Raw genomic sequence first — 57,671 nt, forward strand, 5'->3', positions numbered from 1 at the left:
ACCGCGATACCATCCGGCTGCTCAGAATGCGGCCGCACGTTCAACTTCTCCGCGGCGACAATGCTATCGGCGAGGAGTGGTTTGGAATCGATGATACGCAGGCCCTGTACGATGCCACCGATTACCTTGTGCAACAGGGTCACCGGAGAATTGGATATATCGGCGTGACGGACGTGCTACCGACAGGCTCTGCGCGTTTGAAGGGATTCCTGCGGGCTCTCCCCCTCGAGACGAAGGACCGAGACGAGCTGGTCGAATTGGGCTCCCCGGCTCAAGTTGGTTTTGGCCGCGAAGCCGTGCGGCGGCTTCTATCTCGTAAAGTACGGCCCACGGCAATCGTCGCAGCTTCGGTTCAGATGACGCAGGGAATCTTGGAAGAACTCTTAGAGCAACGCATACGTGTACCCGAAGAACTGTCTGTCATAGGTTTCGGTGACGATGTCGGCTTCGGTTGGTGGGGACCAGGACTTACGACCATTGGTCTACCGGTTTCCGAGCTGGCAACAGCGTGCGGGCTGTGGTTCGTCCACAAGCTGCGTCACAGCGCTGAACAAGGTTCGTATCGTTCTGTCTCCCAGGCGTCGCTGATTGTCCGTGGTAGTACTGCACCGGTAGCTGTCAGCACCCACGGCCAAGGCAAAGCCGTGCGCAGAGGCGTCACCGTCTAGTCGAGCGCTCAGCGCTCGACCTTAGAATTTTTTAGAGCGTGGTTAAATCCCGGCAGTCAATTGCGGGACAATGGCGAAAAGGTCACCAACAAGGCCGTAGTCTGCGACACCGAAAATGGGCGCCTCTTCGTCTTTGTTGATGGCAACAATCACCTTCGAGTCCTTCATACCAGCGAGATGCTGAATGGCCCCTGAGATGCCAACTGCCACGTATAGCTGCGGCGCAACGATCTTTCCGGTTTGGCCTACCTGATAGTCGTTGGGCACGTAGCCCGCGTCGACCGCCGCTCTCGACGCTCCGAGCGCGGCCCCGAGCTTGTCTGCCAGGGGTTCTAGCACATTCGTGTAATTTTCACCGCTTGCCAGGCCACGACCGCCCGACACAATGATTTTTGCGCTGGTGAGTTCCGGGCGGGTTAGTTTCGTCACTTCTCGGCTGACGAACTGAGAGAGTCCAGTGTCTGCGGCAGCTTGGATCTCTGTCAGCTCCGCACTATTGGCGGCGCCCGGGACGGCGTCGAATGCGGTTGTGCGGACCGTGATGACCTTGACTGGGTCGGACGACTGCACGGTCGCAATCGCGTTGCCGGCGTAAATCGGCCGCTCGAAAGTATCTGCGCTAAGTACCGCAGTGACCTCACTGATTTGCGCCACATCGAGTTTCGCGGCGATTCGCGGCGCGATGTTCTTCCCAGATGCCGTCGCCGGCGCCAGGATATGCGAGTAATCTTTCGCTAGCCGGAGGACGGTGGCCTCCACGTTCTCAGCCAAGGCCTGTTCGAGGTACGGCGCGTCGGCAAGTAGAACCTTTGCCACGCCTGCGAGCTTAGCCGCCGCATCCGCCGCCGGCCGCGCCTTATGGCCTGCAACCAGCACGTGCACAGCCCCGCCAATTTCCAGAGCAGCGGCGACTGCATTGAGCGTCGCAGCTTTGATGGACGCGTTGTCGTGTTCAGCAATAACCAGATTTGTCATGTTGTTCCCCTCCTTACAAGACCTTGGCTTCATTCTTCAGCTTGTCGACTAGCGACTTCACGTCCGCCACCTTGATGCCAGCACCCCGCTGTGGCGGCTCGGCAACCTTCAGCGTTTTCAGACGCGGCGAAACGTCCACGCCTAGCTCCGCCGGCTTTGTGGTCGTCAGCGGCTTCTTCTTCGCTTTCATGATGTTCGGCAACGTAACGTAGCGCGGCTCGTTCAATCGAAGTTCGGTCGTCACCACTGCGGGCAGATTGAGCGAAAGCGTCTCTGCGCCACCGTCGACCTCGCGCGCAACCGTGGCTTTGCCTTCGCTGATAGTGATTTTCGACGCGTACGTCGCTTGAGGCAGATTCGCGAGCGCGGCAAGCATCTGCCCCGTCTGGTTCGAGTCGTCGTCGATAGCCTGCTTACCCAGAATGACAAGCTCAGGTTTTTCTTTGTCCGCGAGCGCCTTAAGCAATTTTGCGACTGCAAGAGGCTGCAATTCTTCATTCGACTCAATGAGAACGGCTCGGTCCGCACCCATAGCCAACGCTGTGCGCAGTGTTTCCTGTGCCTGCGCAACGCCTGCCGAGACCGCAATAACCTCGGTTGCCACGCCCGCCTCTTTCAGGCGGACCGCTTCTTCCACAGCGATTTCATCGAACGGGTTCATCGACATCTTCACGTTGCTAATATCGACGCCTGTGTTGTCTGACTTCACGCGCACTTTAACGTTGTAGTCAACCACTCTCTTCACGGGAACAAGAATCTTCACGTTGTCTCCTATCCGGTCCGTTCGGCAACTGCTCGCTCGACGAGAGCACTTGCCACTTGCAAAGCAGTCTTTTGTTGCTCAATAGGTATGAAAGCCTTGGCCGGACTTACGACCAAGTGCACCTGCGGCAACCATCTCTCGCAGCAGCAATGCTGGACGATACTTCGGGTCGCCAAACTCGCCTTGGAGCACAGTCATAATGGCCAAGACCGTGTCGAGACCAATCAAATCAGCGAGGGCCAATGGGCCAATAGGATGGTTCGCACCTCTTTTCATGCCCTCGTCAATGTCAACCGCAGACGCCAGCCCTTCCTGAAGCACCAGAATCGCCTCGTTTATCATCGGAATCAGAATCCGATTTACTACAAAACCAGGCGAATTCATTACTGAAATCGCGTGCTTCCCAAGTCGCTCAGCGAATTCATTTGCCGCTGCGGATGTCGCTTCGTCCGTACGCATTCCACGTATGACCTCAACAAGCGTCATCGCCGGCACAGGATTGAAAAAGTGCATTCCAATGAAACGACTCGACTGCACAACCGCAGCGCCAAGGCTCGTTATCGACACCGAAGACGTGTTGGTCGCGAGCACCGCATCGGGTCGAATGACCGCTTCCAACGACGCCAGTATCTGCTCTTTGACGCGAGCGCTTTCGGTGGCCGCCTCGATTACGCAGTCACAGTCAGAGAAGTCACTGAGGTTTGTGCTGACGGTAATCCGCTCAAGTGCTGCCGTTGCGTCCGACGCCGACATTTTGCCGGCCTGGACCCTTTTCGCGAAGTTACGACCAATCAAGTCTTTCGCGCTATTCAAAGCGTCTTCGCTGACATCGCTCAGTACGACCTCAAGTTCTGCGGCCGCGCAAACCTGGGCAATACCGCAACCCATCTGGCCCGCACCTACAATACCAATCTTCTTCATATTCACATGCTCGAATAGTTGGGGCCGCCACCGCCTTCGGGCGGAACCCACACGATGTTCTGTGTCGGGTCTTTGATGTCACAGGTCTTGCAGTGCAGACAGTTCTGCGCGTTGATCTGCAAGCGGTCGCTATCGTCTTCGTTCTTGACGAACTCATATACACCGGCCGGACAAAATCGCGCTTCCGAACCACCGTAGGTGCGAAGGTTTAAAGAGACCGGTAGCTGAGAGTCCTTCAGAGTTAGGTGAATCGGTTGATTCTCTTCGTGATTCGTGTTCGAGACAAATACAGATGAGAGCCGGTCAAAGGTGAGCTTGCCGTCCGGCTTGGGATATTCAATAGGCTTGCAGCGGTCCGCCGGTAACAGCGTCTCGTGGTCGCGATGCTGGTGATGCAAGGTCCACGGGATGCGGCCGCCTAAGACCTTCTGCTCAAGACCGACCATCAGCGTGCCGAGATAAAGACCCTTGCTCATCCATTGCTTAAAGTTTCGAGCCTTGTACAGTTCTTCGTAGAGCCATGACCTCTTGAAAGCCTCCGGATAGGCAGTCAGAACATCATTCTGTCTGCCTTCCTGTATTGCTTCAAATGCCGCCTCAGCCGCGAGCATGCCGGTCTTGATTGCCGCATGGCTGCCTTTGATGCGTGAGGCGTTGAGAAAGCCCGCATCATCGCCAACAAGCGCTCCACCAAGGAATACAAGCTTCGGAAGCGACATCAAACCGCCCGCTGTAATCGCTCGGGCACCGTACGAAAGACGTTTGCCATCGTCGAGAACCTTGCGAATCTCCGGATGCGTCTTGTATCGGTTAAATTCTTCGAACGGCGAGAGATAGGGGTTCTTGTAGCCCAATCCCAAAACGAAGCCGACCATTACCTGATTCTTCTCGAAGTGGTAAAGGAAGGAACCGCCATACGTGTCGTTGTCTAGCGGCCAACCTGCCGTGTGAACGACGAGGCCAGGCTGATGCTTTGCAGGGTCAATTTCCCACAACTCCTTGATGCCGATTCCATACACCTGTGGGTCGGACTCTTGGTCGAGTTCGAGCTTTTCCTGCAACTGCCGTCCTAGATGGCCGCGCGCGCCTTCGCAGAATAGAGTGTACTTGGCATGAAGTTCCATGCCGGGCTGAAAGTTGCTCGTGGGTTCGCCGTTCTTGTCGACCCCCATATTGCCCGTCGCGACACCCTTCACTGACCCATTGGCGTTCCAGAGTATTTCTGTAGCAGGAAAACCAGGAAAGATTTCGACGCCAAGAGCTTCAGCTTGCTCGGCAAGCCATCGCGTTACGTTCGCCAAGCTGACCACGAAGCTACCGTGGTTTTTGAAGTTTGCAGGAAGCGCCCACGTTGGTACTGCCTTCGCGCCGCTCTCAGAGAGAAAGAGAAAGCGGTCCTCGGCTACAGAAACACTGAGCGGGGCGCCTCGGTCTTTCCAATCCGGAATAAGCTCAGTCAGCGCGCGAGGGTCAATCACTGCGCCCGACAGAATATGGGCGCCAATCTCCGAGCCTTTTTCTAATACACAGACGCCGACTTCAACACCATTTTCAAGCGCCAGCTGCTTCAGTCGAATCGCAGCCGACAAGCCAGCTGGCCCGCCACCCACAATCACGACGTCATATTCCATTGACTCTCGTTCTACGTCGCCCTTCATTTCTATCATCTCTTGTTCGATTGGTCCGTTCGCGCCCGAGTGCGTGTGCGGACCGCCGATAGCAACCGGTTCTTCTCGAACGCTGCGTCTCGGTGATTAGTTGTTTAGCCGGCTGGTACGCTGGCCTCTCAACCTGAGAGCTTGTCAGACGACCTTCGCTTCGCGTAGAGCATCGACGTCGTCAGCCGACATGCCAAGCCAACCTTGAAGAACGTCATACGTGTGCTGTCCCAGCGTCGGCGGTGCATTGCGGTACTGGACTGGCGACGCCGACATCTTGATTGGATTCGCAACCATCGAGACGTTACCCCCTTCCGAGTGAGGCATCTCAATGCGCATGCCACGCTCTTGGACATGAGGGTCTCTGAACACTTCTGCCAAGTTGTTGATGAATCCGCAAGGCACGCCTGCGGATTCCATCGCCTCTACCCATTCCGTGGTCGTTCGTTGCCGCGTCGCCGATTCAATCATCGCCACAAGCGCAGCTCGATTCTTAACGCGCCGCGGGTTGGTCAAGAAGTTTTCATCCTTCGCCCACTCCGGCCGGCCAAGAACTTCGCAGCATTTGCGGAACTGACCGTCATTGCCCACGGCGATAATCATGTAGCCGTCCGCAGTCGGGAACTCCTGATAGGGAACGATGTTCGGATGGGAGTTTCCGAGGCGCTGTGGCACAGTGCCGCCCACGAGATAGTTGGAAGCCTGGTTGGCGAGGCTCGCGATTTGGACGTCAAGCAAAGCCAAATCGACGTGCTGACCCTCGCCAGTCCGGTCCCGCCGAGCCAATGCAGCCAGGATACCTACCGTCGCGTAGAGTCCGGTCATGACATCGGTCAGTGCGACGCCCACCTTTATCGGGCCGGCGCCTTCCGCACCGTCTGCACGACCAGTAAGGCTCATCAGGCCGCCCATGCCTTGAATCAGGAAGTCGTAGCCAGCACGGCTTGAGTATGGTCCGTCCTGTCCAAAGCCCGTAATTGAGCAGTAGACGAGGCGTGGATTCGCTTCTTTCAATGCCTCATAGTCCAGCCCGTACTGCCGCAGGCCTCCGACCTTGAAGTTCTCAACGAGCACGTCAGCTTGAGCGGCCATGCGCTTAATCAGTTCCTGCCCTTCGGGTTGGCTGATGTCGACGGTCACCGACTGCTTGTTGCGATTGGCGCACAGATAATACGCAGACTCTGCGGTGGCGTCTCCGTTTGCATCAGGCAACCAGGGAGGTCCCCATGCCCGGGTGTCGTCACCGGTGCGCGGTCGTTCAATCTTGACCACCTCCGCTCCAAGGTCCGCGAGCAATTGGCTGGCCCACGGACCTGCGAGAACCCGTGACAGGTCCAAGACACGGACCCCGTCAAGCGCTCCTTTAGATAGTGTCTTTTCCATGTTCGCTCAGAAGGCCGCAATGCCCGTCATAGCACGACCCAGAATCAAAGCATGGATGTCGTGCGTTCCTTCGTAAGTGTTGACCACCTCGAGGTTCACGAGATGGCGTGCAATACCGAACTCGTCGCTGATGCCGTTGCCGCCAAGCATGTCTCGAGCGACTCGCGCCACATCGAGCGCTTTGCCGCACGAGTTCCGCTTCATGAGCGACGTGATTTCAACTGCAGCAGTACCCTCGTCCTTCATCCGTCCGAGTCGGAGGCATCCAGCAAGTCCGAGGGTGATTTCGGTTTGCATATCAGCGAGCTTCTTCTGCACGAGTTGATTTGCAGCCAGCGGGCGGCCAAATTGCTTGCGGTCGAGGACGTATTGGCGGGCACGATGCCAGCAATCCTCAGCGGCGCCGAGTGCACCCCAGGCGATGCCATAGCGTGCGCTGTTGAGACACGTGAACGGCCCCTTCAATCCTCTCACTTCCGGGAACGCGTTCTCTTCCGGGCAGAAGACTTCGTCCATCACAATCTCGCCGGTGATGGACGCGCGGAGGCCCACTTTGCCGTGAATCGCCGGCGCAGAAAGACCCTTCCAGCCCTTCTCAAGGACGAAGCCACGAATCGCACCTTCATCGTCTTTTGCCCACACGACGAAGACATCAGCGATGGGGCTGTTAGTAATCCACATCTTGCTGCCAGAAAGCGAGTAACCGCCTGGGACCTTCTTCGCGCGAGTAACCATGCTTCCCGGGTCGGAACCATGGTTCGGCTCTGTCAGACCGAAGCAACCAATCCACTCGCCACTCGCAAGCTTCGGAAGGTACTTCTGACGTGTTTCTTCGGAGCCGAACGCGTTAATCGGCACCATCACCAGCGAGGATTGAACGCTCATCATGGACCGATAACCAGAGTCGACGCGTTCCACCTCACGGGCCACCAAACCGTAGCTCACGTAGTTCAGCCCAGCGCCGCCATACTCTTCGGGAATCGTGACACCCAGCAAGCCGAGTTCGCCCATTTCACGAAAGATTTCCGGGTCAGTGAACTCCTGACGGAACGCTTCGAGAACGCGCGGCGCCAGACGTTCCTGACAATATGCATGGGCGGAATCCTGGACCAAACGCTCCTCTTCCGTCAGTTGTTGAGCAAGCAGGAGCGGGTCATCCCATTGAAAAGATGGCGAGGACTTGTGCTGAATAGTCATGTTTGGTTCCCAAGCGGTGGAGGAATGTGTTCAAATCTACGCGTGCGCACGCGATACCACAACCGACTTGTTTTCACTGACATGTTCCTAGAACGCACAGAACATCCCCTCTTGCTCCGGAATAATCATGCGCAGAAAGATTCCATCGACGAACACACTGTCAGCATTTGAGGCTGCCGCTCGACATCAGAGCTATACGAAAGCCGCAGACGAGCTTGCTGTGACCCAAAGTGCCATCTGCAGGCAAATCGCAGCGCTCGAAGAGTTTTTGGGTGTTGAGTTGTTTGTACGAGACAGGCGGGGCGTTCGTCTAACAGAGGCAGGACTGCTCTACAGCCGCAAAATTGCTGCACGACTTGATGACGTGGAGCGAGACACGCTGGAGCTGATGTCAAAACGAGGCCAGGGCGGCACTCTTGAACTCGCAGTCGTGCCCACGTTCGCCACAAAGTGGCTGTTGCCAAGGATGCCTCTCTTCATCAAGCAGCATCCGGACATCACAGTCAATCTCACTTCAAGAGCGCGTCCATTTCTATTCGACGAAACCGAGATGGACGCAGCGATTCATGCCGGCGTGGCGATGTGGCCTGGCACCGAAGGAGCATTTTTGATGCGCGAGAGTCTGATAGCTGTGTGCAGTCCCAAGCTAATCGCTCCCCGTAAGAAGCTGTCTACCCAAGACTGGCATCGCCTTCCCCTTCTGCAACAGAGCACCCGTCCCTACGCATGGAGGAACTGGTTCGAGTCTCGGGGGATGAAGGTAGAAGCGGACATGGCCGGCCCGCGGTATGAGCTCTTCTCAATGCTGGCTGAGGCAGCAGCCCAAGGCATTGGCATAGCGCTAATTCCGCGTCTGCTTATTGAAGAGGAGCTTCGCCATGGCGTCCTCATCGACGCCGCCTCGCACGCTCAATTGAGCGACAGAACCTACTATCTGCTCTGGCCGGAGCACAAGGCTGGCAACCCTGCATTGAACTTCTTTCGCGATTGGATTCAAACGCAAGCCGAGCAGTATCGCGACCTGATGGGGCTTGCCTGATACAGGATAGTCACGCGCTGAAGGAGGCTAGAACACGTCGGTACGCGGGGCTGATGTTGCCGCGCGCCCGGGATTGCGATTGAGTCCATCAACAAAGAAGCTCTGACCCTCTACGGAAGACAACAAGGTTCTTCAGAACTTCACGCGAAGGCCTGCACTGGTAAGAAACTGTTTGTTGGTCGACGAGGGGCCGCCGCTCGAGCCGATGAACGCACCACTGAAAATCGTATTGGACGCACCGGTCACGTGTTGATACTCAGCCATCAGATAGAGCTCCGTGCGCTTCGACAGAGAGTAAACTGTCATCAGGTTGAACTGATTCCATCTCGGCTTCGCCTGCACCAATGCGTTCGTATACTTGCTATCCGTGAATGTGTACGAGGCGGCGACGATTAAAGAGGGCGTTACCAGATAGCGAATGTTCGTTTCGTAGTTATCGAAGGTCAGGTCAGTGGGGCGTCCAGTCGGCGCCGGCGCTTGCGTGCTGCCACGATAGACAGCAGTCGTGTCGTTGTACGACGAGTGACTCCACACAAGGCCGAGGGTCGCCGGTCCGATTTGATATCCTCCGCCTACGCCCCAAACTTGCTGTACTGCAGCGTGAAAGGTCGCGTCGCCTGACGTGGACGAACCGTCGAGCGCACCTGTAGCCCCGTTGCCTGGCTGGTCGATGCGCATATAGGAGGCGCTCAGGGTGACCGGGCCGCCGGTGTACGTTGCTCCCGTACTGTATGCTCGATTCGTGGCAAACCCACCTGCTGTGTTTGAGAAGGCGTAGAGGCCCCCGAATTTCAGCCCCTTGTAGTCCGCGCTCGCAAATTTCACTGCATTGTCAAGTCGGAAGAAGTCACCGAAATTGTCATTGTCCATCGGGTGCATGAATTCCAGCCCACCGACGAAGCTTTGTGCAAGGCTTCTTGGGGCGAGGTAGTCAACAACCGAATCATATTGACGCCCGAACGTAATCGCGCCATAGGGATTTGACAGCCCGACCCACGCTTGACGACCGAATAACCGACCGCCTTGTTGCAGCCCGCCGTTGGTACCGGTGAAGCCGTTCTCGAGCTTGAAGATGGACTGAAGCCCGCCACCGAGGTCTTCCGTTCCCATCAGGCCCCATCGATTCCCGACGATATTCCCTGACGAGGCGAACACCGTACCGTGTCCCCCCCTGTTATTCACATAGGAAATCCCATTGTCAATGAGACCATACAGCGTAACCGAGCTCTGGGCGTAGGCCACGCCAGACAGGCAGCTACACAACACCGGCAGCAGGTACCGCTTCATCAGTTGTCTCCTGTATTTTTGCTGATTTACATTAGGTACTACGAATCTTCAAATTTCCGCTCTGGAAAACTTTGAACCGCAGCGCGGGCTCGAGCGTTGGATGGGCGTTGAGCCGTGCCTTGCATACGGCGCAGTTGGCGTGGGAGCTGTCACAGTGCGTTCGTTCCTTCCTAGCGGCTCCGTGGCCGCTCAAACTCTGTTTTTTTGCGTATGCGAACGTTAGCATTATATGATGAAGTTTAGGCGGATCGTGGCGACGTTGTCAACGCGATTTTTTTGCCAGCACGCCGTGACTACTACGGAAAAGAAGAGCACATTTGGGGAGGCTCCCTACTTGGCGGAGGCGCATTTTTAATGCTAACGTTAGAACGAGTCGCTAACCGGACGGAGATTCCGACCTGTTGGCATCTTTGGCCTTTCCTTTTCTGGAACCTATGAAGAACACCGTTTTCCTGACTGACTACGCGTGGCCGAACGACAGTGTCGAACGCCAGGTCATTGAAAATGCCGGCTTTCGACTCGTCACGGGCCCGGCAGACCCCCTCTCCGCTGGGGAAATCGAAGGCCTTGTCCGCGAACATCAGCCTGATGCAATCATGACTTGCTGGGCCCGGGTATCCAGCGAAGCGATTGCGGCCGGCCCGAACCTGCGCATCGTCGCGCGCCTCGGAGTCGGCCTTGACAATATCGCCGTCGAAACGGCAACGTCCCGCAATGTTGTCGTGACAAACGTCCCGGACTACTGCGTGGAAGAGGTATCCGACCATGCGGTGGGCTTCGCGCTCGCCTGGACGCGCGGTCTGGTTCACTTTGACCGGGAGGTTAAGGCCGGTCGCTGGGGTCCCTCCTCGGCCAAGCTTCGTCGGCTCTCAACGCTGACCTGCGGAATAATCGGTTTCGGGCGCATTGCTCGCATGACAGCTCGCAAACTTGCCGCATTCAAGTGCGGGATAGTCGTGCATGACCCGTATGTGAAAGAACCCGGTGAAGGCATCGAGCTTACGTCGCTCGACGAGCTATTCAGCAGAAGCGACATCGTCATCGTTCATTCGCCACTGACGGATTCGACCCACCATTTAGTGAGTCGCGAAAAGCTCAGCCTGATGAAGCCGGGTGGGCTCCTTATCAACGTAAGCCGAGGAGGCATCGTCGATACCGACGCAGTCGTTCAAGCGCTTCGCTCAGGACATCTGTCGGGTGCTGCCTTGGACGTCCTCGAATCCGAGCCGAGCGTTCCGCCGGAATTGCTCGAGCAGTCTGGTGCAATGCTCACGCCGCACGTTGCCTTCTCCTCAGATGCGTCGCTTATCGAGTTGAGACGCCGCGGGGCGGAAGAGGTCGTTCGAGTCTTGCGCGGTGAAGCGCCACAAAACCCTTGCAACCGAACGACAAAGTGACCTTCCCTTTGCTCGCGACTGACCTAGCAGACTCAAGATGACGCAACTGAACAGCCCAGACACAAAACTGGACGACTTTCTCGTCCGTCACTCGCTTGCCGCTCCTGACGAGCATATCAAGTGGGAACCACTGACTGGTGGCGTTTCCTCCGATATCTGGAGAGCAGAGCTTCCTCGGCGCACGCTTTGCGTGAAACGTGCGCTCTCCACTTTGAAGGTCTCAAGTACCTGGGAGGCGCCAGTTTCACGCAATGCCGACGAGTGGGCCTGGATGCAGTTCGCCGCGATTCACTGCCCCGCGAATGTTCCGACACCGTTGGCGCACGACCCGGAACTGGGAGCGTTTGCCATGTCCTTCCTTGAACCAGACTCTCATCCAGTTTGGAAGAAGCAGTTAATGGAGGGAAGGGTTGACTCAAAAACCGCTGCGGCGGTGGGTCGCTTAATCGGTCATCTTCATGCCGTAAGCGCTCTTGATGCTGACGTGGCAGCCAAGTTTGATACGACGGACAATTTCAAAGCGCTTCGTCTTGACCCCTACTTCGCTGCGGCTGGGGCAAAGCACGAAGACCTCGCTGAACGTCTTCGCATTCTGTCGGACCGCACCGCCAACACACGAATCGCGCTCGTCCACGGTGATGTCAGCCCAAAGAACATCCTGGTTGGACCGAATGGACCTGTGTTACTTGACGCCGAATGTGCATGGTTTGGAGACCCGGCGTTCGACCTCGCATTCTGTTTGAACCACTTGCTGCTTAAATGCCTCTTGGCCAACGGCCAGGGGCAACTGTTGCTAGAGAGTTTCGCAGCGCTCAAAGAAGCATACTTCTCGGAAGTCAACTGGGAACCCCACAGTATTCTAGAAGGACGGGCAGCAGACTTGTTGCCTGCCCTCCTGCTAGCACGGGTCGATGGCCAGTCCCCGGTCGAATACATCAATAACGACGCCCAGCGTCAACACGTCCGTACTGTCGCCTGGACGCTGCTCCAACACCCCCCAACCACGCTGGACGCCGTAGCGCAGGCTTGGCAAGCCGAGTGCGCGATAGGGCGCTGAATCAATTTCCCCGCGACTTAGCACGAGCGCTTGCGCAGCAGTTTCCCGCACTGGCGCTTGTGCGCGGTCGAACTGTCTCCTACGTGGAAAGGAAGTATCCACGCATTCCGCCTTGCAAAAAAGCACATCTTCCAGTTTCACGATGGGGCTGCGCGCCCACACAGCGCTCTAGGAACACCAGGCTTCATATCCGCGTTCGCGCTAACGTTGGCACCTTGTCTACGCCTTTGCTCCGAAAGCAATTGTCCTTTGCTGATTCAATGGCTTAGAAGCCCAGTCTCCCCGTTGACACTCGGTTCCAGTTTTGCCAAAATCTGTGCAAACGTTAGCAAAACATGGAGACGTGATGGAGTCCCGAGAGCTTCAAGAGGCGCTTCCAGACGCCCCTGCCGTGCCAGTCAGAATTACGCGGGTTGTGACCGGCCATAGCGAGGACGGTCGTTCGATATTCGTGCAGGAAGGCCCTCCGCCGCGCTCGGACCCGTATCGCGCGATTCCTGGCATGGTCTCGCGACTGGTATGGGCGACCGAGGCGAACGTCTCCCTTCCGTTCGACGGCACCGACCCGACTCCTTCAGTCAAGAGCATTGTGCCCTCGGTCTCCTCCACCCGCTTTCTCGTGGTTACCTTCCCGCCGGATTCGGTCTTCATGGCGAAAGACTTCGACGTTGAAGCTGCCGTCGCGGAAAACCACGCTATCAGCCCGGGACTTGCAGAGCGCTTCGAGCCGGACGGTATGCATACGACGCCCACAGTTGACTACGGCGTTGTGCTCGACGGAGAAATCTGGCTCGAGCTCGACGACGGCGAAACCCGCCATCTTCGGCAGCACGACGTCATCGTTCAGCACGGTACGCGGCACGCCTGGCGAAACAAGAGTGAGCGCCCGGCGACGCTCTCGTTCGTCCTAATCGGGGTCCGCATTGCGCGCTGACCGCATCATCGCGGGACGGCGATTACACGCAGAAGCCAACACCAACGCGACATTTACATCTTCCGGAATCACCATGCTCAACACTGATACGACGATAACTAACGTCCACGGCCGCCGCGTCTGGGACTCCCGAGGTCGCCCTACTGTCGAAGTCGAGGTCACGCTCGCGGGCGGCGCCAAAGGTCGAGCCATCGCCCCTGCGGGTGCGTCGACGGGCACCGGAGAAGCGCTTGACTTGCGCGACGGAGGCACGGCCTTCGGTGGCCTTGACGTTCAGAAGGCTCTGTCAGGTGTCAATTCGGAAATTGCGAGCGCACTCAAGAGTGTCGACGCAACTGAGCAGGCCAAAATTGACAGTCTCCTCGTGGAGCTTGATGGCACGCCCAACCGCAGTCGCCTTGGCGGGAACGCAATCGTCGCAACGTCGATGGCGGTGTTGCATGCATCAGCAGCTGCATGCGGTCAGCCGCTTTGGCATTATCTGGCGGGTGGTCAGCCGGTTCGCATTCCTCTTCCTGAGATTCAGATTTTTGGGGGCGGCGCTCATGCTGCTCGTCGAGTGGATGTGCAAGATTTCATGCTCATGTGTCCGTCCGCAAGCAGCTTCAGCGAAGCCTTGGAATGGACCGCCGAGGTGTATCGCGCTGCCGGTGAATTGATGAAGAAGGCAGGCAAGCTGCAAGGCGTCGCAGACGAAGGCGGATACTGGCCTGCCTTCGGTTGCAACGAAGACGCCCTGGACACTTTGGTCGGCGCGATTGAACTTGCTGGTCTGAAGCCCGGCGGACAAGTCGGCATTTCCCTCGATATCGCGGCTTCGGAGTTTGGCAGGAACGGGCAGTACACGCTGGCCCTTGACGGCAGAACGCTGGACACCGCTCAAATGATTGAAATGCTCGGCCGTTGGCTCGGCACGTACCCGATTCTCTCGATTGAAGACCCCGTCGCGGAAGACGACGCGTCCGGCTTCAGGCACTTCACCGAGACGTACGGCAAGCTTTGCCAGATCATTGGCGACGACTATCTTGTCACTAATGCCGCGCGAGTCAAGACTGCGGCCTTCCAGCACACACTCAACGCCGTGCTGATCAAGCCCAACCAAGCGGGCACCATCACGGAAACACGCCTCTCGCTGGAAGAAGGAAAACTGGCAGGATTCGGCACCATCGTGTCTGCTCGGTCAGGTGAATCCGAAGATGTGACTATCGCGCACTTGTCCGTTGGCTGGGATGCCGGCCAGCTCAAGGTCGGGTCATTCTCTCGCTCTGAGCGCATGGCCAAATGGAATGAAGTACTTCGAATCGAGGAAAGTCTTGGTCGCGATGCGAAGTTCAGTGGTTGGTCAGCACTGCCTTTTCAGCGTCGCCAAAGCTGAATCAACGCCAACCGTCCAAAATGAAGTAAGCGGCTTGTGCTCCAGCGTAAGTAAGAAAGCACGTCCGAACCCGCACGAATCAATCGCGAACTTTTCTCGCACTACGAAACCGTAAAAGAGGTTTTTTATGCTTCCAGCCGTCGACCTTCGTCCGCCCTTCAACATCACACGCGCCAGCCACATCGTGCTGAATGTCGCAGACCTGGAGAAGAGCAAGCACTTCTATACCAACATTGTCGGGCTGGTGGTCACCTCCGAGACTTCCGACACCGTCTACCTGCGCGGCCTTTCCGAGGCCTGCCACCATAGTCTCGTTCTCGTCCACTCACCTGACGCTGCCTATACGTGTAAGCGTATCGGTTTCCGGGTTTTCCTCGACGAAGACCTCGACGCTGCGTACAAGTTCTTCAAGGATGAAGGCCTCGACGCGGAATGGGTCGACGTAGCCCATCAGGGACGTACGTTGCACGTGTCGGACCCTTTCAATACCAAGCTCGAGTTGTGCGCGACCATGGAAACGCAGCCTCGCCTCTATTTGGACAAGGACAAGTTCAAAGGCGCGCACGCGCAACGCATCGACCACTTCCAGATTTTCTCTCCCAACACCTACGATTCGTGTGCTTTCTATGGCCGTCTCGGGTTCCGTAACTCTGAATATCTCGCGCACGCGGAAAAGCTGCTGGGCGCTTTCATGTATCGAAAGGGTACTTGCCTCGACCTTGCAATCGTTGAGAACAGTGGACCGTGTATGCACCATTTCGCGTACATCGTTCCCGAATCGCACAACATCTTCACGGCCTGCGACATCGCCGGCATTCATGGCTACGGTCAGGAAGTCGAGCGCGGCCCGGGCCGTCACGGCCCCGGCGGGATGCTGTTCGTCTATCTGCGCGACCCGGATGGTCATCGTGTGGAACTGTGCGACGGCCACTATCAGACCATCGATACGGAGATTGAGCCAGTGCGATGGGATGCAGCAACTCTGAGTACAAATGTCCGCTGGGGCTTGCCTGCCGAGAATCGATGGTATTTCGAAGCCACCCGCTTCGAAGGCACACCCCTCGCGGACCCGGCAGTAAAGCCAAATCCGATGACACTCGAGAAGTACGTTCAGAGCCAATTGGCTTAATTCCACACACCTCAGGTTTTAATCATGGCACGAGTAAAGTACCTTCAACGCTCTGACGTTGCCGGCGTCGAAGACGCACTGTTCGACCGGCTCGAGAAAGAACGGAAAGTTCCCACCGCCAACATCTTCAGGGCGATGGCGAATGCACCTCGCATTCTCGACCAGTTTCTCTCTTACGCAAACGCCATTCGCGCATCGTCCATCAGCCCGAAACTGCGTGAGATGGCGATTCTCACGGTCGGACACTGCACGAACTCAGAATACGAAATCGCTCACCACCAATCGCACGGCCTGAAGGCAGGCCTGTCGGAAGAGCAACTGAAGGAAATTCCCGATTTCGAGAATTCGCCGCTCTTCAATAGGCAAGAGCGCGCGGTCATGGCCTTCGCAAAAGAGTCGACCCTCCAGGTCAATGTGAGCGATGCCGCCTTTGCCCGCGTTGCCGAATTCCTCGATGAACAACAACTCGTTGAGCTGACGCTGAACGTCGCCTGGTACAACTCGGGCGTGCGCATCATGGGCGGCCTGAAAATCGAATTGGAGGACAGCTATCGGTGACAAAACCTATACGCTGAACTAGGAGGAGACGTCGGAAAATGCGCCTGAAGTGGGCCGTGCCTCGACGTTTAACAGTCGAACGACAGAACTGCGTCGACGGTCCGACTCTTGAAGACCTAGATGCCAAGAGCCTGGCCGTGACCGTCCGAAAAGATTTATTTTTATAGCAGAGGATAGTATGGAACGAATGATGACGGCGGCGAGGTTGCACGCCCTGCACACCCCGATGACCCTGGACCAGATTCCTGTACCCAAGCCGCGCGCAACTGACGTTCTTGTTCGTGTGAAGGCCTGTGGCATCGTCCCCAACATGGGCAACGTTATCAATAACTGGCCGACCTGGTTCCCCCATCAGCCGCTGCCGAAGTTCCCCGCCGTGTTTGGCCTCGACCCGACGGGCATCGTCGAGGAGATCGGCGAAGCGGTGCTTAACGTCAAACCGGGCGACCGTGTGTACGTCAGCCCGCTGCGCTCGTGCGGGTCGTGCAAGGCTTGCCGTGGCGGCCGCCGCAGCGAGTGCAGCTACTACACGCTGAACGGCTACTTCAGCACCAGCCGCGATGGCCAGCGCATTTTCGACCTCTACCCGTATGGTGGCTTCAGCGAGTACATGACAGCCCCCGAATACGCGCTCGTCAACTTGCCTGACAACATGCCGTTTGAGCAGGCGGCCCGCTTCGGCTATCTCGGCACATCGTACGGCGCCTTGAAGAATGCGAACGCTGGCCCCGGGCAAGTCGGACTTATCGACGGCATTACGGGTACGCTGGGCGTTGCGTCAACCGTCTTGGGCCTTGCCATGGGTCTCTCGCGCATTCTCGGCACCGGGCGCGATGAAGATCTGCTCAAACGAGTAAAAGCGCTTGCTCCGGACCGCATTGAAGTTATGAAGCTTGGCGATGGTTCCACTGGCGAATGGGCGAAGACGATGACCGGTGGCGAAGGTGCCGACTTTGTTATCAGTGCGCTTGGCGCCAGGGCGCCGGCAGCAACGATGCTCGACACGATGAAGGGCGTGCGCCGCGGCGGCCGAGTGGTGAACGTGGGGGGCGTTGCTGAAGACCTGCCCATCGACGTGAAATGGTTGATGGACGAGCAGATTCACATCATCGGTTCGAACTGGTTTACGACCGCCCAAGGACAAGAAATGGCCGACATGGTGAAGACCGGGACGCTGAACCTTTCTTACCTGGAGCATCGTCGGTTCCCGCTCGACAGCGTCAATGAAGCGATCTCCGGCCTGAAGGACCGTGACGGTGGCTTCAGCAACTACATCGTAACTCCTTGATGATCCGTCTTGCGTCAATCTAGACACGGCGCAAACTGACAAGGCCAGCGAAGACGCTGGCCTTTTTTTCATACCGATAAACAGTTATCTCCGAACTTCGCTCGAAGATGGAACAAACCGAGCAACCTGACGAGAAGTTTTAAGGCTTTTTGGCTTGGCCCCGTGGTTGCCGAAAAGGATGCGAACATGATGTGCTGGGTGGGTGCGAATAGATTTATGCACGCGTCGAAGCGAGCATGAACTTGTTTTCGGCTCCTACCGTTGCGGATGCACATCTTAGCCGCCGAGAATTTTGCGTGGCCGCCGCGATGTCGCCGCTGCCGAAACCTCATCGTTCCACCCGCGTGGAGTTGCGGAAGCAAACCCGCCGAACCCACTGCGAGTGACAACGTCCACGGCGCATAGGCTCAAGGCTTAGCGAATTACAGTCCGCCGGCTTCTTCGTATCGACGCGATTCACCATTGACAACACGTCGATGGTTGCTCCTCTAACGTGCGTTTGGCGAAAGCCAGCGCGTCGAAGGTCGCTCCTTTCGCCTGAGCACCTACGCATCGCGTTGCACCCATGTCGCCCTTCGGAACCGAAGAGTGGCACATAAGGCATTTTCGCCGCCCCTTACGGTTCTAATAATCCGAAGCACCGCACATCTTCGTCGTGCGGAATTAACGTTTCAGCAAGGGTTTGCCGCAAAAATCTTTCTCCCGATCGAGGCGGTGGTATGACTTTCGAGTCGCGCGACGGCACCCACCATTGCTCGCGCGCTAACAATGTTTTGCTTTCTAAGTACTTTCCCTTAAAGACAACGTTGATAAAATTACATCGAAGGCTGCTGAAACGAACGGGCGGCTACAAATCACTGAAGGATCATCATCATGAAAGCTCAAGTCAAAGCAGTTGTTGCCACCGTCGTGCTGTCGTTGCCAATCTTCGCGTTCGCTCAATCGTCTCCGACCCGCGCGCAAGTGAAATCGGAACTTGCTCAACTCGAAAAGGCCGGGTACAACCCGATGGGCAGCGACCTGCAATATCCCAGCAACCTCGTGGCTGCAGAGAATCAACTTGCGACGAATGGCGGCAACGGTTCTGCGCAACCGCACACGGGCTACGGCGGCACCGTCAACACCGTCACCCAATCCGGCTCCAACTAATGCGGTCAACGAGCGGCTCCGGTTTCGGCCGCCGCTCGTTTCTGAACCCGCCCACTCGTCACCTAGTCCGTCCACGAGCGTCGCCCGCGACCCCATCGTTCGAACAAACGTTCGCACGATACTCCCTTCATATAGTTCCTTAACTCGATCCAATCCGGCGAACGCATTGACACCACGCGACAAATTGCGCTAACGTTAGCATTAGCGACACATCACATCAGGAGACGGTAAGTGAAAATTCTGCGATACAGCAGTAACGGTGAAGCGCATTACGGCATCGCCCGCGATGGGGGCAAGTTTGAACGTCTTGCAGGGTCACCGCTGGAAAATCTCGAGCCTTCCGGCCATTTCGATGACGAAACGTCAGTCGTGGTGCTCGCCCCTTTCCACCGTCCTCGCGTATTCGGATTGGGCTACAACTACCGCGCACACTCTAAGGAGGTCGGCAAACCGAGTCCAACACTGCCCGTGCTGTTCATGAAGCCCAGCACGACCGTCATCGGCCCGGAGGAACCGATTGTCTATCCGGCCGACGGTGAAAACGTCCACTTCGAAGGCGAACTGGTCGTGATCATCGGAAAGGAAGCTCGCAACGTATCAGAGGCGGATGCTTTGGAATACGTGCTCGGTTACACGTGCGGTAACGACGTGAGCGACCGCGTACTCCAGCGCCGCGAAAGCGAATTCGGTTGTCTGCTCGTTGGCAAAGGTTACGATACGTTCGCTCCGATTGGACCCGTCGTGGAAACAGAGTTGGACCCGGCGAACCTACGCCTGGTCACGCGCGTGAATGGCGAGGTTCGACAAGACGGCAATACGTCCGCCCTGGTGTACGATGTTCCAGCCTTAATCGCGTATCTCAGTAAGTACATGACCTTGCTCCCGGGAGACCACATCATGACCGGAACTCCTGCGGGGGTTGGCCCCATTAAGCCGGGCGACGTAATCGAAGTGGAAATCGAAGGCATTGGCGTGCTGCGCAACCACGTCGTCGCCGCGTAACGCGTCGCCTTCGAGTCTCAAGCCCCGACGCCCTCTATGAAGCACCTCTAGGTGACGTCGGGCGATACTACGACGTTTCGAGCACTTTCTCCATGATGGAGAGCTAAATGGACCGCGAGCAACAGTGTTTCACGGTAGCCCTTCTCGCTGCGTCACTACCCGTCTGCGTGTTTTCGAATCAAGAATTGCCGTCAGCAGACTATCAAGTCATTGCGCCTGACCGACAGGACGAGAGGTCGCTGGTCTCCGAAATAGAAATCGTCGCACGTCAGAACAAGTCGTTTCTTGCTCGACTCCCAAAATTGAGATGGACCTGGTAGTCCGACGATAGTCGCACCGTTCTCTGACTATTTCGCATCTGGAAATCTGGCCGTCTCTCCGCGAAGAGCCATCCACGGCTTACGCCGTCTACGCGAGACTGGGCTTACAGCGTATCATGCACCGTCTGAATCCTTTCCAGTTCTTCTACGTATTGCGCGAGCGTCTCCGGAATATCGGCCCGAAGTCGGTCCACCCACGCACGGACCTTCGTCTCAAGGAAACGTCGGGACTGGTAGAGAACATAGACATTGACGGGTTGCGGAACATAGTCCGCGAGGACTCTCACGAGTCGACCGCTTTTCAACTCCGGGAGCGCAGTGGAGATTGGCAACAGTCCAATTCCGAGGCCATCAGCAACTGCCGGCACCAAAGCTTCAGGCATGTTCACAGAAAAGCCCAAATTATCGATATCAACCGAGTAAATGCTGTCGGGCCCTTGAAACACCCACTGCTCCATTGGGAACACCGGATTTGCTAACTGCACACACATGTGGTTGGCAAGCTCTTTAGGAGTATTAACCATTCCATGCTTGCGGACGTAGTCAGGCGAGGCGCATACAACTCCGCCTAAGCTGCCAAGCTTTACACTTACGAAGCTAGAATCTGGCAGCTCGGGCGCAAAGACGACAGAACAGTCGTAGCGCTCCTCAATCATCTCTGCCAGCGAGCTTGATAAGGTGAGGTCCAGTTGAACCTCCGGGTTTTCGGACTTGTATCTAAGGACCGAAGGAAGGAGCAGATTCTGTCCGAAGCTAGAAAGCGCATGGACTCTCAATCGTCCCGTCAGCAAGGTCGAGGAAGCTGCAGCCTCGGCTTCCGCCTCCTCGATAGACGAAAGAATCTGCCGGCACTGGAGGAAATACTTCTCGCCGGCTTCCGTCAATGCGACGCTGCGCGTCGTTCTGTTTAAGAGACGAACACCTAGGTGAGCCTCAAGCTGTGCGACGGACCGGGACACGACAGATGTCGTGGAATCAAGGCTGCGTGCCGCTGCCGCGTAGCCGCCGGACGTCGCGACCGTCGCGAAGATCCGCATGCAATGAAGAAGGTTCATCGATTGATACCTTGAACGAACTAGCAAGAAGCCACGGATGTGCGGCGCCCTCTGGAAGCACATACCTTCGCGATAGCAATAGGCCTTGGTTCAGACGACAACGTTGGAAGAATTGCAATTCATTTGTTGAGAGATGGTGCCATGCTTAGATTATCAGGCCGACCTGTTTCGCCGGAGCGCTCGTTAGATGGAGCATTTCCGCACTGGAGGGCCCATCTCCTTGACGCTGCGATCCACTTCGCGACTGCCGACTCTACCGGACGCGCGCCGTTGATTATCTTACGAAAGACGTGAAACCCACTCCTCAAACTGTTGGAGGAACGTACGCAGGAGGTCCGCCGCATTCCCTTCCTTCAACTTGCCCGTCTCGTCGAACAAACCAGCAACACCGCTGAGATACACCTCGGGCGTCGGCATCACTGCGACGTTTAGACAAGCAAGGGACTGGCGAAGATGCTGATTTGCGCCGAATCCACCAAGGGCGCCAGGAGAGGTAGAAACCACGGCCGCGGGCATATTGGCCAGGGCCCCTGCACGGAAAGGTCGCGAAAGCACATCGACAGCATTCTTTAAGACGGCAGGCACTGACCGGTTGTACTCGGGCGTTACGAACAGCACTCCGTCGCTTGCGGCAATTTTAGAGCGGACTGTCGTCCATGCGCGAGGCACGGGGTTTTCTCGCTCCAAGTCTTCGTTGTAGAACGGAAGATCTCGAATCTCGACAATCTCCAACGACAGGTTACTCGGCGCATGCGCAATAAGAGCGTGCGCGAGTCTTCGGTTGAGGGATTCCTTTCGCAGACTGCCTACTACGACTGCAACCTCGTAACGCTTTGACATCATTCGCCTCTTACAGAGCAACAAGTGTGAGATTTGAATCCCATACTTCGCGATTTCGATCTAACTCCGAAAACTCGCCGAAGAACGGAAAGAATTGTTGTGGGTGCTACTATGGGCCGACCAAGTTTTGCGCGCCTTCTCCACTGTCCTCGACTGCGGTGCGCTAAATCACGCACGCGCTCTAAGATCCCGCGACGCTCGCGGGATGTTCCGCGTTTCTGACCGCAACTCGGTCGAGCGTCCTGACGAACTCTATCTCACAGTCTAGAAGCGTTCCCTTGGCAATCGCATCCAGTTGAACGTCATACAGTTGCGCAACTTCTTCGACCAGTTGGGGGCTGTCGAGAAGCCACTCGCCGGTCGCATCGGCGTATTGAGCTGTGTGCTCCAAGACGCGCTCCGCATCTCTGAATAGTTCATCGTTAGCCAAGCCCAAACCTTTCTGCCACATGAAAAATGACAAATAGACCATTCGTGCCAACTCGGACAGTTGATGTTTATTCCCTTTTCCATCTCGACACACCGCTAATGCCAAATGGGCGACTAACGAACGTTGTCTCGCCTCTGCGCGAGGCAGGGGAAGCAACAAAGCATCACCGGAAGCAGCACGGGCGCAGTTGTGGTTAGGTTTCGTCTTGCTCGCAAGCATCATAGTCCGGACACATGCGTCCGCGCTCTAATCAAAGATCTGATTACCAACACCATGAGCCGTCAGCGAATGATGGCAGGAAGCGAGAACGTGATGTTACGACGCGATTGATTCCCTAGGTAAGCAGTTGATACAAGTGATGTTTCCGGCATTTTCATTGACTTGTGGAGTGACCGCCGAGAATCCTCTCGAACCGGCCCCTGCGTATAGCCCACACTATCAAAGGAAGTAGAATCGAGCGGAACATGTCGCTGTCGCCGGGCTGACGGGTGCAAGAATAGTACCGAGCCCTTGAACGTATAACAATAGTCGCGATTGCTAACGGACTATCGCTCTTTTTCGAACAATTTCGGTGCCTTAGCGCCTCAATTGATGTCCAAATACGTCGCATACGCTTACGACTTGGCGCTGCCGAACTCGCACGGCGGACGCGTCTTTTACGTCTCGGATACGGTCGACAGGAAAGAAAGCGCCGAAGGTCCTGTCACATTCCTGTTCTACGGCGGCCCGGCACGGGCAGCCTGTTTCTGCTCATGGACTCGATCGGGCCGAAGCGCGTCAGAACGGCAAGCCGGCGCTCACTCCACGAGCCTCCTATGTCCTGGCGGACAAGCCAGACACGCTGCTCGACCGTTCCGACCTCGTCTTCATCGATGCCGAGGAAACGGGCTTGTCCCGGGCGGTAGGCCGCGCCACTAGCAAGGACGTTTGCGGTGTCGACAAGGATCTGGACGCATTCGACCGTTTCATTGAGCGCTATCTGACCGTTACCGGGCGCTTGTATTCTTCGAAGTACCTCTTGGGCGAATCGTACGGCACCGCGCGTGCTGCAATGCTTGCGGATCGGCCCCATCAGGACAACAACGCGCTGAACGGCGCCATCTGATGTCGTCCGTAACGGCGAAGCCTGTATTGCCGAAGATTGGACGGGTGCGATACGAAATTCATTCATTGAACCTTCGCAGTTACTCGCTCGCTTCCGGTCGCGACGCTCCTGGGCGTCCCTGCAGAACCGAAGCCGGAATGCCGGCTTCACGAACAACCAGACTAATCTGATGAATCACCAAAAAAATGACTATGATGGAAACCGGTGCCGCGATCGGCCGCCATCACACCTGCAACGAGGTGACCATGCTCAGCCCTCACGAACTCGCCGCCCTTCTGCTGCTCCGGGACTTGCCCGAGCAGTTTGGACTGGATCAGGCGGAGCTCGATGCTCTCCTGGAACATCAACTCGTCGCAGTGGAAAAACGTCCGACCGGCCAGGAGCGATTTCATCTCACGCGTGACGGCCATTCTGTTATTCAAGCGGTCACACGTCAGAGCTGAACGCGCTTGCCTGCCTCCGAAGATGTTCGACGTGCCGGATGGTCGGAGAAAGACAATGGACGAATTGTGGGTGGCGACCGTGGCGGGTTCGTGCGTGCTGGTAATCGCAACGATGTTTGTCGCGGGCCATTATCGGCGCGAGCGGCGCCGCCGTGAGTTGCTCAGGCAACTTGAACACGACACGCCGGCTGCGCTGGGCTAAGCAGCTTGGAACAGCGCGTGGCTCGCGCTCCTCTGCGGCCGCCTGCCTTCAGGCGCTGCGCTACGCGATCGCGAATCTCCGCCGCCGGCCTGCCGACGACGCTTGCGTAGGTGCTCGCCGAAAAGCGCGGTAGCGCGATGGCCGGCGCGATAAGGCCGAAGCCGCCGGGCAGCGCTACCAGCAGTACGTCGAACAGGCTCGCCTGTTCGACGCGTGATTTGCCGCCGCACAGACAGTCCAGCACCGACGCGCTGAAACCGCGTACGGCGCCAAGGGGACGCGGCCGGGCTGGTGGGTCGACATAGGTCGCGCACCAAACGGCCAGCAGGCGCGGCAACACAGCGACGATGTTCAGACCCGTCGCCACCTCGCCATCCTGCCCAATTCCCGACAACACGTCGGCCCACGCTGGCCGCGACCGCCGCTATAAGAAAGACCTCGGGCCGGACCTGGCGCCGGGCCCTTTGCGCGGCGAGCAGGTCATCGTCGGGCGTCGCGTGGTCAGCAAGCCGCGCCGTCAGCGCGCGATCCAGTGCGCGCATCTGGCCCGCGTCCGGCATCCGGCCCGTGAGCACGTGCAGGATCGCGGCAACGAAGTCGACGGAGTCGATCAGCTGCAGCAGATCGACTCCGCGTACGGCAAGCCGGTCAGGCGAAATCGAAACCGCATCAATCTTGCTCTCGTCGCGTGCGGCGCGAGGCCGGGCGGCGTCCGGCGCCGGTGGGTCGTGATCTGTTCGCATCGGCGATGCCTTCTTACTGATGCGCCGGCTTGGCGATCAGCACCTCGAAGCCGATCGCGAGCATCCCCAACCCCTTCGATACAATTCTCGGGCCATGGCCCGAATGCTCGGTCGCTCGCCTTCCTCTCTGCATTCAACTCGCATGCCCGCTGAGAGCCGTTACCCACTTCATTTTCAAAAGAGCCTCAAAAGAGCCAGAAATCATCAATTGAAATTTGCAACGTAATTCAAACGGACACTCAACTCTCGTTAAAGCTTAGCTACCGAATGAAAAAAACCGGCGAGGCCTCTCCCCGGTGTAAAGGCCTGTCTCACCGAGGATGTTGACAGGACCTGAGAGATCACAACGGTGCAGTCTTAGTACCGCACCAAGACACGATTACCAGTCGAATCTTCGTCGATTGAGCACGGCTTCGGCGGTAAATCGTTCCCAGAGATCGAGGCTGTTGCTCGCCATCCCACAACGCGACAACGCGTTTGGAGCGGCAACGCGGGCTTCAGCCGCGTGAAAGCCACATTAATCGGACTGAGAGGCTTGCGATCCAAAATTGCCAGCGTCGTGCCAGCGACGAACGGCAATCTGATATGGCATGAAGATGCACTGAAGCGCTGGTCTTGATTTCAGTCACCGGCCATCTCTCCGAGCGTGACCGGCTTGATCGGGGGGCGGATGCGGTAATAGCCGACTGTCTCTGGTGCGATGTTGCGCGCGCGCGCGATGATTTCAGTCACCGTGAGCCCGCACATGCGCCCCTGGCACGGCCCCATCCCGCAACGTCCGAAGGATTTAGCCTGATTCGGCCCTAGGCAACCGAGCGAAACGAAGCTGCGCACGTCGCCCGCGGTTACTTCTTCGCAGCGGCAAACTATGGTGTCGTCGGCGGGGATACGGTTCGTGTCGCGCGGGCGGTACAGGCTGTCGAGAAAAGGGCGGATGCGCATCACGTCCGCGAGTCTGCGGCGGTGCAATGAGGCTTCGCGGTCGCGCGTCGACAGGTCGATCGCGCCGAGCTGCTCAGCCACCGCGAGCCCAGCCAGTGCGCCTTCGCGGGCCGCCGCCTGCGCGCCAATAATGCCACCGCCGTCACCCGCGATGAAGATGCCGGGCACGTCGAGTTCGCCCCAGCGATCGGTGACCGGTGCGAAGCACAGTTGCGCCGCGTCCCAATGATGCTGCGCGCGCAACGAAAGGGTGAACTGCATGTTCGGCACGACTCCCTGGTGCAGCAAGAACACGCTTGCGTCAATTCGATGCGCGCGCCCATGGGTCGTGAAGCTGAGCGCGGTGGCGCGCTCGACGCCGTCTTCATCGGTCTTCGCATCAATGCATAGATCGTCGGCGGCTTCGTGGATCGGCACGCCTGCTTCGCGCAGCGTGCGTATCAGTTGCAGGCCCTTGCTGAGCAACGGCCACGCGCGCAGAGCGGACAGCACGTGACGCTTCGCGCGCCAGCGGTCTTCGTGGCGCGTCGTCTCGACGAGCGCGCGGATCGGCACTCCTGCCCGCACATATTGCCAGGCAAGCAAATAGAGCAGCGGCCCGCAGCCGACCAGCACGGGCGGCTCCGCCGGCACTTCGCCCGCGCTCTTCAAGAGGATCTGTGCGGCGCCCGCCGTGAATACGCCCGGTAATGTCCAGCCCGGAATCGGGAACGGGCGTTCCAACGCGCCCGTTGCGAGAATTACGCGCTGTGCCTGAAAGCTGCCGACTTTGCCGTCCTTCAGATAATGTACGCCGCGCTCCCGGGTCACTTGCCACACCGATGCGTTCGCAACGTGACGCGCGCCCGAGCGCATGAACGCGTCGGCAATCGCTGCCCCTGCCGCGTAATCGGGGCCGAGAATGTGCTTGCGGCCGGCGTCAGCATGGCCAATCGCGCGGTAAATCTGACCGCCGACGGCGTCCTGCTCATCAAGCAGCACGACCGAAAGCCCCGCGTTCGCCGCGCGCGCGGCGGCCGTGAGCCCAGCCGGGCCCGCGCCGACGACAACGACATCGACGGGTTCGTAGGGGAGTTCAGCAATGTGTTCAGCGGTCATAAACCTGCTCCGGCGATTGGGCGACGACAGGCGGCAGATTACGCGCGCCATCCTGAGAGCGGACACGCATGCCGTCGCGTACCGCCACCATGCAGCTCTGGCGGCTCGGCACGCCGTCGATTTCCACGAGGCAGTCAAAGCAGGCGCCCATCATGCAATACGGCGCGCGCGGCGAAGCGGAGACAGGCGTCGCACGAAACCGCGAGACACCTGCTGTTAGCAGCGCGGCGGCCACCGAGCGGCCGCCGGGCACGCGCGTCGGCTGATCGTTGAACCAGACGCGGACGGGCGCATCGGCGCCGGGCAAGGTCTTGAATAAGGGTGTGGAAGTCATGACGTGATCAATGAGCTGGGACCGGAAGGGCGTCGGCGGCGGCAAGACCGAAGCGGTCGCCGGAGAATGCGAGCAGTTCGTCCGGTATGGGTGCGCCGGCGATCCACGGTGCGATGCGCGTCGCGTGCGCCGCGGCCAACGTCACGCCGCTATGACAAGTCACGACGAACGCGCCGGGATAGTGCGCTGACTCGTCATAGATCGGAAACCCATCCGGGCTGTAGACGCGCAGCGCGGCCCACGTTCGCACCAGCCGCACGTCCTTCAGGAACGGGAACGTGCGCACACCGCGACGCGCGATGTCAGCGAGCACGCGGGTTGTCGTGAAGTCGTCGAAGCCTACTTCTTCCTTTGAATCACCGAACTGCACGGTGCCTTCATCGGTTTGCCGCACGTTCAGCGTTGGGTAATGTAGAAACGGCGCGACGCGCTCGCTGACGAGCACCTGTCCGCGAATCGGCGCAACCGGAGCGTTTAGTCCGACCTGTGGCGCGAGCGCGCGGTTGCCGAGTCCCGCTGCGAGCACGACCTTACCCGCGCGCCAGGTGCCGCGCGTACCATGCACCGTAAAGCCGCCACGGTCTGGCGCGATGCGCGACACGTCCTCGCCGCTCACGAGCCTAACGCCGCGCCTCTGCATGCCGGCATGCAGCGCGTGCAGTAGCTTCAACGGATTCACATGGCCGTCCATCGGCGTATAGCTCGCACCAACCACCGCAGGCCCGACCGCAGGCAGGCGCTCGCGCACTTCGCGTGCGTCGAGCAACTGATAAGGATAGTCGCCGTCCAGTTCGCGCTGCAGCATCGAAAGGCGCTTCTCGCGTGCTGCCAGCTCATCCTCGGAAAAGCAGAAGTAGAACCCGCCAGGCTGACGAAGGGCGACGTCGATGCCGGTTTCTTCGGCGAGCGCTGTCGCAAGCATCGGCCAGCGGGCCGCGGAATTGCGCGACCAGCGCGCATACGGCGTTAGGTCGTAGCCCTTTCCCTGGATCCACACGAGCCCGAAGTTGCCGCGCGATGCACGGAATCCGCCGTCGTCCTGGTCGAGCACGGTCACGTTCGCGCCTTCGCGCGCAAGCCCGTAAGCGACGGCAGAGCCGACCAGTCCCCCGCCGACTACCAGCACGTCGGGGCTGACGGTAGCTGGGTGTTTCATCGGACATCTCCCATCAGAGTGTGGTTCAACCGGAGCATCCAGTCGAGCAGATCATCAGCAACACCGTGCCGACGACTAGCGCCGCGGATACAACAGCGGCGAGCGGATCGATCGCCTATGCGAATCTTTCCAAGGCCTAGTGATCAATACCGCATCAGGACTGGGAATGGAACGGACGCATCACGTCTATCGTTCGGATAGCTAACTGACACTTTGTCATCAGATGAGCATTCCGTCACACGCGGCGGCCTTATTCGAATTGAAACTGTTCATTTGCGCCGACTTGCTAGTACATCGCTAACAACATGATAAATCTATTGATGAAGCACTTTCGCGGGAAAGAAGACGAAATTCAGCAGTTCGGATGCGTTGTCGGTCGAAAGACAAGTGGTTTTGCATTGGCTTTTTTTGCCGGGGTTCTTAACGCGGTCGAACAGGTCGCGCGACTCGTCTGTGTCCGTCGCGTTCGAGGGATGACGGGAGCGGACGCAACGGAGATCGTCCATATTCTCGCGCAGTACGGTGCGGCGACTGACGCCTTGAGCCGTGCCGAACACGGGTACTTATCGACCGCATATCCAGACGGTGGTCAATCCGACGCGAACGACGGTTTTCATCCTACACCTCGGCGTACAGCTCAGCGAGGCTCACCCTACTCGGTCGAAGCCTCTTTTCACATGCCCTTCGGGTCGGACGACTTTGTGTAATTGATCGCCATCGCTGGAGGAAAAGGAGCCAGCATGGAAGAGTTGACGTCCACGGTGAAGCAAAATGCCGAGAGCGCGCAGCAAGCGCGCTCACTTTCCGCCGACGCATCCGACGTAGCGGAAAAAGGGCAAAGTGGCCGGCCGGGTCGTCGACACAATCGGCGAAATCAGCTAGTGATATAACGGGGAAAATCGAAGGGTTTGCCTTCCAGACCAACATCCTTGCACTGGACGCGGCGGCCGAAGCCGCGCGTGCAGGTAAGCAAGGACGTGGAGGAGACCGCTTTCAATGATCACTTGCGGATCGTAGAGTCCCTTTGGGGCAAGTGGCAGAGCGAGCGTTATTGGGCGTTAACGCGCAGGCTGGCGAGTCTGGAAGTAGTGCTGTGCCAAGCGATCCAGTACTGGACGCCGGCCGGAATGATGCTGTCGTTGAAGTCGTACTTCGGGTTGTGCAGACCCGGTGCGGTCGCGCCGACGTCGGCATTCCCGATCAGCACATACGTGCCGGGACGCTTTTCGAGCATGAAGCCGAAATCTTCCGACGTCATGTTGGCTGGCACGTGGGGGTGCGTACGTTCGTCGCCGAACGTCTTGCGAATGACCGCTTCGCAGAGTTCGGTCTGGGCCCGTGTGTTGATGGTCGCGGGATAGGATTGGAAGAAGATGACCTCGACCTGAGCGCCGTGAGCGGCAGCAAGCCCTTCGCACATCAGTTGGGGGTCGCGTTGCAATTGTCGCTGCAACACGGACGACAGCGTGCGGATCGTTCCACGCAACTCGGCGCTGTTCGGGATGACATTGTCAGTGTCGCCCGCGCGGATCATGCACACGGAGATCACGGCGGGATCGATGGGATCTTTGTGACGCGCCGCGATGGTCTGACAGTGCAGAACCATCGAACAGGCCAGCGGGATAGGATCGACGCCCAGATGCGGCTGCGCGGCGTGCGCGCCCTTGCCAATGATCGTAATCCTGAAGCGTGAGCCTGCGGCCATGATCGGGCCGGTGCGCAAGCCGAAATGTCCGCCTGGCAACCCAGGCCAGTTGTGCATACCGAACACTGCCTCGGTGGGATATTGCTCGAATAGCCCATCGTCGATCATCTTTTGCGCGCCCGCGCCGCCTTCTTCACCCGGCTGAAAGACGAAATGAACGCTGCCCGGTAACTGCGGCATTTCCTTCAGGATGCGCGCGGCACCCAGCAACATCACCGTGTGTCCGTCATGCCCGCACGCATGCATGATTCCGTGCGTGCCGGACGCGTGTGTGAAATCGTTGGCTTCGTGGATAGGCAACGCATCCATGTCCGCACGGAGCACAATGCCCCAATCGGGATCCGCGCCGGCCAGACTCGCGACGACGCCCGTTCCGCCCAGTCCGCGCGTCACCTCATAGCCGAGTTCTTCAAGCTCACGCGCAACGACGCTCGCGGTCCTGTGTTCTTCAAAGCGCAACTCGGGATGGGCGTGAAGGTCGCGTCGCAACTTCGCCCAATGCGGCTGATGCGCGGTCAACCATGTTTCGGAAATATCGGCGGGATCCAATCTCAGCACCCTTCAAAAGCGAACAGCTACAGGTTGTCGACATCACTCTGGCGTGACGTCTCGCGCGAGCGTTCAATTGCAGTACCCGAGGATCGACTTCACCTCCATGTACACTTCCATTTCTTCGATGCCGTACTCGCATCCATTTTCGGATTGCTCGTATCCGCCAAACGGAGCCTGCGGGTCCCACGCCGGGTAGTTCAGATGCAGCTGTCCCGACCATACGCGCGGCGACTGCCCGCATTTGTGCCTTGTCCCTGCCCTGAACGTGCGCGCCGAGCCCATATACGGTGTCATTTGCGATGGTGATCGCTTCTTCGACAGTGTCATAGCCAATAATAGTGAGCACGGGTCCAACGATCTCCTGCTGGGCAATCGACATGTCGGTGCGCACATTCGAGAAGATCGCCGGGCGTGCATAGAAGCCTTGGCTCAATCCGGCCGGCCTCCCTATGCCGCCCACGATTAGCTTCGTGCCATTGTCGACACCCACCTCGATCATCTGCTGCACCCTGTTGAACTGTGCGCGATTTGCTAGCGGTCCGTGACCAGCTCGGCGAGGGCCTCGCCGACGCCCGGCCAAACCTGAAAGCCCGTGCCACTGAAGCCGAATGAATAGAAGAGACCGTCCATATTCGAACTCGGTCCGATCACCGGCTCACCATTGGGCAGATGGCTTCGACGCCGCTTCACGTGCGAAACACGTTCATTGCCGGTGCAGTCCAATGCGCCCGAGAACTTCAATTACCTCATCTGAAGCCTCAACCCATTGAAAGCGCGAGGCAAGGTTCGAAACGGATGCAAATCGACTGCTTCAAAGGAACCCCCGTTGCCTCGTGCCTAAATCCCGTTACCTAGCGCGCGTTTCAGAGCAGCGACACCGCTGCGCGGGCTAGAGAGCACCGGAACGCGCACGCCCTCCAACTGCGGCACGAGCCGTGCCATCGAAACCTGCGCCAGCACGACCACGTCGACCTGCTCTGCTAAGGTCGAGATCGTGCTCTTAAGGATTTCGTCGTGTCGCGCGCTGTCCCCGCTGAGGAGAGCCTCGAAGGCGCCCTCGGCAATCCGCTCGGTCACTTCAACCGTACGACCGAGGTCGCCGGCCTTTTTTTTAACCAGCCGAACGGTGGGCTCGAGCGTACTCGACACAGTCGCGAGCACCCCAATGCGACGACCAATGGAGCTCGCCTCTTCTGCCATCGCTTCATCGATTTTCACGATCGGGGTGCTCACGAAGTTGCGCACCGAGTCAACGGCTTCACCCACCGACGAACAGGCGTTCAGGATGATATCGACGCGCATCGCTTGCGCATTGGCCATGTACGAATGAATCCGACTTGCAACTTCCGGAGTCAGATGGCCGGCTGCGCGAACGTCATTGAGCAGGCTGTCGTCGACGATGTTGATAACACGCGCCTCAGGGATTTGCTCGCTGATTTGCTCCTTGATCGGCTGGACCGTGACCGGTCCAGTATGAACCACGGCAATTGCAGTCATATTGATTCGACTCGTAATATGTGAAGTCATGCATACGATGTGAGGTGCTGGATGCGCGACCTGCGCCCTTGGCAATGCATTCCTCGCAACCGCGGGCGAGCAGCATACCCTTTCAGTTCGCTGCTGTGATCATTCGTAATTGTCTCCCAGGTAGGACTCGCGGATTGACTGGTTGGGCTGGGGGTTCGACTTTCCAACGTGCTGGGGGTGCGGCCTAGAAATCAGCGACCTTGCCCCATGCTGAGTCGCCGAATCGGCTGGGTCGATACGGTATGGGGTCAACAATCGGCTCGGCACCGGTGGCAAGGTCCGCAATTAAGTGCCCTGCTCCGGGGCCGATGCCGAAACCGTGTCCGGAAAAGCCTGCTGCCAGAATCAATCCCGGCATGCCCGGCACTTCGCCAATACCGGGAACGCCGTCCGGCGTGCTGTCGACGAAGCCGGCCCACGCGTGCGTGATCTTTGCCTGGCCAAGTTCGGGCAGCAGTTCGACGGCGCGGCGGTGGGTCTCCTTGATCGTCGGCAGATCGGGCTTCGGATCTAGAATGCGCACCCGCTCCATGGGTGTCGGCGCATCAAGCCGCCACCGCTTCAGCGCTTCGTGGCCACCACGAAGTCCCTCCAGGCCTCCCGGAAGAAGGCTGCGCCAGCGCTTGGCAAACATGGGCACGAATTGTGGGGCGAATCGCATGAACTGTGGCGTCAGGTCTACGCGCGCGCGGCCGCTAATGGCCAGTGCGTAGCGTCCGTCGTTGCGGCGCGTAATGGACACGCCGGAGGTGAACAGAGCATCCGGCAAGCGAGATTCGACAGGGGACACACTGAGAATGGATTGGCGGATTGAGGCTTGGGGAAAGCGGATCCCGAGCTGGCGGCAGAACGAGGAAGCCCAGGCGCCACCAGCGAGCACGGCCGTTCTGGTCTTGATGACCCCGACTTCCGTGACGACACCGCTGACCCGCCCGCCCTCCAGCTCGATGCCGCGGGCCGCGCAGTGCTGGTGGACGCTGCCACCGAGCTTCATGAGCGCAGCTGCCACGGCTGGCGCGGCCTTGCCAGGGTCGGCGGTGCCATCGCTGGGCGAGAAGACGCCGCCTTTCCAGGCGCGGCCGGTCGCCAGACCCCGCTGGGCGGCTTGCCGGCTATCGAGCATGTAGGTTGCCACTCCGGCGGTCTTCGCAAAGTCGCCCCAACTGGACCAACGAGACAGCTCGGCCTCGTCATTACTGAGATACAACAGCCCGCAGCGATGAAAGCCTGTGTCTTCACCGGTTTCGACGGTAAATCGTTCCCAGAGATCAAGGCTTTTGCTCGCCATCGGCAATTCGCGAGCGTCACGGTTCTGCTGCCGGCACCAGCCCCAATTGCGGCTCGACTGCTCGGCACCGATCCTCCCCTTCTCGACCAGGGCGACTGAAACCCCGCGGCGGGCGAGATAGTATGCGGCGAAGACGCCGATGATGCCGCCCCCGATCACGACCACGTCAGCCGCGGCCGGCAACGTGGGCGAAGTTTGAATGTGATTCAGCGGAGGGGACATGTTCAATCGCGCTCGGTTGAAGCCCGGACGCTTTGAACAACGTAGAACTTCGCCACCCGCTCGCTGCTTTCCCACCCGATCGGTGCACCCTGGGGCACGAAAAGCGCGTCGCCGGCGCCTAGCGACAGCACGCTGCCATCAGGCGCCGCGAACCGCACGACGCCGGCCAGGAGATGCATGAACTCGTTCATGCGATGCGGGCGGACAACCCGGTGGTAGGGCGTCGAATCCCACGTGCCCGCGAGATACTCCGCACCGTCGTCGGTGAAGACGTTGTCGCTACGGCATTGCGGGACCGGGCCCAGCAACACCTCCGCTGGTAGTGAAGCGGAGGGCTTGAAGTCAGCGTCGGCGCGCAGGGGGATGAGCCCGCGCTTCGTCGGTTTCTCGCAAGCGGCCGCGCAAAACACGAAACGCACGCGAGATTCGGCCAGGACGCGAAGCGCTGTGCCGCTCCCGATGACAGCACCCGCTCGCGGACCGAGCACTAAAGGGGCTTCTCCGGCCGTTTCCAGCGTGAGTTCTCCTTCCACCACGACGATGGTTTCAATGTGGGGAAAGCTCGCGACGTGGAGCTCGCCAATGAAGCTGGCCCGACCCGCGACCATCGAGTCCGCTCCTTCCCACGCGATTTCGCGCTGTCGCGCAAAGGGGTCGTCCTTGCCGAACGCCGCCCTGCGGAACGAGGTTAAAAGGGGCGCGCCGTCGGCGCGGTGCAGCACGAAGGCTACGGTCATTTTTACGCTCCTGCGCATTGCGCGATTACTTCACTAAAAACCTAGCAGGGAGTACTGGAGGCACCGAATCTCGGGGCCTGGAAGCCGAGGATGGCTTTGATTTCCAGATGCTCCTCGATACCTTCTATTCCGTATTCGCGGCCATTTCCTGACCGCTTGCATCGATGCGGCTTTTAGACGCATTGGAATCTCGATGCAGCGACGCCGCAGGCCCCGCTTCCGTCCCATAGAGCGTTTCAAAGAGCGCGAAGCCCCTTCCCCGGCTGCGGTCGATAAATCTGCCCGCCGTCGCGCCGTCCTTCATCAAAAGCGGTCGGCCAATCACGATCACGTTCACGTTCGTACCCAGCAACCTTGGCACACGCCATCAAATAGAATGCGGCACGCCGGCCGTCACCAAATTCCCGATCATGCAGGGCGTCTTGCGCGGTCGGAGTGCGGCACATCAGTGTGTCGCCTTCAGATGCCCGCACGGTCGCCTCATCGAAGGTGGTGGTGAAGCTCTGGCGCCCCGTTTCCGCAACGCGTACGAAGCGAGCACTCATACGTCCATTGTTTCGACTGTCTGGATTCGGTTGAGCTCCACGATCGAGTGATGGCACAGAATCTCGGCACCGGAGGGCAGTTTTCTGAGCGGTGGCCGCGTCATGTTGCATTTGCCGTCGATGCGCACCGGACAGCGCGCGCGAAAACTGCATAGTTCATCCGCCCCGCTGCTCGTGCCCATCGCCGGCAGCATGGCACCCGCGATTTCGCGGCGCGCATCGAGCCAGCCGGGCCGAAGCGCAGGCACCGAATCGACCAGCAGACCCGTGTACGGGTGATAAGGGGGGGCGGCGAGCACGTCGCGCTGGCCCGCTTCGACGCGCTGCCCTGCATACAGGACGATTACTTCGTCGCATATCGCGCGCACCGTCGAGATGTCGTGGCTGATGAACATGTACGACACGCCCAGCTCTCGGCGCAATTCCGCAAGCAATTCGAGGATCGCCGCGCCGACGACCGTATCGAGCGCCGACGTCACTTCGTCGCAGAGAATCAACGCGGGATCGGCGGCGAGCGCGCGCGCGAGGTTCACGCGCTGCTTCTGCCCGCCCGACAGGCCGCCCGGCTGGCGCTTCGCAATCGAAGCGGGCAGTCTGACCAGATCGAGCAGTTCGAGCATGCGCTTTTGCGCCGCGGCGCCTCGCAGGCCATGATAGAAGCACATCGGACGCGCAAGGATGTCCGCGATCGTGCGGCTCGGATTCAGCGCGGTATCGGCGTTCTGAAACACGATCTGCACACGTCGATATTGATCCAGCGTGCGTTCTGACAGCTTCGCGGGCAGCGGCTTGCCGTCGAGCAGCACCTCGCCGCGCGCCCGGTCGACGAGGCCCGCCACGACGCGCGCCAGCGTCGTCTTCCCCGAGCCCGATTCACCGATCACGCCGAGTGTGCTGCCGCGCGGAATGGTGAGGCTCACGTCGTCGAGCACGCGCACAGCTGGCACGCCGTTGCTATCGACACGTCCATAGCCCGCACTGAGTCCACGGATTTCGAGGAGCGGCGGCACCGCTTCCTGCTTCACCGGCGCGAGCTCCGGCTCCGGACGGCGCGCCGCAGCGAGCAATTGTTGCGTGTAGGCATCAACGGGGGCGTCGAGCACCTGCGCCGTCGCGCCGTTCTCGCGCACGGTGCCGCCATTCAACACGACGATGCGATCCGCCATCTGCGCGACCACCGCGAGATCGTGCGACACGTACACCGCGGTCGTGCCCAGTTCGCGAATCACCTTCTTGAACGCGGCGAGCACTTCGATCTGCGTGGTCACATCGAGCGCGGTGGTCGGTTCGTCGAACACGACCACCGCTGGATCGGTGATTAGCGCCATCGCCGCCATCAGTCGCTGCAACTGCCCGCCTGACACCTGGTGCGGGTAGCGCGCGCCAATCGTCTCCGGCGTGGGCAGTGCAAGCGCGCGAAACAGCGCGATCGCCTTCTCGCGCGCGGCGGTAGGCGTCATCAGCTTGTGCAGCAGCGCAGGCTCGGTGACCTGATCCATGATCGTGCGCGACGGATTGAAACCCGCCGACGCGCTCTGCGCGACATACGCCACCGTGCGCGCCCGCAGCGCGCGCCGTCCGCGCGCGTCGAGCGAGAGCACTTCGACGTCGCCGATTCGCACCGAGCCGCCGGAGATTGAACAACCCGTGCGGGCATGGCCGAGCAGCGACAGCGCGATGGTCGTTTTGCCCGACCCGGACTCGCCGATCAGCGCCAGCACTTCGCCCCTCTTCACCGTGAAATCGACGCCCTTCACGATCTCGACGAACGCATCCGGCGCCGCACCCGCGACCACGCGCAGGCCCTTCACTTCGATCATGTTCATTGCGTCGCTCCTCATCTGCGTGCACCGTGGCGCCGCAGGCTGTCGATCAAGAGGTTCACGCCGACGGTTAACGTCGCGATCGCGACGGATGGCATCAGCACGGCGGGCGCGCCTTCCGCAAGGCCCCCAATGTTTTCTCGCACAAGCGAGCCCCAGTCAGCGTCCGGCGGCTGCACGCCGAGGCCGAGAAAGCTGAGGCCGCTCAGCAGTAAGACGATGAACACGAAGCGCAGGCCGAAGTCCGCGAGCATCGGATGGATCATGTTGGGCAGCACCTCGACACGCGCGATGTAGAAGAGCCCTTCGCCCCGTGCCCGCGCGACCTGCACGTATTCGAGCGTCATCAGGTTGACCGCGAGCGAACGCGAGATGCGAAACGCGCCCGGGATATAGGCGAGCACGGCGACCATGATGAGCATGGGGATCGACGATCCGAACGCGGCGACTATGACGAGCGCGAACACCTTGCTCGGAATCGAGATCAGCGCGTCGAACAGGCGACTCAGGATTTCGTCCGCCCAGCGGCCCGACACGGCCGCGAGCAAGCCGAAGAACGTGCCAATGCAGCTCGCGAGCACGGCAGCCGCGAGCGCGAGGCCCACCGTGTAGCGTGTGCCGTAGAGCACGCGGCTCAGCATATCGCGGCCAAGGTAGTCGGTACCGAGAAGATGCGCCGCACTGAACGAGCCGAATATCTCCGTCGACGTGAGTGCGCCACCCTTGTAAGGCGCGACGAGCGGCCCGATGAACGCGACGACAAGCCAGAACACGACGATTACGAGCCCGATCAGCCCGAGCACTGAGAAGCGACCGGCGAGGCGCCGCAGGGGTCCGCGCTTGGCGCCGGCGCTTGCTTCGGGCGGCGGTTCGTGCAAGGTAGTCAAGGATTCCCCTCCAATTTTGGGCACGGCGTACGGCGTGGTCGTGGCGCGGGATTTGGCGGCTCGGTTCATCGTTGACGCAGCCTCGGGTTGGATACGATTTGACACAGGTCGGCGATCAGCACGAGTGCCAGATACGCCACGCAGAACACCATCACACAGCCCTGCACGAGCGGCATGTCGCGATTGGTGACGGCGTCAACCATCAGGCTCGCAAGTCCCGGATAGTTGAAAATCGATTCGACGATCACAACGCCGCCGAACAAGTACGACAATGAAAGCGCAACCGCATTGGCGATCGGGCCGATCGTGTTGGGCAGCACGTGGCGCAGCACGACGCGCACCGGCGAGGCGCCCTTCAGGATCGCCATCTCCACATACGACGCGTTGAGCTGATCCAGCACCGCAGCACGCGTCATCCGGGCCATCTGCGCGACGATCACGCAGCAGAGCGTCATCACGGGCATCGCGTAGATGCGCAGAAGGCCACTCAACGACGACACCTCCGACAAGTACGACAGCGCGGGCAGCCAGCGCAGCTTTACGGCGAAAATGAGCACGGCGATCGTCGCGATCAGGAACTCGGGCACGGCGACGGTCGAGAGCGTGAGCACGTTCAGCGCGCGATCGAGCAGCGAGCCCCGGAACATTGCCGACGAAATGCCAATCGCGAGTGCGATCGGCACGGACACGAGCGCGGTCAGCCCGGCGAGCACGAGCGAGTTCGGCAGGCGCGTGGCGATCAGTTCGCTCACCGGCAAATTGTTCGACAGTGATGTGCCGAAGTTGCCGCTCACGGTATGCATGAGCCACTGGAAATACCGCTGCAGCGCGGGCTGGTCGAGGCCAAACTGGTGGCGCAAGGCAGCGACCTGTTCGGGCGTCGCCGCTTGGCCGAGCGCCTGTTGCGCGGCGTCGCCAGGTAACAGGCCGGTGATCGCAAACACGATGGCCGACACCAACAGCAGCGTAAGCAACGCCAGGCCGAGGCGCGCGGCAATGAGTCGTTGCGCGTGGGCTTTCATCAGTAATTGTCTCCTGGTTGGCCGCGCGCGCTCGATGTCGCCGCGCGCGACGGGTGGCTTAGCTTCAACCTTCGAGCCAGACGTTTTCTGCAAATGTGAAGCCCATCAGGCCCGCGAGCGGAATCGAGCCGAGGCCCTTGAGCTTTGTGGTATGAGCGTCGAGCGAGCTGTTGAACTGGGGAATGCCAACGCCACCGGTTTCATGCACCAGCACCTGCATGTCGCCGTAGATCTTCTTGCGCTTCGCGTCGTCCGGCTCGCCACGCGCGGCGACCAACAACTGATCAAACTTCGCACTCTTCCAGTTCGCCTCATTCCACGGCGCGTCCGATTTGAAGAACTGCGTGAAGATCACGTCGGCGCTTGGGCGCGCGTTGATATTGCCGAATCCCAGCGGATGCTTCATCCAGTGGTTCGACCAGTAGCCGTCGGCCGGCACCCGACTCACCTGCAGATTGAGTCCCGCCTGCGGCGCGACCTGCTGGAGCAGTATCGCCATCTCGACCGACCCATCGGCCGCTGGCGACGCGTAGAGCTGCAGCGGCGTGCTGCCAAGCTTCGCCTTCTGGAAGTGGAACTTGGCCTTGTCAGGATCAAACGTGCGCTGCGGCAGGCCGGCGAGGTAGTACTTGTTGGTTGGATCGATCGGCTGGTCGTTGCCGATCGATCCGTAGCCGCGGAAAACAGCGCGGCGAATTTGCTCACGATCTAGCAGGTACGTCATGCCACGCCGGAAATCACTATTGCCGGTAATGCCGCCCTCGTCGCGCATGATCAGGTCAGTGTATGCGCCTGTCTTCGTTTCGAGCACGGTGAAGCCGGCGACGCCCTTGATGCGGCCAGCCGAGTTCGGAGTCACCGCATTGATCAATTGCACATCGCCCGACAGCAGCGCGTTCACCCGCGCCGGTTCGTCGGCAATGCCAATCAGTTCGATCTCGTCCAGATGGGGCATCCCTGGCTTCCAGTACTTCTCGTTCCTCACGCCAACCGTACGGACGCCCGGCGAGAACTCCTTGACCTTGAACGGCCCTGTGCCGACGGCCGTCTTGAACTCCTTCGTGCCGTCCTTGATGATGAGAAAGTGCGACGTCGCGAGAATCACGGGCAGATCGGCGTTTGCGCCTTCGAGCGTGATCGTCACTTCATTCGGACCGGTCGCCTTCACGTCCTTGATCTGGTCGGCGAGCGTCTTCGCCTTCGAGGCGATCGCCGGGTCCTTGTGGCGCATGATCGAATAGACGACGTCGGCGGGCGCGAGCGCCTTGCCGTCGTGAAACTGCACGCCCTTTCTCAGTTTCACCACCCACACGGTCGCATCCTTCGTCTCCACCGATTCGGCGAGCGCCATCTTCGCGCCAAGGTTTGAGTCGAGTTCAGTCAGACCGTTGTAGAACAGGTTACCGCGAACGTAGTCGGTGGCGAGTGCGCCCTTTGCGGGATCAAGCGTGTCGGCGGCGGATGCGGATTGCGTCGCGACGCGGATCTTGCCGCCCTGCTTCGGCGTCTGCTGCGCGAATGCTGCGCCACTCGCGGCGAGCAGGCCCGCACCCGTCATCGACAGCATGCCGCCGACGGCCATCGCGCGCAAGACGTTGCGCCGGGAGATGCCCGTGCTGGTGAGTTCGTCAAGTTGGGTGCCGACGTGGTTTGTGACGTCAGACATTTTTATGTTGTCCATCTGTCTCCTCCGAGTGTGGCTATTAGTAGAAGATATCTTTGATCCGGTAGTACGTACCCACGAGCGGCAGGAACCAGGGCTTGCCGGTGTGGCCCGGAATGGCGGGCCAACCGAACTCGCGCCAGGGATTGGCTGACGCGTTGCCGCTGATCACCTCGGCCATCACCTGGCCCATGTGCGTCGACATCTGCGTGCCGTGGCCGCTATAGCCCATCGAAAAATAGAGGCCATCGTGCTGGCCGGCGCGCGGCAGCCGGTCGGCCGTGATGTCGACCAGACCGCCCCAACAGTAGTCAATGCGTGCATCGGCGAGGGTTGGAAACAGCTGCACCATGTTCTGCTGCAAGATGCGCCCGCTCTTCGCGTCCGACGGCTGCTCCGACGCGGTAAACCGTGCGCGCCCCCCGAATAGCAGACGCGAGTCCGGCGTCACGCGAAAGTAGTTGTGCATCAGGCGGCTCGTCACATACGAACGACGGTTTGGCAAGAGACGCGTGAGACGGTCGGCGGGTAACGGCTCAGTCACGACGATGAACGAACCGACCGGCGCCATGCGCCGTCGATACCAGCCGAACGGCCCGTGACGCGACGGTCCGGTCGCGATCAGCACCTGCTGTGCACGCACCTCGCCGCGCGCTGACACGATGCGATACGCGCTGCGTTCTTTTTCGATCGACGTCACGGCCGCGTTCTCGAAGAGCCGCGCGCCGTTCCTTGCCGCCGCGTTCGCGAGCCCCACCGCAAACTTGCCCATATGCATCTGGCCGCCGTGCTTGTGCAGCAGGCCGCCGAAAAAACTGTCCGACTCGACTTCGCTGCGAATCCGCTCGCGGCCGATCACTTCAACATCGGGATCGACTTCGCGCCGGATCAGCTCGGCGGTCTTTTCCAAATGTTCGAGGTGATGCGGCTTCGAAGCGAGTTTCAGCTTGCCCGAAGCAAGATAGTCGCAATCGATCGTTTCCTGCCGGATCAGACGCTCGACGGTCTCGACGGCCGCTGCATACGCCTGATAGCAGCCGCGCGCACGCTCCGCGCCAAGTTGGGCGTGGAGCGCCACATAGTCTTGCGCAACGCCCGTGTTGCACTGCCCGCCGTTGCGTCCGGAGGCGCCGCCGCCAAGCCGCCCCGCATCGAGCACGGCGACTGCGGCGCCGCGCCTGCCCAATGCGAGCGCCGCCGATAAGCCGGTGAAGCCGCCGCCGATCACGGCGACGTCAACATAACCGTCGACTGGACCCTCGCTCCCGGCCGTGCAGGCGGGAGCGGTGTCGAGCCAGTAGGAATCGAGCTTCATCCGGTGTCCTCGGGCGATGGCGATAATGTGAATTACAGGCCGAGCAGCGTCGCGACGCCGCCGATATCGTCGACTTCGTAATACTCGTAGTAAGGCGTCGACGGCTCATGGCCGCGCTTGACGAACGCCTTGTGCTTGATGCCCATGTCGTGCGCAGTCATCAGGTCGTAGCGCAGGCTCGATGACACATGCAATACGTCCTCCGGGTTGCAGTTCAGCTGGTCGAACATGTACTCGAAACCCTGCATGCGCGGCTTGTACGACTGCGCCTGCTGGGCGGTGAAGACCTTATGGAACGGCGCGCCGAGCTTGTCGACGTTGCTCTGGATTTGGTCATTCGACGCGTTCGACAGAATCACCAGCTTGTACTTTTTTGCGAGGCGCGACAAGCCTTCGGGCACGTCCGGATGCGGACCCCAGGTGGGCACAGCGGTGTAGAACTTCTCAGCTTCCGCCTCATTGAACTCGACGCCCATGCGCTGGCAGGCGCGGCGTACCGAATTGACGACCACGTCGCGATACGGCTTCCAGGCACCGAGCACTTCGTCACGACGATAGCCCGAGAAGAACGCAACGAACTTCTCAAGCTCCTCACCTTGCAGGCAGTCGCCGTATATTTCGCGTGCCATGTCGGCCATGCGGAATTTCGTGAGCGTGCCGTAGCAGTCGAATGTGATGTACTTCGGCTCGAAATCGATCATGGTGATAGTCCTATCATTGTTGCGAACTCGTGGAGTTCAGTGGCGAAACAGGAAGCTCATTCCTGTGGAAGATTTAAACAGCGCAAAAAGCGAAGGTGGCGTCGATTAACTCAGGTCAAGAACAAAAATCGCCGCGTTTTGAACGGCCTTCACAGCACAGTCTGCGGCCGAAACATTCGTCAGGCGCTTAAGATCGCAGGTCGATCAGCACGCTCTTAAAGCGCAGATTCGCCTCGTACGCCTGCCGGCCGAGATCCTTGCCGATCCCCGAGCGCTTGTAGCCGCCCGTCGGGATCATAAAATCGCTAGTTCGTCCGTAGCGATTCACCCAGACTGTGCCCGCTTCGATGCTGCGCACGAAGCGCAGCGCGCGACCGAGATCCGCCGTGTGCACACCTGCCGCCAGGCCGTACTCAGGATGCTGAGCCAGTTCGAGGGCCTCGTCTTCGGCGTCGAAGGTTTGTAGCGTAAGAACCGGGCCGAACACCTCCTCGCGTACCGCTTCGGATTGCTGAGTGACGTTCGAAAGAATCGTGGGCCAGTAGAAAGGCCCACTCTTGCCGCCATCTGCGCGATGGCCGCCGTAGCGCAAAGTCGCCCCGCCCGCTACGGTGCGCTGCACAATCGATTCGATGCGTGACGCCTGCGGCTCGGAAATGATCGGGGAGAGCGTCGTGCCGCGTGCCCAAGTCGCGCCCGGCTTGAGTTCGGCGAAGACCTGCTCGATGCGCTCGCTCAATTCGTCAGCGATCGAACGTTCGACCAGCAGCCGCGAGCCTGCGTTGCACACCTGCCCGGCGTTGCCCGAGATCGCTCCCGCAATGCGGCGCGCGACGGCGTCGAGCCTGGGCGCATCGGCGAACACGACCTGCGGACTCTTGCCGCCCAGTTCCAGCGTCACCGGCTTGGTACCGGTCTCGGCGCAGGCCGCCATGATCGCCGCGCCCGTGCGCGTCGAGCCGGTGAACGTCACCTTGCCGATGCGCGGATGGCGCACGAGCGCATCACCGGTGCGGCCGTCGCCCTGCACGACGTTGAAGATACCCTTCGGCACGCCCGCTGCGAGCGCGAGCTCGGCCAGCCGCAGCACCGAAAATGGCGTCATCTCCGAGGGCTTCAGCACGACCGCATTGCCTGCCGCGAGCGCAGGCGCGATCTTCCACGACGCCATCACCAGCGGAAAATTCCACGGTGCGATCGCCCCGATCACGCCGTACGGCTCGGCGATCGTCATGCCCAGGTGATCGTGATCGGTCGACATCACTTCGCCGCCGAGTTTGTCCGCAAACTCCGCGTAAAAGCGAATGCCTTCGGCCGTGTACGGCACGTCCCAGGCGGCGGCATCGCGGATCGGGCGCGTCGAGCCGATCGCTTCCAGCGGCGCGAGCGTCTCGACATCGGCGGCGACAAGATCCGCGAAGCGGCGCAGGATGCGCGCGCGTTCGCGCGGCGCGATGCGCGGCCAGCCACTCGAGCGCCAGGCGGTCCATGCGTTGTCGACGGCACGGTCAATCAGTGCGCCATCGGCGACGGGCACCGACGCATACACGACGCCATCGGACGGCCGCGCCACGTCGATCCGCTGCGGACCTTCGTCGACATATTCCCCACCGATGAAATGCGCCCCACGCACCACGATCTTGCCGGGATCGAAGCTATTCATTCAGGTATCCTTTTGAGTGCCTTGACGTTGAAGAGATCGTACGCCTGCAGGCTCCAAAAAAGTCATCGACTCAAGGCGTGATTCAGCAGATTTCACGCGTTTTCAACGCCGCGACATGGCGTTTTACATCGATTTCCCGCGCGCTCGGCCGACGTTCTGGACAACGCTGCAGCGCAATGCGAAAGTGGGGGCATGAGTTTTGAGGCCGAGGAGCCCGGCATGTCCGATCGAACCGATAATTGCGACGCAAACTTTGCGCTGTCGTATCGCCCTTTCACCAGCAAGGACCTCGCCGCGGCCTACGCCCTGTCGAGCGAAATCAATTGGCCACATCGCGCGGACGACTGGCGTTTCGTCGCCGACGCAGGCACAGGCTTCGTCGCCGAGGACCCGAGCGGCGTGATCGGCACGGCGCTCTGCTGGAAGTACGGCCGCGACACGGCCTCGCTCGGGATGGTGATCGTCGCGCCGGAGCAGCAGGGACGCGGCATCGGACGCAGGCTGATGGAGCTGCTGTTGGAAGAACTAGGCGATCGCACCACGCTCCTGCACGCGACGCCCGCCGGCAAGCCGCTCTATGAAAAGCTCGGCTTTCGCGAAATCGGCACGCTGCACCAGCATCAGGGCGCCACGTTCCATCCGCCGCTCGTTTCGCTGCCGCCCGGCGAGCGCCTGCGCCCGCTCGGTTCCAGCGATTTGCCGCGCCTGATCGAACTCGCCTCGCGTGCGAGCGGGCTGGACCGGAGCGCGCTCTTGCCGTCCTTGCTCGACGTCGCGGGCGGCATCGCGCTCGACCGCGACGGCGAACTGCTCGGCTTCGCGCTCTACCGGCGCTTCGGTCGTGGCTATGCGATCGGCCCGGTCGTCGCGCCGGATTCCGACGATTCGAGCCGTGCGAAGGCGCTCATCAGCCACTGGCTCGCGCTGAACGCAGGCATGTTCGTTCGTATCGATACGCCCGGCGACAGCGGCCTCTCCGACTGGCTCGAAGGGCTAGGTCTGGCGCGCGTTGACACCGTCGTGAAGATGGCGCGCAACGGCACGCTCAAGGTGGATAGCGAAGTGCGGCAATTCGGCATCATCAACCAGGCGGTCTGCTAATAAGATGACGTTCCTCTACAAAGCCGATCCCGCGCGCGGCGGACAATGGGCGCGGCTCTTCGCGCAGAAGGCGCCGGAACTCGAATTCCACGTGTGGCCCGACGTCGGCGATCCGGCCGCGATCCGTTATCTCGCCGCCTGGCAGCCCCCCGAGGACCCCGCGCGCACGCTGCCGAACTTAGAAGTGGTGTTTTCGGTGGGCGCGGGCATCGACCAGTTCGATTTGTCGGGCGTGCCTGCGCACGTGCCGGTCGTGCGGATGATCGAGCCGGGCATCGTGAAGGGGATGGTCGAGTACGTGACGCAGGCGGTGCTCACGATTCATCGCGATCTCTTCGATTACGGCCTGCAGCAGCAACAGCGGCAGTGGCGCGAGATGCCGGTGCACTCGGCGGCGTCGCGTCGGGTGGGCGTGCTCGGGCTTGGCGTGCTCGGCACGGCCGTGCTGGACCGCCTGCGGCTCTTCGGTTTTCCGTGCGCGGGATGGAGCCGCTCGCCGCGCACGCTCGATGGCATCGAGTGCTTTGCGGGCACCGATTCGCTCGACGCGTTCCTCGCGCGGACCGACGTGCTGATCTGCCTGCTTCCCCTGACCGATGCGACGCGCGGCCTGCTCGACGCGAAGCTCTTCGCGGCCCTGCCGAAGGGCGCGTCGATCGTAAATGTCGGGCGTGGGCCGCAGATGAATCAGGTCGATCTGCTCGCGGCGCTCGAAAGCGGCCAGCTGCAGAACGCGATCCTCGATGTCACCGATCCCGAGCCGCTGCCCGCCACGCATCCGCTGTGGACGCATCCGCGCGTGCGCATCACGCCGCACATCGCGAGCGCGACGCGGCCGGACACTGCTGTCGATGTCGTGCTCGACAATATTCAGCGGCATCGCGCGGGACAGCCGATGATCGGTCAGATCGACCGTACCCGTGGTTATTGAAGCGACTAGTTAGCCTAACTAAACGCGCACAGCACAAAATGCCGCACGCGCATCGAAAAACGCGGCGTTCACGCTATTTGAGCATTTTTTTGGCGGCACGGCGAGGGGCGCTCTCTCAGTATCATGGAACGGTCAACAGTCCATCCCGAGACGAGAACTGCCATGCCGAACCCATCGCTCATCGAAGCCGACCGGAAGCACCTGATCCACCCGGTAGTCAGCTATTGTGCGCACGAAGCGCGTGGCGTCACCGTCCTCGACTCCGCGCACGGGGTTTTCCTACGCGATATCGACGGCAACGAACTGCTCGACGCGTTCTCCGGCCTCTGGTGCGTGAACACGGGCTACGGGCACGAGAGCATCGTCAAGGCCGCGACCGAGCAGATGACGCGCCTGCCCTACGCTACCGGCTACTTCCACTTCGGCTCCGAGCCCGCGATCGAACTGGCGGCGAAGCTGGTCGAGCTGTCGCCCGCTTCGCTGCAACACGTCTACTTCACGCTCGGCGGGTCCGATGCCGTCGATTCAGCGCTGCGCTTCATCACGCACTATTTCAACGCGACGGGCCGGCCGTCGAAGAAGCACCTCATTGCGCTCGAGCGCGGCTATCACGGGTCGTCGTCGGTCGGCGCGGGACTGACGGCGTTGCCAGCGTTCCATCGCAACTTCGACTTGCCGCTTTCGACGCAGCATCACATCGCATCGCCCTACCCGTATCGCAACACGTTCGCCGACGATAACGCGCTGATCGCCGCATCGGTCGCCGCGCTCGAAGCGAAAGTCGCGGCGCTTGGAGCTGAGAACGTCGCCGCGTTCTTCTGCGAGCCGGTTCAGGGCTCGGGCGGCGTGATCGTGCCGCCGAAGGGTTGGCTAAAGGCGATGCGCGAGGCGTGCCACAAGCTCGACATCCTCTTCGTCGTCGACGAAGTCATCACCGGCTTCGGGCGCACCGGCCCGCTCTTCGCGTGCGAAGACGAAGGCGTCGAGCCGGATCTGATGACCGTCGCCAAAGGTCTGACCGCCGGCTACGCGCCGATGGGCGCCGTGCTGATGTCCGATGCGATTTACCAGGGCATCGCCGATGGCGGCGACGCCGCGGCCGCGATCGGCCACGGCCACACGTATTCCGCGCATCCGGTGAGCGCGGCGATCGGCCTCGAAGTGATGCGGCTCTATCACGAAGGCGGGCTGCTCGCGAACGGCATCGCGCGCGGGCCACGCTTTGCACAAGGGCTCGATGCGCTGCTCGCGCATCCGCTGGTCGGCGATGCGCGGCATCGCGGGCTGCTCGGCGCGCTCGAACTCGTGTCGGACAAGCAGAGCAAGCAGGGCTTCGATGCGTCGCTGAAACTGTCCGAGCGCATTGCGGCGGCAGCGTATGAAAACCGCCTTGTATTCCGCGCGTTCAACGACAACATCCTCGGCTTCGCGCCCGCGCTTTGCTACACGGAAAGCGAGTTCGACATGATGTTCGAGCGCCTCGAAAAGACGCTCGACGACGTGCTCGCCCAACCCGATGTGCGTGCCGCGCTGAGCGCACCGGCGAGGCAGGTTGCCAGCACGCGCACACGCGCGAGCGCGTGAAAACATCCATCGACAGTTTCCAGATGCCGAACCGGGACATCCGCGATGCGCACCGACTGCAAGCTCGACCGAATCGATCTGCGGATACTTTCTCATCTGCAACAGAATGGTCGCATCACCAACGTCGAGCTTGCCGACGCAGTCGGCCTGTCTCCGAGTCCCTGCCTGATCCGCGTGAAGCGATTAGAGAAGGCAGGCTACATCGTCGGATACGGCGCGCGGATCCAACTCGAAAAGCTCGGCGACCTGCAGATCGTCTTCACCGAGGTGACGCTCAACGACCATCACCGCGAGGACTTCATCAAGTTCGTCGCGGCAATCAGGGACGTCGACGAGATCGTCGAGTGTCATCTGGTCAGTGGCGGCTACGATTACCTGCTCAAGTTCGTCACGCGCGGTGTGAGCCACTATCAGAGCGTCGTCGAGGGCTTGCTGGAACGCAATATCGGCATCGACAAGTACTTCAGCTATGTGATCATCAAGTCGCCCTTCGTGAAGAACCACTACCCGCTCGAAACGCTCTTTTGGCAGGACCATCACTGAGGGGGCTCGCGTTCGGGCCGCCGCGAGAATTCCCCGGCGGAAATTCACGCGCGGCTCACTGGCGACGCGAGCCGCGCGCATACGGTGCCCGTGCGTTGGCCGGCACTGTAATCAGCGACAGCGAGCGCTTCAGCGCATCGCTGGAACACGCGCAAATCATCCGGGATTCGAAGACAAGCCACGGCGCATTTGGCACCCCGCGCCTTGCTGGCAACAAGCAATCTGGAACAAGCTGACTGGAGACTCTTATGACCCGCAACACGTATCGAATCGCCGTCATTCCCGGAGATGGCATCGGTAAGGAAGTGATGCCTGAAGGGCTGCGTACGCTCGACGCCGTCAGCAAGCGCTTTGGCATTGCACTGGAGTACCAGCACATCGATTGGGCGAGCTGCGATTACTACGCGCGGCACGGCCAGATGATGCCGGACGACTGGAAGGCGCAGCTCGAAGGCGCCGACGCAATTCTTTTCGGCGCGGCGGGCTGGCCCGACACGGTGCCCGATCACGTCTCCCTGTGGGGGTCACTGCTCAAGTTCCGCCGCGAATTCGACCAGTACATCAATCTGCGCCCGGCGCGTCTGTTCGACGGCGTGCCGTCGCCGCTCGCGGGCCGCAAGGCCGGCGACATCGACTTCATGATCGTGCGCGAAAACACCGAGGGCGAATATTCGTCGGTGGGTGGCACGATGTACGAAGGCACCGAGCGCGAACTCGTGATGCAGCAGTCGATCTTCTCGCGCAAGGGTGCCGAGCGCGTGTTGAAGTTCGCGTTCGACCTCGCCATGCGCCGCGAGAAGAAGATCACCGTCGCGACGAAGAGCAATGGCATCTCGATCAGCATGCCGTGGTGGGACGCGCGCGCCGCGGAAGTGGCCGCACTCTATCCGGATGCGAAGTGGGACAAGCAGCACATCGACATCCTGTGCGCGCGCTTCGTGCTGAACCCGGACCGCTTCGACGTGGTCGTCGCGACCAATCTCTTCGGCGACATCCTCTCGGACCTCGGCCCCGCCTGCACCGGCACGATCGGCATCGCGCCTTCGGGGAACCTCAATCCGGAGCGCACGTTCCCGTCGCTGTTCGAACCAGTGCACGGGTCGGCGCCCGACATCTCGGGCAAGCACATAGCCAATCCGATCGCGATGATCTGGTCGGCCGCAATGATGCTCGACTTCCTCGGCAGCGGGCAAGGCAAGGAGCGCGAGGCACACGACGCGATCCTCGCAGCGATCGAAGCGGTGCTCAAGGATGGCCCGCATACCGGCGACCTCGGCGGCAACGCGAACACGACGGAAGTCGGACGCGCCATCGCCGAACGGCTCGCGTGATATAAGGAGTCTCCATCATGGCATCGAAGCTCGAACTCAACGACCTGATTCGCCGCGACAATTTCATCGACGGTAAGTGGGTCGCCGCCGCAAGCGGCAAACGTTTCGGCGTGACGAACCCGGCGACCGGCGAAGTCATCGCCGACGTCGCCGATAGCAGCGAAGCTGACGCGCGCGCCGCCGCCGACGCCGCCGCGCGCGCCTTCCCCGCGTGGCGTGACGCGCTGCCGAGAGACCGCGCGGCGGTGCTGCATCGCTGGCACGACCTGATAATGGAGAACGCCAACGCGCTCGGGCGGCTCATCTCGCTCGAACAGGGCAAGCCGTTCGCAGAAGGCCGCGGCGAGGTGCTGTACGGCGCGTCCTATGTGAAGTGGTTCGCGGACGAAGCTACGCGCATCTACGGCGACATCATTCCGCAGCAGCAGCGCGGCAAGCGGATGACGGCGGTGAAGGAGCCCGTCGGCATCGTCGCGGCGATCACGCCGTGGAATTTTCCGCTCGCGATGATCGCGCGCAAAATTGCGCCCGCGCTGGCTGCGGGCTGCACGGTCGTCGGCAAGCCTGCCGAGGACACGCCGCTCACCGCGCTCGCGCTCGTGCTGCTCGCGCAGGAAGCCGGCGTGCCGCCAGGCGTGCTGAACCTGATCACGGCATCGCGCGAGAACGCGGTGCCCGCAGTTGCCGCGTGGCTACACGACAGCCGCGTGCGCAAGATCACGTTCACCGGCTCGACGCCGGTGGGCAAGTATCTGGCACGCGAATCGGCGGAGACGCTCAAGAAACTCTCGCTGGAACTCGGTGGCAACGCGCCGTTCATCGTCTTCGACGACGCCGATCTCGACGCCGCCGTCACGGGTCTGCTCGCTTCGAAGTTCCGCAACGGCGGGCAGACGTGCGTGAGCCCCAACCGCGTGTACGTGCAGTCGGGCGTGTACGAAAAGTTCGGCGACATGCTCGCCAAGCGCGTTGCGGCGCTGAAGGTGGCGCCCGCCACCGATCCCGACGCGCAGATCGGCCCGATGATCAACGCACGCGCAATCGACAAGATCGCGCGTCATGTCGACGATGCCGTCGCGCAGGGCGCGCGCATTCTCGCGGGCGGCAAGCGGCTGGATGCACTGGGCCCGAACTACTACGCACCGACCGTGCTCCTCGACGCCACGCCCCAGATGCAATTGAGCTGCGAGGAAACCTTCGGCCCGATCGTGCCGCTCTTCCGTTTCGATGACGAAGCCGAAGCGATCCGCTCCGCCAACGACACGCCATTCGGCCTCGCGTCCTACTTCTATAGCCAGGACATTCGCCGCATCGACCGAGTGTCGCGCGGCCTGGAAGCGGGCATCGTCGGCATCAACGAAGGCGCGCTCGCGAGCGAAGCCGCGCCTTTCGGTGGGGTGAAGGAATCGGGCTACGGCCGCGAAGGATCGAAGTACGGCCTCGATGACTACCTGTCGATCAGATATCTCTGCCAGGGCTGCCTCGAATGAGCATCGACGCCTATCCGATCGAAGTCGCGTTCCCCGACATCTCCGCGCACGAAGCGAGCAATTCGGGAGAAGCATTGCGAGAAAAAAGAGGGCGCCGTGCAGATCGATACACGGCGCCCTGAAGACGCCCGTCTATAACGTAGACGAGCCCCGAGAGAAAGTTGTTCTTGCCCAGTCTCGAATTTTGCCGAAGTTCATGGACCGGCGTCTCCCCGCTCAAGCGTAAAGTGGCGGAACTCCGGCAGTCTGTCTGCCACCGTCAACAAAGTAACTACTGCGCTTCAGGACGCTTTTCAATCGCCCGTCGAATACACACAACCTTCGGCTGCGTCATTTCCTCGTAGGCAAACCGAACGCCCTCTCTCCCGAGGCTTCCATACTTGAACCCGCCAAAAGGCATCGCATCGAAACGATAGTCTGACGAGTCATTGATCATGACTCCGCCGGCTTCAAGCGCGTCTGCCGCCTTCAGTGCGACCTCCAGATCCGCGGTGAAGATGCCCGAGTGGAGACTGTACTCGGGGGTGTTCGCCAGAGCGAGGGCTTCGTCCAGCGATTCGATCCGCTGCAGTACGACGACGGGGCCGAATACCTCCTGCCTCCACAGATCGCAGCCAAAATCCACATCTTCAAGAACGGTCGGTGCGTACACTGCGCCGTCGAGTATGTTGCCGGACAATAACTTGGCTCCGAGACGAATGGCATCGTTCACGACGCGCGCAGTCTGCTTTGCAGCTTGAGCCGTGATCATGGGTCCAATATCCGTATCCGGCAACGCGGGATCGCCGACCTTCAGACTCTGTGTGAGCGCAACGAAGCGCCCCTTGAACCTCTCATAGATATCCGAATGAATTAGGATCCGCTGCGTGCCAATGCAATTCTGGCCAGCCGCCCAGTAGGCACCCGAGACGCAGCACTCCACGGCGTCCTCTAGATCGCAATCGCTCATCACGATGACCGGAGCGTTGCCGCCCAGATCCATGGCAAGCTTTTTCAGTCCTGCGGCCCGGGCGATCTTCTCGCCAGTAACAAACCCGCCTGTGAACGACACCATACGCACGTCACGTGCGGAGACCAGCGCCTCCCCAAGGGCGGCTCCGCCGTTCGCGACGACGACAATGTTGGGTGGCAGACCCGCAGCGACCAGATAATCGGCGAGCCTGATTGCCGATAGCGGTGCGAGCTCGGAAGGTTTCAGGACCACCGAATTACCGCCGGCAATCGCCGGTCCGAGCTTGTGCGCCACCAGATTGAGCGGATCGTTGGAGGGGGTGATCGCGACAATCACGCCAAGCGGCTCGCGGGAAAACCATCCCTGGCGCTTCTCCGATCCGGCGTAGGCATCGAAAGGAACAACTTCGCCGCCGTTCCTGCGCGCTTCGTCTGCAGACAGTTTCAGCGTGTTGACGCAGCGAAGCACCTCCTTTTGCGCCTGCCTGAGGGTTTTGCCAGCCTCAGAGACAATCAGTGCAGCAAACGCTTCCTTGTCCCGGTCCACGAGCGACGCGCAGTTTTCAAGAATGCGCGCCCGCTCATATCGCGAGAGATTCCGGCACACACGCGCGCCGTCCCTTGCGGCCTGAATCAGCATCTGCGCACTTTCAGGCGGAATATCCGCGATCTTGCCAATCTCCGCCCCGTCAAACGGATTCGTGACTGCGATGAAACCGGACGCTACACCATCTTGAAACGTGGGAACGTTCATTTGCTTGCCTCCACTGCGGACTTCTTCCGGTGAATGCTTACAATATCTGAGAGCAAAGCGTAAGCGGTTTCGGTTCGACCAGCGCCCGGTCCGCGCACCGTCACGTCACCCAGGACCCTGGTCTTGAAGGTCACGGCATTGATTGCACCGGCAACGCTAGCCAGCGAATTCTCAATCGGCAGAAGTTTCGGCTCTACGCTTGCGCACACCGTGCCGTCCGGCGCTTTCGATGCACTGCCAATCAATTTCCAGCGGGCATTCGACGCGACTGCATCCTGCACGGCTTGAACCGTCAAGCCGCTGATGCCCTTGCACGTCACGTCGCGCGGCTTGAGCTTGGCTCCGAGCAGCTGGTTAGCCAGGATCGTCACCTTGAGGCGCACATCGTGCCCCTCGATGTCAGCTGTCGGATCAGCTTCGGCATAGCCAAGTCGCTGCGCTTTCTCCACCGCTTCTTCGAAGCTAAGACCCATTTCCATGCTGGAGATGACGAGGTTGGATGTGCCGTTCAAGATGCCCTCGAACCCTACAAGATCGGAACCGGCGAGCGATTCTCTCGCCAATCGAATGGCGGGCGTGCCGCTCATCACCGAGCCTTCGAACTCGAAGAAGACGCCTTTCAGTTCCGCTGCATGTGTCAACGCGTCCGCGTTGAACGCCACGGGTCCCTTGTTGGTGGTGACGACGCTGATGCCCTTGTTCAACGCGTTCCAGCAGTACGACGATGCAGGTTCGCCGTCCACCGGATTCGTGAACGTCGCCTCCGCCACGATGTCGGCGCCACTGTGCTGGATGACCTCTTCGGTTTCTGGAAGAGCCTTGCCGCCAGGAAGATTTTCGAGGGCGCCCTTGACACTCGGCAGCGCGCACAAGTCGTTCAGGTCGAGACCGCGCGGGCAAATCGCGGATCCGAGATACAAATCACTGACGCCAACAAATTTCAATTGAAACCCCAACTCGCGCAACCATCCGGCGTTGTTTTCTGCTGCGAGCTGAACGAGCGCCCGATTGACGCCGCCAAAACCAATTAGAGCAACCTTGTATTCGATCACTACATCACCCTCACTTTTCTGAACGGATGACGGTGATGGTAATCAGCGGCCACGTCATTTCCAATCGGCAAATTTGATCGAAATATCGAGCAAATGGCTCGTTGCGCTTTCCGAATTGCTCGAATGGAGCTAACACGATTGCAGGCGCTAACCGCTGCACTTTGCTCGCGTAAGAACGAACGACGTGACAGTGTTGAGGACCTCTGGCAACGCCGATATTTCTTCCCAGAGTTTGTGAACACGGTCTGGGGTCGTGGCCTCAATGTGCAGCACGACATCCAGCTCACCACTCATAACATCGCACGCGACGACCTCTCGCACGGAGCGGACGTAGCGCAACACGTCGATTCCTCGCATCCGGTCTTTCCGATAGATGAACATCAGGGCCCTGATCGATCCCGACTCGAGCGCCGCAACGCCGGACTTGATCGTGTACCCGTGGATGAATTTGTCGCGCTCCAGTCTTTCGATCCGAAGCCGGACCGCGTTGCGCGATAGATTGACCGACCGCGCGATCTCGTTATGAGACAGTCGCGCGTCCTCCGTGAGCTGCGCGAGTATCGTCTCGTCGACCTTGTCGAGCACCCGTTTCATTGCTTCTCCTCGAATCACTGTTGACGCGCCAAACCTGCTTGCCACCCCTTTTCCCCGCGTCACCGCACCGCCATCTGCTTGGTTGGCGCCCCTGCGGAGCGCAATGCTAGATGTGGCCAGCCGAGGCCAAGTCTGAGTTCGTTACGGTCAAATGAAGCCCTCGACCTGTGCCCCTAATGAACGGCAGGCGACTGAGGCGATGGATGAGCGGTTCGGTGAGCGGGAACCTAGCGCTGAATGTGCGATAGCGCATCCAGCTCCTGCCCGCAATGCAGCGAGAGAATGTCCAATCGACCTAGAATACTTTGATGGACGATGCCAAAGCGTTCGCCTGGGGCCGCAACGCGGCCGATGCGGCTGCGGAATCCTCGACCAACGCCGCGTCCATCTGCACCATTGCGTCGAGTTGCGTAACGGCACCATTGACCTCCTGGACCCGCGAGTCCGCTCGACGATGCACGAGCAATGTCCGAGACGACGATTGAACACAATGTTTGCGCCGATCTGGCCCGACGCCTCCTCGTCTCTCCATTGTGCCTACCGCATCGGGACACAATCTCACCGCCGCGCGACGCGATTTGCGTCGCGATACCCGATTGCTCGTGGGCCTCGCCGGGCGCTGCATCTAGTGCCATCGGCGCGTTCCACTGCCCGGCCAACGCTGTCATGGCCCCAGCGAAATCCACTGCGTTGTCGGTGAACAGCTCGCGCAGCCGCTCAAAGCACCCGTCCAAACTCTCGGCGCGCGCCGCTTCAGCCGGGTGAACCCTTTCTGCTGACGCCGATAAGTCTGGCCGCCGTTTCGTCGGCCCTCATCGATGACAGTCGGTCGGATACCGGTGAGCACCAGATTCTCCGCGCAAACACCGGCAGGCTCACCGCCGACAATCTCGAGACGGGGCTCAGTTATTGTCCCCCGGGTTGACTGGTGACGATCGCCATGCCTGCTTCGACGGCGCTCGTGCATGCGCGCAGCCGTTTGCCATCGTGCGTCCGGACCCACCAATCCAGGCATGCACCCCTCAGGTCACAAGCCTGCGCGGTTCTCCCCACTGAACTCCAACTGGTGCACGTGCCGTCAGGAGAACAGGCTCGCAGTCAGCAGCGTATCGCCAATCAGCGCTTCGACCGGTTGCTCGTCTGTAGTCGGCCCTATCCGCTAACGGTCCGTTTCACCTAGCCGCTCGAATCGCCCGTTCATGCCACCGCTCCTGTACCACCGTTGTGCGCATGCGGATCCTCGACGCGATGCGTCAGCACATGGCGCAGAAACTCTCGGGTACGCGCTTCGCGTGGAGAGGCGAGCACCTCCTTGGCACTGCCCTCCTCGATGATGAGGCCAGCATGCAGGAAGCACACACGGTCGGCCACTTCGCGGGCGAAGCCCATTTCGTGGGTGACGACCAGCATCGTCATACCTTCGCGAGCTAGCGTGCGCATGACGCTGAGCACTTCGCCCACGAGTTCCGGGTCGAGCGCCGAAGTCGGCTCGTCGAAGAGGATCGCCTTTGGCTTCATCGCAAGCGACCGAGCAATCGCGACCCGCTGCTGCTGGCCGCCCGAGAGTTGGTGCGGATAGGCGTCTATTTTCTCGCCGAGGCCAACCTTGTGGAGCAGATCGATCGCCTCGCGCCGCGCTTGCAGGACTGAGTCATGCTTGACATGCACCGGCCCCTCCATCACGTTTTCTACCGCAGTGCGGTGCGGGAACAGGTTAAACCGCTGGAAAACCATACCGACCTGGGTGCGAAGCTGATTGATATGACGCGAGCGCTGCTCAACGATTTGATCCAGTAGTCTTATCTCGCCAGAATCATATGACTCAAGCGCATTGATGCATCGAAGAAGCGTCGACTTGCCGGAGCCCGACGCTCCGATCAGACACACGACCTCTCCTTGATTCACCTTCAACGTAATGCCCCTGAGCACCGGCACGCTGCCAAAGCTTTTGTGCACGTCCTTGATTTCGATCATTGCAACCTCACTTCACCTTGTGTTTTCCGAAGCGCCGTTCCAGCGCCTTCGTCAATTTCATCAACGGAAGGCTCATTGCGAGATATGCGATCGCCACGAGCGTATAGACCGTCATGTTCTGAAAGGTCGCTGCAGCAATCAGGAATCCTTGGCGCGTAATCTCAGAGACGGTGATCGTCGATGCCAGAGACGAATCCTTGAGCATCGATACAAGCGTATTGCTGTAGGGCGGCAGTGCGACCTTGATCGCCTGCGGAAGAATCACCCGGGTCATGGTCTTGATGCGCCCCATACCTATGGACTGCGCGGCTTCATATTGACCTGGATCCACCGACTCGATGCCTGACCGGATAATCTCGGCGACGTACGTCGAATAACCAAACGCCAGACCAACGATGCTTGCTTGCAATGCACTCATCTGGAGGTGAATCGAAGGCAATACAAAGTAGATGTAGAACAGCAACACGATCATCGGAAGACCACGAACCACGTTGATCAACGTGGTGGCCGCACACCTGACCGGCGCATGCCGCGACATCTTCAATAGCGCCCAAACGAGACCAAGCGCGGTACTGAGGATCAGGCAGCTAACCGTGATGAAGACCGTCATCCCGGCCCCTTGAAGCAATATCGGGACAAACTCGACTATGTCGCTCCAACGCATGATTTGCCTTTCTATTAATCGTTACACTGCATGACCGGCGCCACCCTGCATCGTAGCTGTCGAGAACCGATACCCTCGCAAGCTATACTTAGGTATTGCGGCGAACCGGCCGTCTCCATTTTCCGCCGACCATGCTCACGAACATCTGTCGCGCCGGTTCGTGGATGCCGCACGAGCGATCCGAAAACGCGAGCCGCTAAACATTCGCGCGAAACCGATCGGTAGTCCGCGTGTCACTGCACGAAATTCCATTTCTTGAGGATCTTGTCCAGTGTCCCGTCCGCCTTTATCTTGGCGAGCCCGTCGTTTATTTTCAAAAGTAACACAGCGTTACCTTTCTTGACCCCGAACGCAATCGGCACCCTGCGAAGCGGCATGAAACCATCGACGACACGACAGCCCTGCAGTGTCCCGGCCGCTTCCTGCGCCTTCCATACCGGATAATCGTTGAACGCTGCTGTGATGCGCCCTAAGGCAACGTCGCGGGCCATATCCGCCGCGGTGTTGTACATCTTGACTTCCTTGAAGATGCCGAGCTTGACGAGTTCCTCAGATGTTTCCTCGCCGGCACCCGCTCCGACAATCATTCCCTTCAAATCCTGAA

At 60.1% G+C, this 57,671-nt stretch carries 52 protein-coding genes and 4 pseudogenes (2 of these 56 only partly in view); 18 read left to right on the forward strand and 38 right to left on the reverse strand.

Going from position 1 to position 57,671, the window contains the following annotated elements:
- A protein-coding gene (locus AWB74_RS16485; RefSeq protein WP_235024598.1) for a LacI family DNA-binding transcriptional regulator crosses the window boundary here: on the forward strand, window positions 1-668 show its 3' portion. 442 nt of this gene lie to the left of the window's left edge; 668 of the gene's 1,110 nt are visible here — the last part of the coding sequence; its start codon lies beyond the left edge, outside the window; the stop codon is at window positions 666-668.
- A gap of 42 nt (window positions 669-710) precedes the next feature.
- On the opposite strand, the gene AWB74_RS16490 is transcribed toward AWB74_RS16485, so the two are convergent.
- The 6 genes from AWB74_RS16490 to AWB74_RS16515 form a co-directional block, all read right to left on the reverse strand.
- Window positions 711-1,643, reverse strand: coding sequence for an electron transfer flavoprotein subunit alpha/FixB family protein (locus tag AWB74_RS16490; protein ID WP_061147889.1), 933 nt, complete (start codon window positions 1,641-1,643; stop codon window positions 711-713).
- 13 nt (window positions 1,644-1,656) lie between these two features.
- Entirely contained in the window at window positions 1,657-2,406 is a 750-nt protein-coding gene (locus tag AWB74_RS16495) for an electron transfer flavoprotein subunit beta/FixA family protein (protein ID WP_061147808.1), read from the reverse strand.
- 78 nt (window positions 2,407-2,484) lie between these two features.
- The gene (locus AWB74_RS16500) at window positions 2,485-3,333 is read right to left on the reverse strand and encodes a 3-hydroxybutyryl-CoA dehydrogenase (RefSeq protein WP_200821980.1); all 849 of its coding nucleotides are present in this window, start codon (window positions 3,331-3,333) and stop codon (window positions 2,485-2,487) included.
- Complete coding sequence (locus tag AWB74_RS16505) at window positions 3,330-4,994, reverse strand: electron transfer flavoprotein-ubiquinone oxidoreductase (protein WP_200821981.1); 1,665 nt, start codon at window positions 4,992-4,994, stop codon at window positions 3,330-3,332. Before AWB74_RS16505 ends, AWB74_RS16500 begins: the two co-directional genes overlap by 4 nt.
- Before the next feature lie 135 nt (window positions 4,995-5,129).
- Window positions 5,130-6,368 carry a CaiB/BaiF CoA transferase family protein gene (locus AWB74_RS16510; RefSeq protein ID WP_061147810.1) on the reverse strand — a complete coding sequence of 413 codons (1,239 nt, stop codon included), beginning with the start codon at window positions 6,366-6,368 and terminating at the stop codon, window positions 5,130-5,132.
- A 6-nt stretch (window positions 6,369-6,374) separates the two neighbouring features.
- A complete protein-coding gene (locus AWB74_RS16515) occupies window positions 6,375-7,565 on the reverse strand; it encodes an acyl-CoA dehydrogenase (protein ID WP_061147811.1) in 1,191 nt (396 codons plus the stop codon).
- 127 nt (window positions 7,566-7,692) lie between these two features.
- Here AWB74_RS16515 and AWB74_RS16520 point away from each other — a divergent pair, with 127 nt between their 5' ends.
- Complete coding sequence (locus tag AWB74_RS16520) at window positions 7,693-8,604, forward strand: LysR family transcriptional regulator (RefSeq protein WP_061147812.1); 912 nt, start codon at window positions 7,693-7,695, stop codon at window positions 8,602-8,604.
- 132 nt (window positions 8,605-8,736) lie between these two features.
- Here AWB74_RS16520 and AWB74_RS16525 read toward each other — a convergent pair whose 3' ends face one another.
- Complete coding sequence (locus tag AWB74_RS16525; protein ID WP_061147813.1) at window positions 8,737-9,891, reverse strand: porin; 1,155 nt, start codon at window positions 9,889-9,891, stop codon at window positions 8,737-8,739.
- A 434-nt stretch (window positions 9,892-10,325) separates the two neighbouring features.
- On the opposite strand from AWB74_RS16525, the gene AWB74_RS16530 reads away from it, so the two are divergent.
- The 9 genes from AWB74_RS16530 to AWB74_RS16570 all read left to right on the forward strand — a co-directional run bounded on the left by AWB74_RS16530 (window position 10,326) and on the right by AWB74_RS16570 (window position 19,780).
- Window positions 10,326-11,288 (forward strand): C-terminal binding protein, encoded by a 963-nt coding sequence (locus tag AWB74_RS16530; RefSeq protein ID WP_061147814.1) that lies wholly within the window; start codon window positions 10,326-10,328, stop codon window positions 11,286-11,288.
- Window positions 11,289-11,325: 37 nt separating this feature from the next.
- Window positions 11,326-12,345, forward strand: coding sequence for a phosphotransferase family protein (locus AWB74_RS16535; RefSeq protein ID WP_061147815.1), 1,020 nt, complete (start codon window positions 11,326-11,328; stop codon window positions 12,343-12,345).
- Between the two features lie 346 nt (window positions 12,346-12,691).
- The gene (locus tag AWB74_RS16540; protein WP_061147816.1) at window positions 12,692-13,279 is read left to right on the forward strand and encodes a cupin domain-containing protein; all 588 of its coding nucleotides are present in this window, start codon (window positions 12,692-12,694) and stop codon (window positions 13,277-13,279) included.
- Between the two features lie 73 nt (window positions 13,280-13,352).
- Window positions 13,353-14,654, forward strand: coding sequence for a phosphopyruvate hydratase (gene eno, locus AWB74_RS16545; protein WP_061147817.1), 1,302 nt, complete (start codon window positions 13,353-13,355; stop codon window positions 14,652-14,654).
- A 127-nt stretch (window positions 14,655-14,781) separates the two neighbouring features.
- A complete protein-coding gene (locus tag AWB74_RS16550) occupies window positions 14,782-15,783 on the forward strand; it encodes a VOC family protein (protein WP_061147818.1) in 1,002 nt (333 codons plus the stop codon).
- A gap of 135 nt (window positions 15,784-15,918) precedes the next feature.
- A complete protein-coding gene (locus AWB74_RS16555) occupies window positions 15,919-16,341 on the forward strand; it encodes a carboxymuconolactone decarboxylase family protein (protein WP_235024604.1) in 423 nt (140 codons plus the stop codon).
- 178 nt (window positions 16,342-16,519) lie between these two features.
- On the forward strand, window positions 16,520-17,629 hold the full coding sequence (locus AWB74_RS16560) for an alcohol dehydrogenase catalytic domain-containing protein (protein ID WP_061147820.1): 1,110 nt from the start codon (window positions 16,520-16,522) through the stop codon (window positions 17,627-17,629).
- A gap of 873 nt (window positions 17,630-18,502) precedes the next feature.
- Window positions 18,503-18,778 (forward strand): DUF4148 domain-containing protein, encoded by a 276-nt coding sequence (locus AWB74_RS16565; RefSeq protein ID WP_061147821.1) that lies wholly within the window; start codon window positions 18,503-18,505, stop codon window positions 18,776-18,778.
- A 231-nt stretch (window positions 18,779-19,009) separates the two neighbouring features.
- A complete protein-coding gene (locus AWB74_RS16570) occupies window positions 19,010-19,780 on the forward strand; it encodes a fumarylacetoacetate hydrolase family protein (protein ID WP_061147822.1) in 771 nt (256 codons plus the stop codon).
- A 424-nt stretch (window positions 19,781-20,204) separates the two neighbouring features.
- Here AWB74_RS16570 and AWB74_RS16575 read toward each other — a convergent pair whose 3' ends face one another.
- From AWB74_RS16575 to AWB74_RS16620, 10 genes are all read right to left on the reverse strand, one after another.
- On the reverse strand, window positions 20,205-21,155 hold the full coding sequence (locus tag AWB74_RS16575) for a LysR family transcriptional regulator (protein ID WP_061147823.1): 951 nt from the start codon (window positions 21,153-21,155) through the stop codon (window positions 20,205-20,207).
- A 279-nt stretch (window positions 21,156-21,434) separates the two neighbouring features.
- Window positions 21,435-21,995, reverse strand: a complete 561-nt coding sequence (locus AWB74_RS16580; protein ID WP_061147891.1) for an NADPH-dependent FMN reductase — start codon at window positions 21,993-21,995, stop codon at window positions 21,435-21,437.
- A 181-nt stretch (window positions 21,996-22,176) separates the two neighbouring features.
- Window positions 22,177-22,647: a hypothetical protein gene (locus AWB74_RS45655; protein WP_143749252.1), complete on the reverse strand. Its 471-nt coding sequence runs from the start codon at window positions 22,645-22,647 to the stop codon at window positions 22,177-22,179.
- A 481-nt stretch (window positions 22,648-23,128) separates the two neighbouring features.
- Window positions 23,129-23,596 carry a hypothetical protein gene (locus AWB74_RS48385; RefSeq protein WP_143749255.1) on the reverse strand — a complete coding sequence of 156 codons (468 nt, stop codon included), beginning with the start codon at window positions 23,594-23,596 and terminating at the stop codon, window positions 23,129-23,131.
- 95 nt (window positions 23,597-23,691) lie between these two features.
- Window positions 23,692-23,940 carry a hypothetical protein gene (locus AWB74_RS48390; protein WP_061147826.1) on the reverse strand — a complete coding sequence of 83 codons (249 nt, stop codon included), beginning with the start codon at window positions 23,938-23,940 and terminating at the stop codon, window positions 23,692-23,694.
- Between the two features lie 194 nt (window positions 23,941-24,134).
- Window positions 24,135-24,542 carry a hypothetical protein gene (locus AWB74_RS47300; RefSeq protein WP_061147827.1) on the reverse strand — a complete coding sequence of 136 codons (408 nt, stop codon included), beginning with the start codon at window positions 24,540-24,542 and terminating at the stop codon, window positions 24,135-24,137.
- A gap of 997 nt (window positions 24,543-25,539) precedes the next feature.
- Window positions 25,540-26,958 (reverse strand): FAD/NAD(P)-dependent oxidoreductase, encoded by a 1,419-nt coding sequence (locus AWB74_RS16605; protein ID WP_061147828.1) that lies wholly within the window; start codon window positions 26,956-26,958, stop codon window positions 25,540-25,542.
- Window positions 26,948-27,292 (reverse strand): (2Fe-2S)-binding protein, encoded by a 345-nt coding sequence (locus tag AWB74_RS16610; RefSeq protein ID WP_061147829.1) that lies wholly within the window; start codon window positions 27,290-27,292, stop codon window positions 26,948-26,950. Before AWB74_RS16610 ends, AWB74_RS16605 begins: the two co-directional genes overlap by 11 nt.
- A 7-nt stretch (window positions 27,293-27,299) precedes the next feature.
- A complete protein-coding gene (locus AWB74_RS16615) occupies window positions 27,300-28,448 on the reverse strand; it encodes an NAD(P)/FAD-dependent oxidoreductase (RefSeq protein WP_061147830.1) in 1,149 nt (382 codons plus the stop codon).
- A 314-nt stretch (window positions 28,449-28,762) separates the two neighbouring features.
- On the reverse strand, window positions 28,763-29,005 hold the full coding sequence (locus AWB74_RS16620; protein ID WP_061147831.1) for a hypothetical protein: 243 nt from the start codon (window positions 29,003-29,005) through the stop codon (window positions 28,763-28,765).
- Window positions 29,006-29,182: 177 nt separating this feature from the next.
- Here AWB74_RS16620 and AWB74_RS47310 point away from each other — a divergent pair.
- Window positions 29,183-29,430: pseudogene (locus tag AWB74_RS47310) on the forward strand (methyl-accepting chemotaxis protein); the annotation flags it as partial.
- 66 nt (window positions 29,431-29,496) lie between these two features.
- Here the strand turns inward: AWB74_RS47310 and AWB74_RS16630 are convergent.
- The 14 genes and pseudogenes from AWB74_RS16630 to AWB74_RS16695 all read right to left on the reverse strand — a co-directional run bounded on the left by AWB74_RS16630 (window position 29,497) and on the right by AWB74_RS16695 (window position 44,098).
- The gene (locus AWB74_RS16630) at window positions 29,497-30,711 is read right to left on the reverse strand and encodes a M20 aminoacylase family protein (RefSeq protein WP_235024600.1); all 1,215 of its coding nucleotides are present in this window, start codon (window positions 30,709-30,711) and stop codon (window positions 29,497-29,499) included.
- Window positions 30,712-30,774: 63 nt separating this feature from the next.
- A pseudogene (locus AWB74_RS16635) lies at window positions 30,775-31,249 on the reverse strand (aldehyde dehydrogenase family protein); the annotation flags it as partial.
- A pseudogene (locus AWB74_RS47315) lies at window positions 31,249-31,380 on the reverse strand (FAD-dependent oxidoreductase); the annotation flags it as partial. The pseudogenes AWB74_RS47315 and AWB74_RS16635, both read right to left, overlap by 1 nt.
- A 162-nt stretch (window positions 31,381-31,542) precedes the next feature.
- On the reverse strand, window positions 31,543-32,202 hold the full coding sequence (locus tag AWB74_RS16645) for an aspartate/glutamate racemase family protein (protein WP_061147835.1): 660 nt from the start codon (window positions 32,200-32,202) through the stop codon (window positions 31,543-31,545).
- A 214-nt stretch (window positions 32,203-32,416) separates the two neighbouring features.
- Entirely contained in the window at window positions 32,417-33,742 is a 1,326-nt protein-coding gene (locus AWB74_RS16650) for an NAD(P)/FAD-dependent oxidoreductase (protein WP_061147836.1), read from the reverse strand.
- Window positions 33,743-33,744: 2 nt separating this feature from the next.
- Window positions 33,745-34,479 (reverse strand): cupin domain-containing protein, encoded by a 735-nt coding sequence (locus tag AWB74_RS16655; protein WP_061147837.1) that lies wholly within the window; start codon window positions 34,477-34,479, stop codon window positions 33,745-33,747.
- A 236-nt stretch (window positions 34,480-34,715) separates the two neighbouring features.
- Window positions 34,716-35,024: a hypothetical protein gene (locus AWB74_RS48600; RefSeq protein WP_200821982.1), complete on the reverse strand. Its 309-nt coding sequence runs from the start codon at window positions 35,022-35,024 to the stop codon at window positions 34,716-34,718.
- Window positions 35,021-36,850, reverse strand: a complete 1,830-nt coding sequence (locus AWB74_RS16665) for an ABC transporter ATP-binding protein (RefSeq protein ID WP_061147893.1) — start codon at window positions 36,848-36,850, stop codon at window positions 35,021-35,023. The genes AWB74_RS48600 and AWB74_RS16665 overlap by 4 nt, the downstream gene beginning before the upstream one ends.
- 11 nt (window positions 36,851-36,861) lie before the next feature.
- Window positions 36,862-37,803 (reverse strand): ABC transporter permease, encoded by a 942-nt coding sequence (locus tag AWB74_RS16670; protein WP_087039047.1) that lies wholly within the window; start codon window positions 37,801-37,803, stop codon window positions 36,862-36,864.
- Entirely contained in the window at window positions 37,800-38,756 is a 957-nt protein-coding gene (locus AWB74_RS16675) for an ABC transporter permease (protein ID WP_061147839.1), read from the reverse strand. The genes AWB74_RS16670 and AWB74_RS16675 overlap by 4 nt, the downstream gene beginning before the upstream one ends.
- Window positions 38,757-38,820: 64 nt before the next feature.
- Window positions 38,821-40,422 carry an ABC transporter substrate-binding protein gene (locus AWB74_RS16680; RefSeq protein WP_200821983.1) on the reverse strand — a complete coding sequence of 534 codons (1,602 nt, stop codon included), beginning with the start codon at window positions 40,420-40,422 and terminating at the stop codon, window positions 38,821-38,823.
- Between the two features lie 37 nt (window positions 40,423-40,459).
- Entirely contained in the window at window positions 40,460-41,734 is a 1,275-nt protein-coding gene (locus AWB74_RS16685; RefSeq protein ID WP_061147841.1) for an NAD(P)/FAD-dependent oxidoreductase, read from the reverse strand.
- Window positions 41,735-41,766: 32 nt separating this feature from the next.
- Window positions 41,767-42,435: a haloacid dehalogenase type II gene (locus AWB74_RS16690; RefSeq protein WP_061147842.1), complete on the reverse strand. Its 669-nt coding sequence runs from the start codon at window positions 42,433-42,435 to the stop codon at window positions 41,767-41,769.
- A 187-nt stretch (window positions 42,436-42,622) separates the two neighbouring features.
- Window positions 42,623-44,098: an aldehyde dehydrogenase family protein gene (locus tag AWB74_RS16695; RefSeq protein ID WP_061147843.1), complete on the reverse strand. Its 1,476-nt coding sequence runs from the start codon at window positions 44,096-44,098 to the stop codon at window positions 42,623-42,625.
- A 219-nt stretch (window positions 44,099-44,317) separates the two neighbouring features.
- On the opposite strand from AWB74_RS16695, the gene AWB74_RS16700 reads away from it, so the two are divergent.
- The 6 genes from AWB74_RS16700 to AWB74_RS16725 all read left to right on the forward strand — a co-directional run bounded on the left by AWB74_RS16700 (window position 44,318) and on the right by AWB74_RS16725 (window position 51,078).
- Window positions 44,318-45,199 carry a GNAT family N-acetyltransferase gene (locus AWB74_RS16700; protein ID WP_061147844.1) on the forward strand — a complete coding sequence of 294 codons (882 nt, stop codon included), beginning with the start codon at window positions 44,318-44,320 and terminating at the stop codon, window positions 45,197-45,199.
- A gap of 4 nt (window positions 45,200-45,203) precedes the next feature.
- Window positions 45,204-46,130, forward strand: coding sequence for a 2-hydroxyacid dehydrogenase (locus tag AWB74_RS16705; protein ID WP_061147845.1), 927 nt, complete (start codon window positions 45,204-45,206; stop codon window positions 46,128-46,130).
- Window positions 46,131-46,292: 162 nt separating this feature from the next.
- Complete coding sequence (locus AWB74_RS16710) at window positions 46,293-47,714, forward strand: aspartate aminotransferase family protein (RefSeq protein WP_061147846.1); 1,422 nt, start codon at window positions 46,293-46,295, stop codon at window positions 47,712-47,714.
- A 45-nt stretch (window positions 47,715-47,759) separates the two neighbouring features.
- Window positions 47,760-48,257 (forward strand): Lrp/AsnC family transcriptional regulator, encoded by a 498-nt coding sequence (locus AWB74_RS16715; RefSeq protein ID WP_061147847.1) that lies wholly within the window; start codon window positions 47,760-47,762, stop codon window positions 48,255-48,257.
- Window positions 48,258-48,505: 248 nt separating this feature from the next.
- On the forward strand, window positions 48,506-49,588 hold the full coding sequence (locus AWB74_RS16720; protein ID WP_061147848.1) for a tartrate dehydrogenase: 1,083 nt from the start codon (window positions 48,506-48,508) through the stop codon (window positions 49,586-49,588).
- Window positions 49,589-49,605: 17 nt separating this feature from the next.
- The gene (locus AWB74_RS16725; protein ID WP_061147849.1) at window positions 49,606-51,078 is read left to right on the forward strand and encodes an NAD-dependent succinate-semialdehyde dehydrogenase; all 1,473 of its coding nucleotides are present in this window, start codon (window positions 49,606-49,608) and stop codon (window positions 51,076-51,078) included.
- Between the two features lie 271 nt (window positions 51,079-51,349).
- Here the strand turns inward: AWB74_RS16725 and AWB74_RS16730 are convergent, their stop codons facing one another.
- The 7 genes and pseudogenes from AWB74_RS16730 to AWB74_RS16765 all read right to left on the reverse strand — a co-directional run.
- Window positions 51,350-52,783, reverse strand: coding sequence for an aldehyde dehydrogenase family protein (locus tag AWB74_RS16730; RefSeq protein WP_061147850.1), 1,434 nt, complete (start codon window positions 52,781-52,783; stop codon window positions 51,350-51,352).
- On the reverse strand, window positions 52,780-53,835 hold the full coding sequence (locus AWB74_RS16735) for a homoserine dehydrogenase (protein WP_061147851.1): 1,056 nt from the start codon (window positions 53,833-53,835) through the stop codon (window positions 52,780-52,782). Before AWB74_RS16735 ends, AWB74_RS16730 begins: the two co-directional genes overlap by 4 nt.
- Before the next feature lie 147 nt (window positions 53,836-53,982).
- Window positions 53,983-54,429 carry an Lrp/AsnC family transcriptional regulator gene (locus AWB74_RS16740; protein ID WP_061147852.1) on the reverse strand — a complete coding sequence of 149 codons (447 nt, stop codon included), beginning with the start codon at window positions 54,427-54,429 and terminating at the stop codon, window positions 53,983-53,985.
- Window positions 54,430-55,139: 710 nt separating this feature from the next.
- Window positions 55,140-55,339, reverse strand: a pseudogene (locus tag AWB74_RS48605) (NAD(P)-binding protein); the annotation flags it as partial.
- Window positions 55,340-55,626: 287 nt separating this feature from the next.
- Window positions 55,627-56,403, reverse strand: coding sequence for an amino acid ABC transporter ATP-binding protein (locus AWB74_RS16755; protein WP_061147853.1), 777 nt, complete (start codon window positions 56,401-56,403; stop codon window positions 55,627-55,629).
- Between the two features lie 7 nt (window positions 56,404-56,410).
- Window positions 56,411-57,067 carry an amino acid ABC transporter permease gene (locus tag AWB74_RS16760; RefSeq protein WP_061147854.1) on the reverse strand — a complete coding sequence of 219 codons (657 nt, stop codon included), beginning with the start codon at window positions 57,065-57,067 and terminating at the stop codon, window positions 56,411-56,413.
- A 233-nt stretch (window positions 57,068-57,300) separates the two neighbouring features.
- On the reverse strand, window positions 57,301-57,671 hold the end of the coding sequence (locus tag AWB74_RS16765; protein WP_061147855.1) for an ABC transporter substrate-binding protein. 436 nt of this gene lie beyond the right edge of the window; the window shows 371 of its 807 coding nt (coding positions 437-807); its start codon lies off the right edge, out of view; the stop codon is at window positions 57,301-57,303.

The organism is Caballeronia arvi, from assembly GCF_001544695.2.
Taxonomy (GTDB): Bacteria; Pseudomonadota; Gammaproteobacteria; order Burkholderiales; family Burkholderiaceae; genus Caballeronia; species Caballeronia arvi.

Bases quoted from the DNA above. Each gene is read 5' to 3' on its own strand.
- eno (WP_061147817.1), top strand. From the start codon at position 13,353: ATGCTCAACACTGATACGACGATAACTAACGTCCACGGCCGCCGCGTC.
- AWB74_RS16645 (WP_061147835.1), bottom strand. From the start codon at position 32,202: ATGACTGCAATTGCCGTGGTTCATACTGGACCGGTCACGGTCCAGCCG.
- AWB74_RS16690 (WP_061147842.1), bottom strand. From the start codon at position 42,435: ATGATCGATTTCGAGCCGAAGTACATCACATTCGACTGCTACGGCACG.
- AWB74_RS16525 (WP_061147813.1), bottom strand. From the start codon at position 9,891: ATGAAGCGGTACCTGCTGCCGGTGTTGTGTAGCTGCCTGTCTGGCGTG.
- AWB74_RS16490 (WP_061147889.1), bottom strand. From the start codon at position 1,643: ATGACAAATCTGGTTATTGCTGAACACGACAACGCGTCCATCAAAGCT.
- AWB74_RS48385 (WP_143749255.1), bottom strand. From the start codon at position 23,596: ATGAATGAATTTCGTATCGCACCCGTCCAATCTTCGGCAATACAGGCT.
- AWB74_RS45655 (WP_143749252.1), bottom strand. From the start codon at position 22,647: ATGATGCTTGCGAGCAAGACGAAACCTAACCACAACTGCGCCCGTGCT.
- AWB74_RS16610 (WP_061147829.1), bottom strand. From the start codon at position 27,292: ATGACTTCCACACCCTTATTCAAGACCTTGCCCGGCGCCGATGCGCCC.
- AWB74_RS16730 (WP_061147850.1), bottom strand. From the start codon at position 52,783: ATGAACGTTCCCACGTTTCAAGATGGTGTAGCGTCCGGTTTCATCGCA.
- AWB74_RS16670 (WP_087039047.1), bottom strand. From the start codon at position 37,803: ATGAACCGAGCCGCCAAATCCCGCGCCACGACCACGCCGTACGCCGTG.
- AWB74_RS16575 (WP_061147823.1), bottom strand. From the start codon at position 21,155: ATGAACCTTCTTCATTGCATGCGGATCTTCGCGACGGTCGCGACGTCC.
- AWB74_RS16705 (WP_061147845.1), top strand. From the start codon at position 45,204: ATGACGTTCCTCTACAAAGCCGATCCCGCGCGCGGCGGACAATGGGCG.
- AWB74_RS16740 (WP_061147852.1), bottom strand. From the start codon at position 54,429: ATGAAACGGGTGCTCGACAAGGTCGACGAGACGATACTCGCGCAGCTC.
- AWB74_RS16675 (WP_061147839.1), bottom strand. From the start codon at position 38,756: ATGAAAGCCCACGCGCAACGACTCATTGCCGCGCGCCTCGGCCTGGCG.
- AWB74_RS16560 (WP_061147820.1), top strand. From the start codon at position 16,520: ATGGAACGAATGATGACGGCGGCGAGGTTGCACGCCCTGCACACCCCG.
- AWB74_RS16695 (WP_061147843.1), bottom strand. From the start codon at position 44,098: ATGAATAGCTTCGATCCCGGCAAGATCGTGGTGCGTGGGGCGCATTTC.
- AWB74_RS16680 (WP_200821983.1), bottom strand. From the start codon at position 40,422: ATGTCTGACGTCACAAACCACGTCGGCACCCAACTTGACGAACTCACC.
- AWB74_RS16725 (WP_061147849.1), top strand. From the start codon at position 49,606: ATGGCATCGAAGCTCGAACTCAACGACCTGATTCGCCGCGACAATTTC.
- AWB74_RS16710 (WP_061147846.1), top strand. From the start codon at position 46,293: ATGCCGAACCCATCGCTCATCGAAGCCGACCGGAAGCACCTGATCCAC.
- AWB74_RS16520 (WP_061147812.1), top strand. From the start codon at position 7,693: ATGCGCAGAAAGATTCCATCGACGAACACACTGTCAGCATTTGAGGCT.
- AWB74_RS16550 (WP_061147818.1), top strand. From the start codon at position 14,782: ATGCTTCCAGCCGTCGACCTTCGTCCGCCCTTCAACATCACACGCGCC.
- AWB74_RS16530 (WP_061147814.1), top strand. From the start codon at position 10,326: ATGAAGAACACCGTTTTCCTGACTGACTACGCGTGGCCGAACGACAGT.
- AWB74_RS16720 (WP_061147848.1), top strand. From the start codon at position 48,506: ATGACCCGCAACACGTATCGAATCGCCGTCATTCCCGGAGATGGCATC.
- AWB74_RS16760 (WP_061147854.1), bottom strand. From the start codon at position 57,067: ATGCGTTGGAGCGACATAGTCGAGTTTGTCCCGATATTGCTTCAAGGG.
- AWB74_RS16665 (WP_061147893.1), bottom strand. From the start codon at position 36,850: ATGAACATGATCGAAGTGAAGGGCCTGCGCGTGGTCGCGGGTGCGGCG.
- AWB74_RS16555 (WP_235024604.1), top strand. From the start codon at position 15,919: ATGGCGAATGCACCTCGCATTCTCGACCAGTTTCTCTCTTACGCAAAC.
- AWB74_RS16700 (WP_061147844.1), top strand. From the start codon at position 44,318: ATGTCCGATCGAACCGATAATTGCGACGCAAACTTTGCGCTGTCGTAT.
- AWB74_RS16655 (WP_061147837.1), bottom strand. From the start codon at position 34,479: ATGACCGTAGCCTTCGTGCTGCACCGCGCCGACGGCGCGCCCCTTTTA.
- AWB74_RS16580 (WP_061147891.1), bottom strand. From the start codon at position 21,995: ATGTCAAAGCGTTACGAGGTTGCAGTCGTAGTAGGCAGTCTGCGAAAG.
- AWB74_RS16685 (WP_061147841.1), bottom strand. From the start codon at position 41,734: ATGAAGCTCGATTCCTACTGGCTCGACACCGCTCCCGCCTGCACGGCC.
- AWB74_RS16515 (WP_061147811.1), bottom strand. From the start codon at position 7,565: ATGACTATTCAGCACAAGTCCTCGCCATCTTTTCAATGGGATGACCCG.
- AWB74_RS16510 (WP_061147810.1), bottom strand. From the start codon at position 6,368: ATGGAAAAGACACTATCTAAAGGAGCGCTTGACGGGGTCCGTGTCTTG.
- AWB74_RS16540 (WP_061147816.1), top strand. From the start codon at position 12,692: ATGGAGTCCCGAGAGCTTCAAGAGGCGCTTCCAGACGCCCCTGCCGTG.
- AWB74_RS16650 (WP_061147836.1), bottom strand. From the start codon at position 33,742: ATGTCCCCTCCGCTGAATCACATTCAAACTTCGCCCACGTTGCCGGCC.
- AWB74_RS16755 (WP_061147853.1), bottom strand. From the start codon at position 56,403: ATGATCGAAATCAAGGACGTGCACAAAAGCTTTGGCAGCGTGCCGGTG.
- AWB74_RS48600 (WP_200821982.1), bottom strand. From the start codon at position 35,024: ATGAGTGCTCGCTTCGTACGCGTTGCGGAAACGGGGCGCCAGAGCTTC.
- AWB74_RS48390 (WP_061147826.1), bottom strand. From the start codon at position 23,940: ATGGCCGTCACGCGTGAGATGAAATCGCTCCTGGCCGGTCGGACGTTT.
- AWB74_RS16615 (WP_061147830.1), bottom strand. From the start codon at position 28,448: ATGAAACACCCAGCTACCGTCAGCCCCGACGTGCTGGTAGTCGGCGGG.
- AWB74_RS16715 (WP_061147847.1), top strand. From the start codon at position 47,760: ATGCGCACCGACTGCAAGCTCGACCGAATCGATCTGCGGATACTTTCT.
- AWB74_RS16535 (WP_061147815.1), top strand. From the start codon at position 11,326: ATGACGCAACTGAACAGCCCAGACACAAAACTGGACGACTTTCTCGTC.
- AWB74_RS16605 (WP_061147828.1), bottom strand. From the start codon at position 26,958: ATGACCGCTGAACACATTGCTGAACTCCCCTACGAACCCGTCGATGTC.
- AWB74_RS16505 (WP_200821981.1), bottom strand. From the start codon at position 4,994: ATGATAGAAATGAAGGGCGACGTAGAACGAGAGTCAATGGAATATGAC.
- AWB74_RS16565 (WP_061147821.1), top strand. From the start codon at position 18,503: ATGAAAGCTCAAGTCAAAGCAGTTGTTGCCACCGTCGTGCTGTCGTTG.